General features: G+C 69.7%; 39 protein-coding genes and 2 pseudogenes. 20 read left to right on the top strand and 21 right to left on the bottom strand.

Annotated elements, in window-relative coordinates; all coding sequences use genetic code 11:
• Window positions 1-152: 152 nt before the first annotated feature.
• Window positions 153-728, bottom strand: a complete 576-nt coding sequence (locus tag ACFY04_RS40935) for a TerD family protein (protein ID WP_272262319.1) — start codon at window positions 726-728, stop codon at window positions 153-155.
• A gap of 224 nt (window positions 729-952) precedes the next feature.
• On the opposite strand from ACFY04_RS40935, the gene ACFY04_RS40930 reads away from it, so the two are divergent.
• The 3 genes and pseudogenes from ACFY04_RS40930 to ACFY04_RS40920 form a co-directional block, all read left to right on the top strand.
• Entirely contained in the window at window positions 953-1354 is a 402-nt protein-coding gene (locus ACFY04_RS40930; RefSeq protein WP_329377021.1) for a BlaI/MecI/CopY family transcriptional regulator, read from the top strand.
• 5 nt (window positions 1355-1359) lie between these two features.
• The gene (locus tag ACFY04_RS40925) at window positions 1360-2292 is read left to right on the top strand and encodes a M56 family metallopeptidase (RefSeq protein ID WP_389125710.1); all 933 of its coding nucleotides are present in this window, start codon (window positions 1360-1362) and stop codon (window positions 2290-2292) included.
• Between the two features lie 126 nt (window positions 2293-2418).
• A pseudogene (locus ACFY04_RS40920) lies at window positions 2419-2775 on the top strand (universal stress protein); the annotation flags it as partial.
• Window positions 2776-2814: 39 nt separating this feature from the next.
• On the opposite strand, the gene ACFY04_RS40915 reads toward ACFY04_RS40920, so the two are convergent.
• The 12 genes from ACFY04_RS40915 to ACFY04_RS40860 form a co-directional block, all read right to left on the bottom strand.
• A complete protein-coding gene (locus tag ACFY04_RS40915) occupies window positions 2815-4101 on the bottom strand; it encodes an MFS transporter (protein WP_389125708.1) in 1287 nt (428 codons plus the stop codon).
• A gap of 374 nt (window positions 4102-4475) precedes the next feature.
• A complete protein-coding gene (locus ACFY04_RS40910) occupies window positions 4476-5783 on the bottom strand; it encodes an ATP-grasp domain-containing protein (RefSeq protein WP_389125705.1) in 1308 nt (435 codons plus the stop codon).
• 247 nt (window positions 5784-6030) lie between these two features.
• Entirely contained in the window at window positions 6031-7038 is a 1008-nt protein-coding gene (locus ACFY04_RS40905; protein WP_381744950.1) for an isopenicillin N synthase family dioxygenase, read from the bottom strand.
• 170 nt (window positions 7039-7208) lie between these two features.
• Window positions 7209-8084: a 2,3,4,5-tetrahydropyridine-2,6-dicarboxylate N-succinyltransferase gene (locus ACFY04_RS40900; protein WP_389125702.1), complete on the bottom strand. Its 876-nt coding sequence runs from the start codon at window positions 8082-8084 to the stop codon at window positions 7209-7211.
• A 109-nt stretch (window positions 8085-8193) separates the two neighbouring features.
• Entirely contained in the window at window positions 8194-9372 is a 1179-nt protein-coding gene (locus tag ACFY04_RS40895; protein WP_389125699.1) for a pyridoxal phosphate-dependent aminotransferase, read from the bottom strand.
• Window positions 9369-10652 (bottom strand): diaminopimelate decarboxylase, encoded by a 1284-nt coding sequence (gene lysA / locus ACFY04_RS40890; RefSeq protein WP_381744953.1) that lies wholly within the window; start codon window positions 10650-10652, stop codon window positions 9369-9371. Before lysA ends, ACFY04_RS40895 begins: the two co-directional genes overlap by 4 nt.
• Before the next feature lie 32 nt (window positions 10653-10684).
• The gene (locus ACFY04_RS40885) at window positions 10685-11380 is read right to left on the bottom strand and encodes a hypothetical protein (protein ID WP_389125696.1); all 696 of its coding nucleotides are present in this window, start codon (window positions 11378-11380) and stop codon (window positions 10685-10687) included.
• 65 nt (window positions 11381-11445) lie between these two features.
• Complete coding sequence (gene folE, locus ACFY04_RS40880; protein WP_031147385.1) at window positions 11446-12063, bottom strand: GTP cyclohydrolase I; 618 nt, start codon at window positions 12061-12063, stop codon at window positions 11446-11448.
• A gap of 1 nt (window position 12064) precedes the next feature.
• Window positions 12065-12778 carry a 7-carboxy-7-deazaguanine synthase QueE gene (locus tag ACFY04_RS40875; RefSeq protein WP_389125694.1) on the bottom strand — a complete coding sequence of 238 codons (714 nt, stop codon included), beginning with the start codon at window positions 12776-12778 and terminating at the stop codon, window positions 12065-12067.
• A gap of 34 nt (window positions 12779-12812) precedes the next feature.
• Window positions 12813-13181 (bottom strand): 6-carboxytetrahydropterin synthase QueD, encoded by a 369-nt coding sequence (gene queD / locus ACFY04_RS40870; RefSeq protein ID WP_389125691.1) that lies wholly within the window; start codon window positions 13179-13181, stop codon window positions 12813-12815.
• Entirely contained in the window at window positions 13181-13852 is a 672-nt protein-coding gene (locus ACFY04_RS40865; RefSeq protein ID WP_389125688.1) for a 7-cyano-7-deazaguanine synthase, read from the bottom strand. Before ACFY04_RS40865 ends, queD begins: the two co-directional genes overlap by 1 nt.
• A gap of 177 nt (window positions 13853-14029) precedes the next feature.
• Entirely contained in the window at window positions 14030-14884 is an 855-nt protein-coding gene (locus ACFY04_RS40860) for a BTAD domain-containing putative transcriptional regulator (RefSeq protein ID WP_389125686.1), read from the bottom strand.
• Between the two features lie 353 nt (window positions 14885-15237).
• Here ACFY04_RS40860 and ACFY04_RS40855 point away from each other — a divergent pair, with 353 nt between their 5' ends.
• Window positions 15238-15390 carry an ATP-binding protein gene (locus tag ACFY04_RS40855; protein WP_389125683.1) on the top strand — a complete coding sequence of 51 codons (153 nt, stop codon included), beginning with the start codon at window positions 15238-15240 and terminating at the stop codon, window positions 15388-15390.
• A 249-nt stretch (window positions 15391-15639) separates the two neighbouring features.
• Here ACFY04_RS40855 and ACFY04_RS40850 read toward each other — a convergent pair whose 3' ends face one another.
• Complete coding sequence (locus ACFY04_RS40850) at window positions 15640-16392, bottom strand: alpha/beta fold hydrolase (RefSeq protein ID WP_389125681.1); 753 nt, start codon at window positions 16390-16392, stop codon at window positions 15640-15642.
• A gap of 369 nt (window positions 16393-16761) precedes the next feature.
• Here ACFY04_RS40850 and ACFY04_RS40845 point away from each other — a divergent pair, with 369 nt between their 5' ends.
• Together ACFY04_RS40845 and ACFY04_RS40840 are read left to right on the top strand one after the other, a co-directional pair.
• A complete protein-coding gene (locus ACFY04_RS40845) occupies window positions 16762-17235 on the top strand; it encodes a MarR family transcriptional regulator (protein WP_314245370.1) in 474 nt (157 codons plus the stop codon).
• A 209-nt stretch (window positions 17236-17444) separates the two neighbouring features.
• A complete protein-coding gene (locus tag ACFY04_RS40840; protein WP_389125679.1) occupies window positions 17445-17690 on the top strand; it encodes a zf-HC2 domain-containing protein in 246 nt (81 codons plus the stop codon).
• Between the two features lie 5 nt (window positions 17691-17695).
• Here the strand turns inward: ACFY04_RS40840 and ACFY04_RS40835 are convergent, their stop codons facing one another.
• Window positions 17696-18145 carry a hypothetical protein gene (locus ACFY04_RS40835; protein ID WP_389125676.1) on the bottom strand — a complete coding sequence of 150 codons (450 nt, stop codon included), beginning with the start codon at window positions 18143-18145 and terminating at the stop codon, window positions 17696-17698.
• A gap of 27 nt (window positions 18146-18172) precedes the next feature.
• Here ACFY04_RS40835 and ACFY04_RS40830 point away from each other — a divergent pair.
• From ACFY04_RS40830 to ACFY04_RS40790, 9 genes and pseudogenes are all read left to right on the top strand, one after another.
• Window positions 18173-18642, top strand: a pseudogene (locus ACFY04_RS40830) (TetR-like C-terminal domain-containing protein); the annotation flags it as partial.
• A gap of 516 nt (window positions 18643-19158) precedes the next feature.
• Entirely contained in the window at window positions 19159-19695 is a 537-nt protein-coding gene (locus tag ACFY04_RS40825; RefSeq protein ID WP_031147400.1) for a PadR family transcriptional regulator, read from the top strand.
• Window positions 19692-20411: an ABC transporter ATP-binding protein gene (locus ACFY04_RS40820; RefSeq protein ID WP_381624265.1), complete on the top strand. Its 720-nt coding sequence runs from the start codon at window positions 19692-19694 to the stop codon at window positions 20409-20411. The genes ACFY04_RS40825 and ACFY04_RS40820 overlap by 4 nt, the downstream gene beginning before the upstream one ends.
• Complete coding sequence (locus tag ACFY04_RS40815) at window positions 20408-21952, top strand: FtsX-like permease family protein (RefSeq protein ID WP_381624262.1); 1545 nt, start codon at window positions 20408-20410, stop codon at window positions 21950-21952. The genes ACFY04_RS40820 and ACFY04_RS40815 overlap by 4 nt, the downstream gene beginning before the upstream one ends.
• Before the next feature lie 131 nt (window positions 21953-22083).
• Window positions 22084-22944, top strand: coding sequence for an alpha/beta fold hydrolase (locus tag ACFY04_RS40810; RefSeq protein ID WP_389125671.1), 861 nt, complete (start codon window positions 22084-22086; stop codon window positions 22942-22944).
• A 93-nt stretch (window positions 22945-23037) separates the two neighbouring features.
• Window positions 23038-23871, top strand: a complete 834-nt coding sequence (locus tag ACFY04_RS40805; protein ID WP_389125669.1) for an alpha/beta fold hydrolase — start codon at window positions 23038-23040, stop codon at window positions 23869-23871.
• Between the two features lie 172 nt (window positions 23872-24043).
• Window positions 24044-26098, top strand: a complete 2055-nt coding sequence (locus ACFY04_RS40800; RefSeq protein ID WP_389125666.1) for an ATP-binding protein — start codon at window positions 24044-24046, stop codon at window positions 26096-26098.
• A gap of 332 nt (window positions 26099-26430) precedes the next feature.
• Window positions 26431-27588: a hypothetical protein gene (locus ACFY04_RS40795; RefSeq protein WP_389125663.1), complete on the top strand. Its 1158-nt coding sequence runs from the start codon at window positions 26431-26433 to the stop codon at window positions 27586-27588.
• A gap of 125 nt (window positions 27589-27713) precedes the next feature.
• Window positions 27714-28283: a sigma-70 family RNA polymerase sigma factor gene (locus ACFY04_RS40790; protein ID WP_389125660.1), complete on the top strand. Its 570-nt coding sequence runs from the start codon at window positions 27714-27716 to the stop codon at window positions 28281-28283.
• Window positions 28284-28326: 43 nt separating this feature from the next.
• On the opposite strand, the gene ACFY04_RS40785 is transcribed toward ACFY04_RS40790, so the two are convergent.
• Window positions 28327-30066 (bottom strand): ATP-binding protein, encoded by a 1740-nt coding sequence (locus tag ACFY04_RS40785; RefSeq protein ID WP_389125657.1) that lies wholly within the window; start codon window positions 30064-30066, stop codon window positions 28327-28329.
• A 929-nt stretch (window positions 30067-30995) separates the two neighbouring features.
• On the opposite strand from ACFY04_RS40785, the gene ACFY04_RS40780 reads away from it, so the two are divergent.
• A complete protein-coding gene (locus tag ACFY04_RS40780; RefSeq protein WP_389125655.1) occupies window positions 30996-31811 on the top strand; it encodes a trypsin-like serine peptidase in 816 nt (271 codons plus the stop codon).
• A 148-nt stretch (window positions 31812-31959) separates the two neighbouring features.
• Here the strand turns inward: ACFY04_RS40780 and ACFY04_RS40775 are convergent, their stop codons facing one another.
• From ACFY04_RS40775 to ACFY04_RS40765, 3 genes are all read right to left on the bottom strand, one after another.
• Window positions 31960-32451, bottom strand: coding sequence for a cupin domain-containing protein (locus tag ACFY04_RS40775; protein WP_389125652.1), 492 nt, complete (start codon window positions 32449-32451; stop codon window positions 31960-31962).
• A 363-nt stretch (window positions 32452-32814) separates the two neighbouring features.
• Window positions 32815-33777 (bottom strand): alpha/beta hydrolase, encoded by a 963-nt coding sequence (locus tag ACFY04_RS40770; protein ID WP_389125649.1) that lies wholly within the window; start codon window positions 33775-33777, stop codon window positions 32815-32817.
• A gap of 85 nt (window positions 33778-33862) precedes the next feature.
• A complete protein-coding gene (locus ACFY04_RS40765; RefSeq protein WP_389125647.1) occupies window positions 33863-34792 on the bottom strand; it encodes an NADP-dependent oxidoreductase in 930 nt (309 codons plus the stop codon).
• 147 nt (window positions 34793-34939) lie between these two features.
• Between ACFY04_RS40765 and ACFY04_RS40760 the strand changes: the two genes are divergently transcribed.
• Entirely contained in the window at window positions 34940-35476 is a 537-nt protein-coding gene (locus tag ACFY04_RS40760) for a MarR family winged helix-turn-helix transcriptional regulator (protein WP_389125645.1), read from the top strand.
• Window positions 35477-35535: 59 nt separating this feature from the next.
• Here the strand turns inward: ACFY04_RS40760 and ACFY04_RS40755 are convergent, their stop codons facing one another.
• Window positions 35536-37044, bottom strand: a complete 1509-nt coding sequence (locus ACFY04_RS40755; protein ID WP_389125643.1) for an FAD-dependent oxidoreductase — start codon at window positions 37042-37044, stop codon at window positions 35536-35538.
• Between the two features lie 51 nt (window positions 37045-37095).
• Window positions 37096-39072, bottom strand: coding sequence for a BTAD domain-containing putative transcriptional regulator (locus ACFY04_RS40750; protein ID WP_389125641.1), 1977 nt, complete (start codon window positions 39070-39072; stop codon window positions 37096-37098).
• A gap of 114 nt (window positions 39073-39186) precedes the next feature.
• Here ACFY04_RS40750 and ACFY04_RS40745 point away from each other — a divergent pair, with 114 nt between their 5' ends.
• From ACFY04_RS40745 to ACFY04_RS40735, 3 genes are all read left to right on the top strand, one after another.
• A complete protein-coding gene (locus tag ACFY04_RS40745; RefSeq protein ID WP_389125638.1) occupies window positions 39187-40065 on the top strand; it encodes an alpha/beta fold hydrolase in 879 nt (292 codons plus the stop codon).
• Window positions 40066-40261: 196 nt separating this feature from the next.
• The gene (locus tag ACFY04_RS40740) at window positions 40262-40888 is read left to right on the top strand and encodes a ricin-type beta-trefoil lectin domain protein (RefSeq protein WP_389125635.1); all 627 of its coding nucleotides are present in this window, start codon (window positions 40262-40264) and stop codon (window positions 40886-40888) included.
• 112 nt (window positions 40889-41000) lie between these two features.
• Window positions 41001-42035, top strand: a complete 1035-nt coding sequence (locus ACFY04_RS40735; protein ID WP_389125633.1) for a hypothetical protein — start codon at window positions 41001-41003, stop codon at window positions 42033-42035.
• The last annotated feature ends 150 nt before the right edge of the window (window positions 42036-42185 follow it).

The following is a 42185-nucleotide window of genomic DNA, read 5'->3' as shown; positions in this document are numbered from 1 at the left end:
CCGCCCGGGCTCCCTGCCGCCCCCGCCCCCGGTTCGGGGGGCCCCCCCCGCCCCCTCTCCCCCCCCCCCTCGCGGGGCGGGGGCGCGGTTTTTGGGGGGGGGGGGGGGGGCCCGCGGGGCCCGGCGCCCCGCCCCCGTCTGCATGCGGTTGTTCAGACTCCGACGCCGAAGTCTGCGGCGATGCCGGACAAGCCGGAGGCGTAGCCCTGGCCGACGGCGCGGAACTTCCACTCCGCGCCGCTTCGGTAGAGCTCACCGAAGACCATCGCGGTCTCGGTCGAAGCGTCCTCGGATAGGTCGTAGCGGGCGATCTCCGCACCGCCGGCCTGGTTGACGACGCGGATGAAAGCGCCCCTCACCTGGCCGAAGCTCTGGCTGCGGGCCTCGGCGTCGTGAATGGAGACCGGGAAGACGATCTTTTCGACGTCGGCGGGCACGGTGGCGAGGTCGACCTTGACGACCTCGTCGTCCCCCTCGCCCTCACCGGTGAGGTTGTCGCCGGTGTGCTCGACGGAGCCGTCGGGGCTCTTGAGGTTGTTGTAGAAGACGAAGTGCTGGTCGGAGGGGACCTTCCCGGAGGCGTTCACCAGGAGCGCGCTGGCATCGAGGTCGAAGTCGACCCCGGTGGTCGTCCGGACGTCCCAGCCCAGGCCGACCAGCACGGCGGTCAGGCCCGGGGCCTCCTTGCTCAGCGAGACGTTTCCGCCCTTGGACAGGCTCACACCCATGTCGTGACTCCCATTCGGTGTCCCCGCGGCCCCGGCTGGCGCGCCCGTACCGTCGGATCAAGACGAATCTACAACACTGTAGAAGTATATTGGTGGGAGTTCGGCCGGTGTGGCGGCTTCGCGGAGGCGGACCGTTCGCGGTCCGCCGAGCAGTCGGCCGGTGGATCAGTACGATGAACCGCCACGCCGCGTCGGGTGAGGCCATGAGGCGGGAGGTTGACGGCATGACGGTGAAAGACTCGAGCGGTGCCGACCCGTCCCCCCGCCGGGGGCAGGGTGAACTGGAGGGCCAGGTACTCGCCGCGCTGTGCCAGGCGCCGGGGCCGGTCACGGCCGGCTGGGTCCAGGAACGCCTGGGCGGCGGCCTGGCCTACACGACGGTGATGACGATCCTGACCCGGCTGCAGGCCAAGGGCGCTGTGGCGAGGGAGCGGGTGGGCCGGTCGTTCGAGTGGATGGCGGTCGCCGACGAGGCCGGGCTGGCCGCTCTGCGGATGCGCAAGGTCCTGGATGCCGAGAGCGACCGGCAGGCCGTCCTGGCCAGCTTCGTGACCGCCCTCACGCCCGGGGACGAGGAGCTGCTGCGGGAACTGCTGGGCAAGGCGTCCGAGGCGGGGGAAGACTGAGGGACATGGGAATTTTCGTGTTCCTGCCGCTGGTGCTGCCCTTAACGGCGTGGCCGATCGCACGCCTGGCCGGGCATCATCTGCACCCGCGTACCGCGACGTGGCTGCTGACCGGCGCCGCGGCGGTGCTGGCGGTGTGCAGCACGCTGTGCCTGGCGCTGCTGATGGTGGTGGGGACCGCGCAGCTGCCCGGCAACCCGTTGCCGGACGGCTGGTCCGACCCGGAGGTGCGCGAAGCGGTCCCGTACGACGAGGTCGCCGGCAAGGCCGCCATCCCCGCGCTCCTCGCGGTGATCGCCTCGTGTACGTCGGCGGCGTGGCGCCACCGGCGCGTACGCCGACGCAGCCAGCGCGCACTTGCCGGGCTGCCCGCCACCCCGGTGGCCGTGCTGCCCGATGAGGTTCCGTACGCCTACGCGCTGCCCGGCTCGCGCCGTGACCGGATCGTGGTGAGCACGGGCATGCTGGCCGCGCTCTCCTCCCGCGAGCGCCGGGCACTGTTCGCGCACGAGCGTGCCCACCTCGCGGGGGGCCACCACCGGTTCCTGCTGGCCGTCCAGCTCGCCGCCCGCGCGAACCCGTTCCTGCGGCCGCTGAGGTCGGTGGTGGCCTACACCGCCGAGCGGTGGGCCGATGAGGACGCGGCGGCCAGGGTCGGCAGCCGCCGTACGGTGGCGGTGGCGATCGGCAAGGCGGCGCTGATCAGCCGCGGCGCCCCGCTGGCCACGCTGCCCGCGTTCGCGGCGGCGGGACCGGTGCCGAGCAGGGTCGCCGCACTGCTGGGGCCCGCCCCTGCCTCCAGCCGCTGGCCGTCGGTGTTCACCGCGGTGGGCGTGGCCACGTGGGGTGCGGCGGCCGGCACAACGGTGTCCGCACTGTCCTCGGCGAACTCCGCCGTCACCCTGTTCTTCATCCTCCACGCCGCCACACCGCTATGACCTGGCCCGGGGACGCCTGACGCGGCTGCCCCTGGTGGCGTGGGTGCGGCCTGCGAGAGAACCTGGGAGGACGAAGCGTGGGCCCAGCCCCGCAGCAGGAGCTGCGGGAAGAGGAGAGGCAGGGCGATGTCCGGTCCGGTCGTGGTCGGGGTGGACAGCTCGCCCTACGCCATGGCCGCCGTGGACGCCGCCGCACGGGAAGCACTGCTCAGAGGAGCGGAGCTGCATGTCGTGCACGCCTTCGTCTGGCCCGCCATGCACGTCCCACCCGGCGCCTCACCTCTCGGACCGCCCGGCGGAGGAGTGCGGGATCTGGTCGAGCACCTGCTTCACGAAGCGGTCGACCGGGCCCAGGCTGCAGCCCCAGGAGTGCGGACCACCAGCGCGGTGATGCCCGGCGAGCCGGTGGCCGCCCTGGAAGCGGAGTCACGCACGGCTCAGCTCGTGGTGGTGGGCCACCGTGGTACGGGCGGCATCCGAGGGCTTCTCCTGGGGCGGTGCTTCCGGCACGGAGCCGCGTGGTTACGTGAGTTCCTCGCCTTCGCCGCGTCCGGGCAGGCGTGTCGCAGGCGACTCGGACGGCGTGGGCGGGGCGGGCGTGGGGGTGGTGGAGCGGGCGGTGCCGAGCAGGAGCAGCGCGGCGCCGAGGGCGGCCACCGGGGTCACCAGCACGAACGCAGCCGCTCCCAGCGCGTCCGCGATGACGGCTCCGCCCGCCGCGCCGAGGGCGAAGCCGACCGTCGTACAACTGGTGGCCCAGCCCTGGGTCTCGTGCTCGTTGCCGGCCGGCCCCGTCGTGCCGACGACCGTGTACAGGCGTGCGAAGGCTGAGCCGATCGTCACACCGGTGAGCGGACAGACGATCAGCACCAGGACCGGGCCGACCGTCATCGCGAAGGCGAGCAGCAGAGTGCCCGCGGCGAACACGCCCACCAGGGCGGGAGGCATCCAACGGTGCGAGGTGGAGTGCGTGCCGAGGATGAGGGCTCCCACGATGCTGCCCAGCGAGAGGGCGGCGAGGAACCAGCCGCTGTAGCCGACGGCATCGTTCTGCTGGGCGTAGAGCGGCAGCACCACTTCGACCGCGGACAGCGCGCCGCCGAACAGGAACAGGGCGGCCAGTACCCGCAGCAGCGGTCTGGACCGCAGTGGCCCCCGCCAGTCCCTCGCCGTCGGAGCCAGCGTGCGAGGGATCTCGCGCACGGTGCACATCAGAACGACCGCTACGGCCATCAACACGCTGGACACAACGAACGGTGCGACAGGCGAGGCGCTGGTGGACAGCCAGGTCGCCAGGACGGGCCCGGCGATGAGGGTGACGTCGATGAGCGCGGATTCCAGGGAGTTCGCCGAGGCGCGCGCCCATTCGCCCGCCGCCGCGACCCAGTAGCCGCGGATCAGGATGCTCACCGGCGGAAAGCACAGACCGAGCAGGGCCACCGAGGCCATCACCACCCACAGGGGGAGCCGGTGCGCCGCGGACGCCATCAGGCCGGCCGTGGCCGTGAGATAGCCGATCAGGAAGAGGGTGACCACCACGGGTACCCGGTGGCGGTCGGCGAGCCGGCCGCGCAACGGGCTGCTCGCCGCGTTCGCCACCACCATGATGCTGACGGCCAGGCCGGCGGCGGCGTAGGAGTAGCGGGGCGCGAGCAGGAGCAGTGCGCTGACGGCGAGCATGTTGTACTGCAGTTTCGACGCCACGCTCGCGGCCGCCAGGCGCCCGCCGCCGGGAGCAGTCAGAAGCATCCGGTACGTGCCGAGAAGCCCCGGTGCAGGACGGCCGGTGGAAGTTTTGGTCGTGCTCACGCGGTCACCGCTCCCCTGCGGAGCAACGGGTGGAAGTGGGCCGGACGTCTGTCCGCATCCCGGCGATGCGGTCCGGGCAGCGGGCGGGACTGCCCCCTGGATTGTCGGTGTGGTGCACGGTTTCCTCTCTGGGGCCTTCGTCTCTGGGCGCGGCGAGCAGGCTCTCCACCTTCAGCGCAACTCGGCGGCAAGGTCGAAGACCGCTTCGTGGGCGTCTCGACATCGGTCGTGTCCAGGATGGTGGGCCACAGGTCCACACCGTGCGGCGGTACGAGGCCGGTGCCCGCGTGCGGCTCGGTGAGCAGGGCGGTGACCGGGAGCCGACCTGAGACCGGACCGGGCAGCCGCGGCTGTTTTGCGGTCCGGCCCGATGGTCACGACCGTTGCGCCTCGGTGTGGTCGGCGGGCCTGCGGGCGATCTCCAACGACACTTCCGCACGGATCGTCGCGAGGGTGCGGAGCACCGCGTCACCGTCGCTGCCCGACACGTAGAACCCCAGCGGGATGTTCATGCCGCTGCTGGTGACCGGGACCAGGTCGCCCGGCTGGTAGCCGATGAGCACCTCGTCTATGCCGTCCAGGGCGTCCACGGCGTCGAGTCCGTGGATGGCGGACAGCGTTCCGGGCTCATCGTCATTGCGGATGGCCAGGGCCCCGTAGCTGCCGTGGAAGGCGACCGGGGCGTCGAACGTCGCGGGCCGCTCTCCCAGGAAGCAGCTCAGGCCGTCGGCGAAGGGGTTCAGGTCGGTGTGCTTCTCCCACATGCCGACCACCGGGCCGCCCGGGAGGCGCGAGGCGATCTCCATCAGGTGCACGCCGTCCTCGGCGCACTTGACTTCGGTGTGGCTGGGCCCGTGCTCGATGCCGTACGCGTCCAGGGCCTGGCGCACGTACCGCTCGACCTCGTGCCAGCGTGGGTGGCTCTCGTCGATGCGGACGCTGTCCCAGATGGGGAAGTCGTAGTCGCGGTCGTCGGGCTGGCGGTATTGCCACATGTCCACCAGGCGGTGCTCGCCGCCGAAGCTGTAGAAGTTCGCCTGGATCTCCGGGCCCCGGACGTACTCCTCGACCAGCCACTCCCGGATGGGCCTGTCGAAGGCGTCGTGGGTCTCCAGGTGGTTCAGATCGCACAGGGCCTCGGCATCGCGGAGGAGGGTCACGCCCTTGGCGGCGGAGCCGAGAGTGGGCTTGAGGATCGCCGGGAACCCGATCTCGTGTGCGGCGGCGGCGATGTCCGACACGGAGCGCACGCGGCGGAATTCGGGTATGCGCAGCCCGGCTCGGTGGGCACGTTCACGCATGGCGGCCTTGTTGCGTCGCGCCCAGGCCAGAGTGTGGTCGTTGCCGGGCAGGCCCAGCAGGGCTGCGATCCGGTCGGCGATGTGGGTGCTGACCTCCAGCGCCGGAATGACGGCGCGGATGCGGAGACCGGCGCGGCGCAGCTCGCGGACGGCTGTCAGCGCGGCCTGCTCGGCCTCCTCGGCGGTCTCGGGGGCTCCGGTGTCGTTGACTTCGCCGTACAGCGTCACGTCGTCGCCGTCGGCGTGGCTGTCCCTCGTCGTGGTGTAGGTGCACGTGTAGAAGGAGACGACGAGGTATCCGGCGGCGCGGGCGGCGGTCTTGTAACCGGCGGTGGTGCGGCTCGGGTCGACCAGCAGTACTGCGGGACGGTCGGTTGTCATGGGCGTGGGCTCTCTGTTCGGCTCGGCGAGTGTGGAGGGTTCAAGGGGTTCGGGACATCGGGAGATGTGCTGAGGCGCTTGTGGTCATGCGGCGCTGCGGTGTTCCCGGAAGGGGTGGTCCGGCAGGAGCGAGTCGTACGGCTCTCCGGGCACGTCGGCCGTCCTCGGCCCCGGGTGGCAGCGGCGGTTCGAACAGGGCGGGTTTCGGCGCTGTTGAGTGCATGGGAGGTCTCCCCTGGTAGCCCCGTCAGGTCTGCTGCTGGAGGAGCTCGGGGTGGTGCCGGGCGATGACCTCTGGGAAGGCGCGCAGCATGCCACGCATGGTGTTGCTGCCGTAGCTCGATGTCAGTGGGTTGGCGGGGTCGTGCACCACGCCGGCCGCTTCGCGGACGAACCGGGTGGGCAGCGGCTGCATCGTCGCTTCGAGACGCGGGTTGTAGAAGAAGGGCGCCGAGTAGCGGTTCACACCGGATGCGGGGCTGACGACCCGGTGCGTGGTGGCTCGCAGGTAGCCGCGGGTGGCGACCTCCAAGAGCTCGCCCAGGTTCACGACGAAGGCGCCGGGGATCACCGGAACGTCGACGAAATCGCCCTCGTCGACGGACACCTGGAGGCCGCCGTGCTCGTCCTGGAGCAGTAGCGTGAGCAGTCCGTAGTCCTTGTGCACACCGATTCCCTGGTCGGAGTTCCCGCCGCCGTCGCGGCCGGGGTAGTGCAGGAGTTTGAAGTGCACGTGCGGGTCGGGCGAGACGACGTGGTCCAGGAAGTCCGCCGGTGCCTCGAGCGAGGCGAGGATCAGTCGGAGCAGGCGCTGTGACACTCGGGTGAGCGCTGAGATCCAGTCGATGGTCGCCGACCGGAGCTCGGGCATGCCCTGCGGCCACTGGTTCGGGCCTGCCAGCCAGAGGTAGCCGGGATCGTCCGGGCCGCGGGGTACCTGCTTCTCCTGTTCGGGGCCGATGTCCAGCTGCGCTCGCTGGTCCGGCCTGCCCTGGGTGAGCTCGCGGCCGACTTCCGAGTAGCCGCGGAAATGGGGGGAATTGAGGATGCTCAGCTGCTCCAGCTCGGACTGGGGCAGGGCGAAGAAGTCACGCGCCAGCTGCAGCATCCGATCGGCTCCTTCCACTTCGTGGCCGACGAGTTGGAAGAAGCCGATCTCGTGGATGGCCGAGCGCAGACTGTCGAGGAACGCCGCGCGGGCCTCGGGACCACGGTCCGCATCCCTGAGATCGAGGACGGGAAAGACGTCGGACATGTGATTCCTTACTGTGTCGTGGAAGGGGTGACGGCAGGGAGGGCCGCTGTCATGGTCAGACCGAGCCGGTCCGCGCGTTCGCCCGCCGAACGGATGGCTGCCTCCGCACCGTTGGACGACGGCCCTGAGCCGTGGTCAACGCTGGAGACCGGGGCGCCGCCGTCATGGCCTCAGAGGGCGGTGCCGTGTTCGCGGAACAGGCTGTCCAGCAGGAGCTTGTCGTGTTCCTCCCCCTCGCCCAGACGCCTGATCACGAGCAGGCAGGGAACTCCGAACTCACCGCCGGGAAACATCCGCAGGCGGGTCGAGCTCACACACACCGACCAGGCTGGCGCCTGTCCGCGCGGCAGTTCCTCTCCGGTGTCCGCATCGAACACGCGCGTGCTGCCCGTCAGCAGCACGCCGGCGCCCAGCTTTGCCCCCCGCCGTACACGGGCTCCCTCGACGATCACCGAGCGGGATCCCACGAATGTCTCGTCCTCCACGACGACGGGGGCGGCACCCGGCGGCTCGAGAACGCCACCGATGCCGACGCCTCCCGACAGATGCACGTTGCTGCCGATCTGTGCGCAGGAGCCCACCGTCGCCCAGGTGTCGACCAGTGTTCCGGCTCCGACGTGGGCTCCGATGTTGACGTAGGACGGCATCAGCACCACTCCGGGCGCCAGATGGCTGCCCCAGCGTGCGATCGCGCCCGGCGCCACCCGCACTCGGTCGAAGCGCCGTTTCAGCGGAAGGCGATCCTGGTACCGGAAGGGCCCGGCCTCCGACGTCCGCATGCTCAGCACCCTGAAAGCCAGCAGGATCGCGCGTCGAGCCCGCTCGTCCACCACGACCTCGTCGCTGGCCTGGTCCACGGCGGCCACCCGTGCGGCACCGCTGTCGAGCAGGTCGATGGCCTCGGTGACGGTACGGCGGGCTGCGTCGTCCGTGGGTGAGAGGTCGGCGCGCCGCTCCCACAGCTCATCGATCGCCTCCGGGACGGGACTGCTGCGAGAGACGGAGAAGGGGGTTGCGTCGGCCGTCCGGCCGTGATGCTGGGGCATGAGGCCTCCGTAGGTTGTGAGGCGGCCCGGGAGGGCCGGATGTGGCTGATGAGGACTTGCCTTCAGCGGCTTCTCCGGGGCCGCCCGTCACACAAGCGGCCAGACCTCGTCACTGAGACTCCTGAGATGCCGTGTCGGACGGATCAGCACTGCGCCGCCGGGCCGCGGCAGGGCGCAGCAGCGCCAGCCGGGAGGCGATCGCCGACAGGTCGTGAACGGCCGCGATGCGGACGTATCCGTCGCCGCGAGGCCCGAACTCGCTGCCCGGTGTCACGACCACACCGGCGTGCGCGGCTGCATGGTGGGCAAATGCACGTCCCCCGTCCTCGGGCACGGCCACCCACGCGAACAACCCTCCTCCGGGAGAAGCACACGGCAGTCCCAGGGCGTTGAGCCGGTCGACCAGGTCCGAGACCCGGCGCGCGTTGCGGGACCGCTGCTCCGCGGCATGCCGGTCGTCGGCGAGCAGGCTCGCGGCGAACTGCTGGGAGGCCGCCGCGGCCATGAGGCCCCCCTGCCTGCGGCGGTGTACGAGTCCGGCGACCAGCGTAGGGTCGCCGGCGTAGAAGCCGACTCGGAGTCCGGGTGCGTTCGACCGCTTGGACAGGCTGTGGACGGTGAGCACACCGTCCAGGCCGCCGCGCAGCACGGTCCGCGGTTCGTGGCACCAGGTGGTCTCGGCGTACGCCTCGTCGGACACCACGAGCACGCCGTGTGCACGCCCCCACGCAGCGACCCGGTCCAGGTCCTCGACGACCCCTGTGGGGTTCGCGGGACTGTTGACCCACAGGCACAGTGCGCGGCTCACCACATGCGGCGCGATGCGGTCCAGGCGGATACGGAACGTCTCGTCGACGGGGACGCGGTGGACCCGCAGCCCTGCCAGCCGGGCGCCGAACGCGTACGACGGATAGCCCAGGGCCGGGATCAGCACGGTGTCACGCCCGGCGCCCCTGGCGTGTTGCTGTGTCAGGTCCCGGAGGAACAGCGGGAGCGTGGAGATGAACTCCTTGGATCCCACACAGGCCGCAACCGCCTCCGGCGGAACGGCGACTGCGTACCTGCGGAGCAGATACCCGGTGATCGCGTCGCGCAACTGCGGGGTACCGGCACTCGGCGGATATGCGGCGGCCACCCGGGCGCGGGGCTGGCGGGACGGATGCGCCGCACCCGGGACCCGCGGCTGAGGGTCGCAGGGAATCCCGAGCGACAGGTCCAGGGGCCTGTGCCCGGACGCCCCGGCCAGAGCCAGCGCTTCGTCCCTGCTCCACGACCGGGCGCCGCTCATGTGACACCGGGCGCCGCGAGCCTGGCCGGTGTGCAGTCCAGTGTGGCGAAGTAGTCCTGCTGGCTCTCCGCCCTCCGGATCCGCTCGATGCTGCCGTCCGGGTGCAGCAGCAGCTCCTGGGGCCGCAGCCGGCCGTTGTAGGTGAACCCCATCGAATGGGCATGAGCCCCGGTGTCGTGGATGAGCAGGAGGTCGCCCTCGGACACGGCGGGCAGAGCACGCTGCCGGGCGAACTTGTCGTTGTTCTCGCAGAGCGAACCGACGACGTCGACCACCTCGCAGGGCCGGCCGGCGGAGTCGTGAACGGTGATGTGGTGGTAGGCCGACTCATAGAGGGCCGGACGCATCAGGGCACTCATGCTGGCGTCGACCCCGACGAACTCCCGGAACTTGCTCATCCTGTTCAGTACCCGGGTCACCAGGACGCCGTGCGGCCCGGTGACGAAGCGCCCGCTCTCGAAGCACACGCGAGGCCGGGTCACGCCATGACGCTTCTCCCATTCCTCGAGGCGGCCGCGGATCCTGCCGGCGAGCTCGGCGAGGGCGAACGGCCGCTCGTCAGGGCGGTACGGAATGCCCAGCCCGCCACCGAGGTTGACGAAGCCGACCTCGATGCCGAGCTCGGCGCGCAGCCGTACGGCCTGATCCAGGAGGAGGTCGAGCGTCAGCAGGAACGGTTCCAGTGTCAGATATCCCGAGCCCAGCATCATGTGCAGGCCGAAGGACTCGACCCCCAGCCGCTGTGCCCGCGCGCACACCTGAGCCAGCCGGTCGGCGGGGATACCGAACTTGGCCGACTCGGCGTCCCCGAGACGGGAGTCCAGGATCCCCTGCCGGTCCTTGCCCGGATGGACCCGGAAGCACAGGGTGCGGGGAACGTCGGGCAGGGCGGCGAGCTTGTCGAGCACGGCCTCGTCGTCCACGTTGACGAGTGCGCCGCTGCCGACGGCGGCTTCGAGCTCCGCGGAGCTGGTGTTGTTCGAGGTGAAGCAGATGTCATGACCGCTCGCACCAGCCTGGCGGGCGAGGGTGAGTTCGGGCAGGGAGCTGCAGTCGAACCCGAAACCGCGATCGGCGAGGATCTTCAGAGCTGCCGGGTTCGGAAGGGCCTTGACCGCGAAGTATTCGCGGTAGGGGGTGCCCGCGAAGGCCTGGTCGAACTCGTCGCAGGTGTCCTTGATGCCCTGCACGTCATACAGGTGGAACGGAGTACCGAAATGCTCCGCGGCCCGCGTCACCACCGAGCCGAGACGTCGCTCGAACGACGAGCTGATCGGCATGGAGGCTCCTTTCCTTGTCGTGGGCGACGGGCTCAGTGCCCGATGGTCGCCGTGATGACGGCACGCGCACGCTCGCCCGACAGGGGGCGTTCGTAGAGGAAGGTCTCGGTGGTGACCTCGGAGAACCCGGCGGCGAGGGCTTCGTCGCGGATATACCGGGCGGACAGCCAGTGGAACCCGTCGACGCCGGGGGCGCACTGGGCTGCACTGCCGTCCTGGGTGCTGTCGTTGGAAGCGATCAGGGTCCCCCTGCCGGTCGCGTTCCCACTCAGCCAGGTGCGGATCCGCGTCAGCGTGGGGGACAGGCCGTGCTTGGCGGTGTAGAGGTGGCCGAGGAGGCCGTCCATGTAGATGACCGGCCAGTCCCCTTCGGGGGACCAGGTGGTCACGTCGCCCTGCAGCGCGTCGACGCCCTTCGCCTTGGCCATCGCGACTGCTTCGGGCATTGCATCGACGGCGAGCACGCGATAGCCGCCTTGAGCGATGTCGCTCTCCACAGCGGCGTTGCCGCTGCCCAGGCTCAACAGCCTTGACGTCCCGTGGTCTTTGAGCGCGCCGACGAGCTTGTCCTGCATCCATTCGCGATAGGCGGAGGAGTACGTGGAGGGTGTGACCGAGTCGCCGCGCGCTTCACCGCGCTCCCATATCTCGAAGAGATTCGGCTCTCCGTCGCTGCGCGGAAGGTAGAACCGCATCAGATCGTTGATGCCGGCATTTGTCGAAGTCATTTGATGTCACCCCTTCTGAGGGACAGAAGTCATGGAGTTATTCCTGCTGAGTGGTCGTCGGCCGGCTACCAGCGCGGCGCGTTTCCGGAGGCGTGTGCCAGGGTCTGCAGGTGGCTGCGTTCCGGGCCGTCCTTCTGGAATACGCCGCCGAACACGGCGGAGGTCATCAGCGCGCCCGTCCGGATGCCACGCATGGTCATGCAGAGGTGTTCCCCCCTGCCGATCACCGCGACGTCCGGGGACCCGGTGATGTCCTCGATCTCCTTGGCGATATCAGCCACGAGCCGCTCCTGGACCTGCAACTTGTGGGCGTGCTTGTGGGCGATGCGGCCGAATTTGGACAGGCCGAGAAGGTTCTTGGCACTGCGGTAGGCGATATTCAAGGTGCAGTTGAAAGGTAGGAGGTGGTGTTCGCACAGCGACCAGACACGCATGTCGGACACGAACACCAGCTGGTCCTCGCTGACGCTGTCGAACAGTGTCTCGACCTTGCCGGCTTCATAGTCGATGAACTCCCGCCACCACTGTGCGTAGCGGCGGGGGGTGTCGACCAGTCCTTCGCGGTCCGGGTCCTCTCCAATGGCCACGAGTAGCTGCCTGGCAATCGTTTCCAGAGAATCAGGGTAGATCTCGGACCCGTTCGGAGCATCGGTCGAACGAAGGGGTTCAAGGGTGCTTGCCATCTCATACTCCTCGTCTGTCGCCCCAGGCGAGCACGTGCAGACGGGTGGAGAGGTTCCATCCGCGCTGAACCACCTCGCCCGCGATGTTGCCGAGATGTCGTGTGACATCCGGCTGGTTCTTTCCTTCAGGCATGATCCAGACAGGCGTCAGCCCCAAGCGTTCCTGCAGGGCGGCGACTTCGGTCAGGTCATGGTGCGACCTGCACACGAATTTGAACGCGACCCCGGGGGTCTTCTGCAGCGTCTTCAGGGCGTTCGGCTTGATGCGACGACTCTCGGGTTCCCCGGAGTGCGCGAGTTTCGGGGACACGTTGAAACGAACGCCGAGTCCAACGAGTTCATCCGTCGGCACGATGGTTCCGTTGGTCTCGATCTCCACCGATATGCCGTGGTCACGCAGGGACCGCACGAGCGGGATGAGTCGCTTCTGCTGCTGCAGAGGCTCGCCGCCGCTGATGACGATGAGGGCGACATCCATGGCGAGCAGGCTCTCCAGCACCTCGTCCGTCGTGCGCCGGGTCAGTTCCTTGCGCGGGTCGTAGGCCCGGCCCTCGTCGCTGACCCCCTTCCAGTCCCAGGTGTAGGGGGTGTCGCACCACCGGCACGACAGATTGCATCCCCCGAGACGAACGAAGGCACAGCGCTGGCCCGACGAGGGGCCCTCTCCCTGCACGGTGGGACCGAAAACCTCGTTCACGACGATGGTCGATGTCATGACACTCCCGCTCCGTCAGTCGATCGAAGCGGGCTCAGGGCCTGTACTCCGCCCATGTCTTGGGGGTTTCCGATATGCGGACCGCTGAGATCTCCCGAAATCGCTCGGACCACACCGTGTAGATCCACATCGCCATGTTCTCGGCGGACGGGTTGCAGTCGGGGATCACGTCGTTCAGATGCCGGTGGTCAAGTTCTGCATCGATCCACTTCTTGAAGTCGGAGAGGTCGCCGTAGTCGCGCACGAATCCGGCGGTCGTCAGTTCGTTCACGGCGGCCGACAGCTCCAGTTGAACGATGTAGTTGTGGCCGTGCAGGCGCGCGCACTGGTGGTCCTGGGCCAGGTGATCCAGGCGGTGACTTGCTGAGAAGGCAAATTCCTTGGTGATGCGGAACACGAACATCAGTCCCTTGCGTAGACGGTGGGGTCTTGAACGTTGGCCTTCTCGAATGAGGTCCGGCGGTCGTAGCAGGTCGCGCAGACCCCGCATTGCTCATCACCCCCGCGGAAGCAGCTCCAGGTCTCCTGCCACGGGACGCCGAGTGCTTCGCCGAGGAGGATGACCTTGTGCTTGGGCATGCGGATGAACGGGGCGATGACGGCGAGGTTTTCGGGGGCGAAGCCCGCACACGCCACGCGTTCCATCGCATTGAAGGCGGCGAGGAATTCCGCCGAGCAGTCCGGTCCGGTGTCGGCATCGCCGGCCACGGTGCCGATAGCAACGTTGTCAGCCCTCTCCGCTGCCGCCTTCGCGAAGGCGACGGAAAGAAGGATGACATTCCTGTTCGGCACCACGTTGACCACACCGGATACTTCGCCGCCGTGGTCCGGCACCCCGACTTCGCTGTCGGTCAGCGCGTTGCCGGGAAGCAGTGTCCCGATCGAATGCAGATCGGTTACCTCGTGTGGTGTGTTGAGTCGTCGGGCCGTTCGCCGGGCGAACTCGTGCTCCTTGCGATGGCGCTGGCCGTAGTCGATGGACAGCAGGGACAACCGATGTCTCTCTGCATGAAGATGGTGGGCGAGAACGACCGAATCCATCCCACCGGAAATGACGGCGACTGTTCGATCCATGCTCGTTTCTTCTCCTTGGTGCGGGGGAGGGGAGAGAATGTCCGGCCGCTCGGTGCGGACACGAGCTCTTCTCTCGCAGATACTCTCGCCGCATTGGCTAATGACGCACTAACGGGATGCTGTTGGTTGCGTTCCGGGATCACTCCCGCTTGCGGCGGGCGGTCTTTCGGGTCGTGGTCAAGCGGCGGGAGGACAATTTCGCCGCTGGCCGGTCCGGTGGGCGGTACTGCAGCAGCAGCCTGTGTCGTGCCCCGACCGCCGGCCCGGGTCCTGGTTCGCTCCCGAGTCACGCTGCCCCGGACTCGCGGTATTCGACCGGAGCACGGCGGCGTGTGTCTGCCGCAGTTCTGCTCCGGGATCAAGCCCGAGTTCCTCCGCGAGACGCCTTCGTACGGCTTCGTACACCTCCAGGGCGTCGACCTGGCGACCCGCCGCGTGCAGACAGGCCATCAGCTGCGCTGCCAGGCCCTCACGCAACGGATGCAGGCCGAGTGCGTCCCGAAGGCCCGCCACGGCCTCCGACGGCCTCCCGATACGGCGCAGGCGTTCGGCCAGCGACTCCCAGGCGTCCAGACGCGCGTCCTCCCAGGGGGTGGTGAGGTCATGCCAGGCGCTCGTTCCCGCCAGGTCGGGCAGCGCTTGTCCGCGCCACAGCGCGAGGGCCTCACGCAGGAGGCCGATGGCCTCGGCGTCCTCGTCCTGCTCCGCGGCGGCCTGGAGCAGCTGCGAGAACCGGTGCGCGTCAACGCTGTCGGCCTCGACGGCGAGTACGTATCCGGGCGGGCGTGTCTCGATGGACATGTCGGGGCTGAACAACTGCCGCAGCGCGGAGATGTGCCCGTGCACGATGGTGCGTGCATGCTTGGGAGGACCTCCCTCCCAGAGCAGATCCACCAGCCGGTCCAGCGGTACGACGCGATTCGCCTCCAGTGCCAGGAGGGAAAGGATCACGCGCCGCTTGCCGGTCGCGACCCGGAGGGGATCCCCACGGTCGGTGATCAGTTCTACGGGGCCTAACACACGGACGTGCATGGAGATGCCTTTCTTGAACCTCGTCCGGTACTGCGTGAACCGGACGATCGGTTGCCTGCATCGGGATTCGCGCACCCGTTGATGTCGGCGACCAGAGGTTTCGTCCACGCCTGACCCGGGTCCGACAGATCGAGCCCTGCCCCGGATCCGGGGCAGGGCGACGTTCCCGAGCAGCCGGTGGTGGTGAGGTGCGGGTCACGGCTCGACACTCGCGGTGGGCGCCCGCCGCTCGCGTCGGTAGCCTTCACCTATACGACTTCCTGCGGTGATCCATGGGCGACCGGGGTCTTCCCGGATTCCCCTCCGGCGTGCTACCGCACAGGTCGTCGATCACACCTGGGGCGAACACGGATGTGCTGATCGGCCGTCAGGACGAGATGCGCAGGCTCGACGCCCTGCTCCGAGCGGCACGGGAGGGCCGGGGCGGTCCTCTGGTTCTGCGTGGTGAGCCGGGCATCGGCAAGAGCGCGCTGCTGCGGCACCTGGACGGGGCCGGGACCGGATGACCCCAGCGACGGGGTCGTGGACCCCGGGCGGGACCGTGCTGGTGGGGCGCAGCTGCCACTGCGGTGCACACCGGCCGAGAATACTGCTCGCCGGCGTGCTTCCCGATGCACGGCCGCTACGGAGAACTGGGAGGAGCCGGAGGGTAGTTCCTCGGACCTGCCCTGCTCGGGCCGCTATCCGGTCGGCAGCGGTAGCCGACGGCCGGCAACGGGCGCCGCGCCGGGCCCAGGACGCCGGCGCCCCGGCGGTCACGCGCCCAGGTCTGCCCAGAACTTCTCCAGGACGCCGGCCGCGGTGGCGGGGTCCTGGAGCATCCACCAGTGGCCCAGGCCTTCGAGGGGCTCGAAGTGCGCGCCAAGAGTGGCGGCCACCACCTGTGCGGCAGGACCGTCGAACGGGTCGAGCGTCGGGTGGAGGACCAGGCCCGGAGTGCTGGTCGGTGACATCAGCTCCGTCCCCCAGCGTGCGAACGGATTGGGGGTCGCGGAGCGGTACAGCGCGAGGACGGACGAGGCCATGGTCGCGTCGAAGCTCTCGCCCATTGCCCGGGCGTCGTCCTCGGGAGCGCCTGCGGCTCGCAGTTGGCCGGAGGCGCTGAGGGGACTCGCGGGGTCGGTGTCCTCCAGAGTGGCGGTCGCCCACGCCTCCCCCGATACCGGTGTCTGCCAGAGCTGTGCGATGTCATGCCATACGTAGGCAGGGTGAAGGATACCGGCGACATCCACGGACCAACTGCGCAGAGTGACACGGGACCTGGTGGCGATCCGTGCCACCAGGAGGCCTCCCCAGTCGTGTCCCACGAGGTCGATCGGGCCATCGAGCTCGTGCAGTTCCCCCTCCATCCACTCCACGTACTCGTCCATGGAAGAGCCGAATCCGTCGGGGAGGGGCGCACCGAATCCGGGAAGCCGCAGGGCGACCGAGGCGGTGCCCAGGCGGGCCCGCAGCCGGTCCCACAGATCACCGGTCTCGGGTACGCCGTGAACGAAGACTGCCGTCATGAAAATTCCTTCTTCTTCGGGAGGCAACGGATGGCCGTGCAGGAGCGGCCCATTCGTGACAACGGCGGTATCGCGGAACAGGTTCACCAGGCCTCACACGGTGGACGACACCCCGGCACAGGCCGGTTCACGGGTTCGCACCGGCGCCCCGCCGCCGTTACGCACACCGGCACGGATACCCCCGTGCCGCGGTAGCGCTGAACCGGATCGGCTCGGCGTGCGGACGTACTGGCCGGGGCCCTGGGCCCTGGGCCGTGTACCGGGTGTGGGCTTGGCCGGGGAGCGGGGTACTGAACCGACGGCTGCTCCGTGCCGTAGGAACGCTGAGGCCTGCGACCGTGCAGACGGTCGGCAATGAGAGGAGCGCCCATGACGCAGCCCCGGTCGCCGGCGTTGACCGACGAGTGCGGCGTATCGCTTCGGGACGATCTCTCCTTCGCCCTGTACGTGGCGGCACGGGCGTGGGTCGGGCACTACCGCCCGTTCCTGGCCGAGCTCGGACTCACCTATCCCCAGTTCCTGGTGATGCAGGTGCTCTGGTCGCGCGGGCGGGTCACCGTCAAGGATCTGGGCGAGGAACTCGGCCTGGACTCCGGCACGCTGTCCCCCCTTCTGAAGCGACTGGAGGGCGCAGAATTGGTCGACAGACACCGCAGTGTCAGCGACGGACGCCAGGTGCAGGTGTCCAGCACGGAGTCGGGCCGCGCCGTGCGCGATCGCGCACGCCGCGTCGTGGAATCGGCCCAGCAGGCCCTGCGTTACCCACCGGAGCAGTACGACGCCCTCATCCCTGCCCTGCACGCGCTGACCGGGCGCCTGCGCGCGGGAACGCCCCCGGGGTAGCCCCGTCGCCCCGCCCTCGCCGGGGCTCTGGGAACGCCTCCCGCGCTCCGCCCACGAAGGTCACCGCCGATCGAGTCGAGGCGGCGTACCGGAACGATTCCGTTGCCGCACGGCAGCCCGTAGGGTGGGACGGACTCCGGCGTCGCGTCACAGCGGACAACCGACGTACCGGCCAGGACGGCGGCTGGATCGAAATTTCGGAGAGTCCTTTGGAATGCGAACGCGCCCGTACCGCCTTTGCCACTCAGATGCTCGGCGGTCTCGACGGACCGCAGCGCGAGTGTGTGGCCGAGCACCTGGACCGGTGCCCGTCGTGCCGTGCCGAGCGGGACGAGCTGTTGGCCCTTCTGCCGCTGCTCGACGCGGTGCGGCCCTACGAACTGGAGGGAGTGCCGGCTCCCGACCCCGAGCGGGCCGTGCGGGCCGCTCGCGAACTGGTGACTGACCCGGACTGACCCCCTCAGGGCCGGCCCGGCAGGGCGCGGCAGCCGAGCCGCTCCGTTCGGGATCCTCCCGCAGGTGTCGTAAGAGCCGGTCGCGCCTTTCGGGGTGCTGTCAGCCGCCCGGTCCTTCGGCGGGGCGGGTCGGCCGTGCGAGCGGCCGTCCGTCTCCGCATCGCGAGGAGTGTGAGCATTGCGGTGGTGGCCGGAAGGGCGACGAGGCCGACGTGCAGGAGAGCAGTGGTCCGCATCCCGTAGAGCTGCGTCAGGACGTCGGCCCCCAGGGTCGGGAGGCTCATCGCCGCATAACCGTGCACGTGGTACGCGGCCAGGGTCGCACTCCGGTCCGGCCGCAGGGCCGGGGCGATAACTGTCTCCAGCGAGCCCTGCGACGCCGCGCCGAAAGCGACGCCGGCCAGGACGGCCGCGGTGAACAGGGCGGGCAGGCTCACCAGGTGCATGCCTGCCAAGGACCCTGACGCTCCGAGCTCGCCAAAGCAACTGATGCGCTTGCGCGGCCGTCGGGTCGCCCCGAGCTGACCGTTCCCCTCGTCGCGGCCCGGGCCGGCGTCACGCCGTTCACCATTTACCGCCGCTGGAGCGACCTGCAGGAACTGCTGTCAAACGTCGCCGTCGAGCACTTCTGTGCGCACACTCCGCCGGAGGACCGCGGCCACTCGTCGGCGGACCTGGAGGGCTGAGCCGAACAGCTTCTGGAGGGTGTGGGCTCTCCCGTGGGCCGTGCCCACATCCGTGACGCCCTCCTCGGAGACCCCAACGGCGACAACGCGGCGCAGTGCTCGGCCTACGCCGCGGAGCAGATCGGCATCGTGCTGGCCCGGGGGGAGTGCGGCGAAGAAGCCCGGACGTCGAGACGGTCATCGACCGGGTCGTGGCGCCCATGGTGTACCGCATCCCCTTCCGCCCCGGCGACCTCACCGCCGCCGACGCGCACCGGCTCGTACGGGAAGCCTGCACGGGTTCGGCGTGTCACGCCGACCCGCACCGCGGTCGAGGTGAACCATCGTCTGCCTGTGCCCGTATTGGAGATGCCGGGCCCCGCCCCGCCGGCAGGTCGATCCCGCCACCGAGCCCGGCCCGGATCCCGACGCCATCCCCCGGCGCGGCGCGAACTCTTCGGGGTGGTCGCGCCGATGAACGGACCTCGGCCGCCCGCGCTCCACAGGTGGTACGAGGGACACCGCCCCCCGAGGGGCGTCGCTGCGGAGCCGTGGCACCTCCGGTTGGCGGGAGGCCGTGGCGAACTGGACCGTGTTGCGAAAGGGATGCGGGGCGCTGGGCTCTGCCGGCACTCCCAGCCTGCCTGACGTGCCGTCAATCCCCTGGCGAGGGACGCTGCCGTACTGGTCGCCGGTGCACTCCTCCTGACCCACAGCCAATTCGGAATGACGCCTTCTCCCTTGTCTCAGCGCGGAGTTGTCTCTGCTTGACTCGTCTATTCGCTTGATGAATAGTGAGGGACGTGTCCAACTCACACATCCTTCTCGGCCTGCTCGCGCCGCACCCGCTGCACGGGTACGAGCTGAAGCGAGCGCACGACACCCGCCTGCCCAGCGCACGGCCGCTGGCCTTCGGGCAGGTGTACGCGACGCTCAATCGACTCGTCCGCGACGGTCTGGCCTGTGCGGCGGGCCACGACCGGGCCGGCGGGCCGGACCGCACGGCGTACGAAGTCACCGACGACGGCCGCCAGCTGCTCCTCGACTGGCTGGGTACGCCCGAACCTCCCGCTCCACACCTGTCGAGCGTCCTCCTCGCCAAGACGGTGGTCGCCCTGCTCGTCGCCGACGAGGCCGGTGCCCGCAGACACCTGTCGGGGCAACGGGCCGCCCACCTGGCGCGCATGCGTGAACTGACAGCGCTGAAAACCACCCCGGGCGCGGCCGTCGCCGATGTACTCGCCGCCGACCTGGCGATCGCCCATCTCGACGCCGACCTGCGGTGGATGCAGACCGCAACGGACCGCGTCGCCGACCTGCGCCTGGAGGTGCACCGATGATCATCGAAACACGTGCCGTGACGAAGTCGTACGGCCCGAGCCCGGCCCTGCGCGGCGTGTCACTCGCACTGCGGCAAGGCGAGATCGTCGCCGTCACCGGCCCCAGCGGCTGCGGCAAGTCGACATTGCTGCACCTCATGGCCGGGATCCTGCGCCCGGACGGCGGGGAGGTCCTCTATCGCGGCGCCCGCATCGACGACCTGGGCGAAGCCAGGCGCTCGCTGCTGCGGCGCACCGACTTCGGGGTGCTGTTCCAGTTCGGCCAGCTCGTGGCAGAACTTCCCGCGGTGGAGAACGTCGCACTGCCCCTGATGCTGGGCGGAACCGGTCGGCGGCAGGCGACGGCCCAGGCAGCGGACTGGCTCGATCGTCTCGGTGTCGCCGAGCTGGCCAAGCAGTTGCCCGGGGAGATGTCCGGCGGCCAGCAGCAGCGCGTGGCGCTCGCCCGCGCCCTGGTGACGGGACCGAAGGTGCTCTTCGCCGACGAACCCACCGGTGCGCTGGACACCCTCGCCGGAGAGATGGTCATGGGCCACATGGTCCGCGCGGCCCGCACCCAGGGCACCAGCGTCATGCTGGTCACCCACGACGCCACGGTCGCCGCCTACGCCGATCGCGAGATCCGCCTGCGCGACGGCATGCTGGAAAGCGACGACGACGCCTTGATCGGATCGGCCTGGGGACGCTCCGGAGCCGGGGCGGAGAACGGCCGGTGAACCTGCTGACCACACTGCGCCTGTCGGTGGCGGGAAGCCGCTCGGATCACGTGCGCATCGCCTTGACCGCACTCAGTTCGGCCCTCGGCACGGTAACGCTGCTCTGCGCCGCCACGGTGATCGCCGTGCCTCCCGCCCGGGCGGTGCGCTACACCAACGACCTGCTCAACGAGAGCGGGCTGCGTCCGGGGGTCGCCCTCGCGATGGTGCTGCTGACCGTACCGGCCCTCGCCCTGGTCGCGCAGTGCAGCCGGCTCGGCGCGCCCGCGCGCGAGCACCGGCTGGCCGCGATCCGGATGGCCGGTGCGACACCACGCCAGATCATCCGCATCGTGGCCGTGGAGACGGGACTCGCGTCCGTCCCCGGGGCGGCGGCGGGATTCGCGGTGTTCCTCCTCGGCCGCACCCTGCTCGACGCCCCCGACGCGCAGGGCCGTCGCCCCCTGCCCACGGACGTACTGCCCCATGCCGCCGCCATGGCCGGCATCGCTTCGGGGGTCCCCCTGGTCGTCGCCGCACTGACCGTACTCACCCTGCGCAGGGCCGCTCTCACCCCCCTGGGTGTCGTCCGCAGGACCCGGCGCAGCAAGCCCCGCGTCACGCCCGGCGTGCTCATCGCGACCGGGCTCGGCGCCTGCGCACTGGTCGAGCCCGTGCACGCGTACTTCACCCGCAACCCGCGGGCCGACGACGCACCGTTGCTCATCACCGGGGGGCTGATCGTCATCGGCGTGCTCGCCGTCGGCATCGGCGTCGTCACGGGCACGGGCTGGATCACGTACACCATCGGCCGGACCCTTCAACGGTACGCACGCAAGCCCGCCGGACTTCTCGCAGGCCGCCGCATGACGGCCGACCCCTGGTCGGGCAGCCGTACCTTCTCCGCCATGCTCGTCGCGCTGGTCATCGGCTCGGCCGCAGCCGGTCTCGCCGCCCTGACGGTGGCATCCGTCTCCGCACAGCAGGAGAACACCCGCCGCTTCGCCGCACTGGTCGGCGAGCCGTACGAACCCGCCGGCACGGGCCTGTACGAACGGGCCTACGAACTCGTCGGATACGCCGCCCTGGTGGCTCTGGTCATCGCTGCCGCCGGACTCCTCGTGGCGCTGGCCGACACGGTCCTCGCCCAACGGCGCGCACTCGCCTCCCTGATCGCCACCGGGACGCCCCGACGCATCCTGGCCCGCGCGATCGGCTGGCAGACACTCGCTCCCGTCGCCCCGGCCGTGAGCCTCGCAGTACTGGCAGGCGTTCTGCTGCCCCGCTTCGCCGTCCCCGACGCGAGCGACACCGCGGACATGCAGACCTGGCGCTGCGCACCACTGCCGGGAGACGGCATCGGCGCCTGCGAGGACCAGGCCTACTCCCAGGCACACAGTGCCCTGGTCAGCGCGGAGAAGGTCCCCGTCATCGTGACCACGCCCTGGGACCAGGTGCTGATGCTCGCCGGAACAGCGATCACGGCAACCACGGCCATCACCCTCGTCTCCCTGCTCTTCCTGCGCATGAGCACACGCGCCGGCGAACTGCGCACGGCCTGAGCTCCGGGAAACACGCCGGTCCGCCTTTCATCCCGGGGGTTTGAACCAGGACCCGGCTTTCCGCGTAGCAAGCGATGCCACCGGTGCTACGCGCACCCCGGTCCCCATCCCTCCGGCAAAGGAACGCAGACGTGCCCCACCAGTCCACCTCCGGATTCCCTCTCAAGCGCTTCGGCCACCTGACCGCAGTCGGCGTCGCCGGAGCCTCCCTCGTCTTCTCGATAGCCGGTACCGCCGGTGCGTCGGGTGCGAACTCCGCCGTCTCCACCCCGAGGCCGAAGCCGACGATCGTGCTCGAGCACGGCGCGTTCGCCGACTCCACCAGCTGGAACAGCGTCGTCGAACGGCTGAAGAAGTCCGGCTACCCCGTGGTCGCCGCAGCCAACCCCCTGCGCGGACCCGAGCATGACGCCGCCTACCTGCGCAGCGTCATGAACAGCATCGACGGCCCGCTCGTCCTGGTCGGCCACTCCTACGGCGGCACGGTGATCAGCAATGCCGCCGTCGGCCACGAGGACAAGGTCAAGGCGCTCGTCTACATCGCCGCCTTCCTTCCCGACACCGGCGAAAGCTCTCTCGGCCTGTCGAACAAGTTTCCCGGCAGCACTCTCGGTGATGTCGTAGAAGCCGTGCCCTACAGCCTCCCGGGCGGTGTGACCGGCAACGACATCTCCATCAAGCCGGAGACGTTCCAGCGACAGTTCGCCGCCGACGTCCCGCGTGGCCAGGCTGCCCTGATGGCCACGACACAGCGCCCCATCGCCGCTGCGGCACTCGACGAGAAGGCCACGAAGGCAGCCTGGAAGACCATTCCCTCCTGGTCACTGATCGCCACCGAGGACCTCAACATCCCTCCCGTCGCACAGCGGTTCATGTCCGAACGCGCGAACGCGCACACCGTCGAGGTCAAGGCCTCCCACGCCGTCCCCGTATCGCGCCCCGACGCCGTCACCCGCATCATCCAGCAGGCAGCTGCCTCGACCTCCCGCTGAACCGGCGCACCGCAGGTGGCAGGTGGGAATCCGTTCCCCCTGCCTGCTCCTCAGCAATCCGGCCAATTCACACACCGACCCAGGAGAACCCCCATGCCTTTCATCACCGTCGGCCAGGAAAACAGCACCACCATCGACCTCTACTACGAGGACCACGGCACCGGACAGCCCATCGTCCTCATCCACGGCTACCCCCTGGACGGACACTCCTGGGAGAAGCAGCTTCCCGTCCTCCTCGACGCCGGCCACCGCGTCATCACCTACGACCGCCGCGGCTTCGGGCAGTCCAGTCAGCCCACCACCGGCTACGACTACGACACCTTCGCCGCAGACCTCCACACCCTGATGGAAACCCTGGACCTCACCGACACCATCCTCGTCGGATTCTCCATGGGCACCGGTGAAGTCGGCCGCTACCTCGGCACCTACGGCTCGGCCCGTGTCGCCAAGGCGGCCTTCCTCGCGGGACTCGAGCCCTACCTCCTCAAGACCGACGACAACCCCACCGGCGTCGACGCAACGGTTTTCGAAGGCATCCTCAGCGCCGTCACCCACGACCGCTACGCCTACTTCACCGACTTCTACCAAGCCTTCTACAACCTCGACCAGAACCTCGGCTCCCGCATCAGCGAGGACGTCGTGCGCGCCAACTGGGCCACCGCCGCGGGAGCCTCCTCGTATGCCTCGCGCGCTGCCGTCCCCACCTGGACCACCGACTTCCGTGCCGACATCCCCAAGATCGACGTTCCCGCCCTCATCCTGCACGGCACCGAAGACCGCATCCTCCCCATAGAAGCCACCGCCGAGCCTTTCCACGCCGCGCTTCCCGGCGCCGACTACGTCGTCATTGAAGGAGCCCCCCACGGTCTCCTCTGGACCCACGCCGACGAGGTCAACAACGCCCTCCTCGCCTTCGTTGGGAAGTAGCGCCAGCAGATCGCTGAATGCCTCGGCGCCGCCCTCCCGCACGGGAGGGCGGCGCCGAGGGCCGCCGCCGCCCCGTACCGTTGGCCGAGTCGTCCCGGAGCCAGGTCCGGTGCGATGAGGGGCACTTCGCGCCCTGGTCAGAATTCGCACTCGGGAGAGGGCCATTGAATCGATGAGCGGGAACGAAGGCGTCATCGACGACAGCCTGACCGTCGGCCGGGATCGCGCCTTCGTCGGGCGCCAGGCAGAACTCTCCCTGTTCAAGGCCGCGTTGGCGGGCGACGCGCGCGCCTGTCCGATCCACTACCTGCACGGGCCGGGCGGTATCGGCAAGTCGATGCTGCTGCGCCGTTTCGCCAGGGAGGCTCACCGGGCGGGCCGGACGGTCGTCGAGGTGGACGGCCGGACCGTCGATCCGACGCCGGAGGGCTTCGCCGCGGCGGCTGGTCCGGAGGTGAGAACCCCGGGAGTGGTACTGCTCGTGGACACCTTCGAGAAGTGCCAGGGACTCGAGGGCTGGCTGTGGGAACGCTTCCTGCCGCGACTGCCCGCCGGCGCGCTCGTCGTGGTGGCGGGACGCAATGCCCTCGACCCTCGCTGGACGGCCGATCCGGGGTGGATCGGCCTGCTCCAGGTCTCTTCCCTGCGTAACCTCGCGCCCTCGGACGCCACCGCCTTCCTCACCACGCGCGGCGTGTCGTCCCGCGTCCACACGACACTGCTGTCGTTCACCGGCGGCAACCCGCTCGCGCTCGCGCTGGCGGCCGCCCTCGCAGTCAAGGACGAGGCGTCCACCTCCGGTTGGCGTCCCGACCAGGACGCCGTCGCCCTGCTCCTGCCGCTACTGATCGGCGACACGCCGAGCTCTCTGCACCGCCAGGCGCTCGAGATCTGTGCCCACGCCTACGTCACGTCCGAGTCCCTGCTCCGCGCTCTCATGGGCGACCACGCGCCGGAGCTGTTCTCCTGGCTGCGCGTCCAGCCGTACATCGAGACCTCGGCCGCCGGGCTCTTCCCGCACGACGCCGTCCGGGAGTCACTGGAGGCGGACCTGCGGTGGCGCGACCCGGACGGGTTCGCCGCGATGCATGGACAGATGCGCCGTTACTTCCTCTCCCAGGTCCGCGCCGTACCGGAGTCCCGGGTGCTCCAGGCCACCGGAGCACTGACCTACCTCTACCGCGGTGACGGCCACATGTCGGAGTTCAACGACTGGCGCGACGCGGGCCTGTTCCAGGACCAGCCGTACCGCCCGGACCACCGCGACCGCGTCCTGGAGCTGGCGGTCAGGGCCGAGGGCGAGGAATCCGCAGCACTGGCCGCCTTCTGGCTGGACCGTCGGCCCGAGGCGTTCCGCGTGTACCGGTCGACCCAGACCGGTGAGGTCCTCGCGTTCTCCGCCTGGCTGCGCATCGAGGAGCCGGAAGGCCTGGACGTCGATCCGGTGGTCGCCGCGGCCTGGCGGCACGCGCGGACGAACGGGCCGCTCAGGCCGGGCGAGCACATGGCTCTGGCCCGCTTCTCGGTGTACCCCGACGAGTACCAACTCCCCTCCGCGCCGATGACTTTCATGCAGTGGCGCGCCACATCGGAGTACATCCGTGCCGACGGGCTCACCTGGTCGTACGCGGTGATGCGGGACAACGGGTCCTGGAACGACTATCTACGGGACCTCAACCTGCTGCCCGCCGACGAACGGCCCGCGGTCGGCGACCACCGCTATGCGCTGTTCGGCCACGACTGGCGCGCGCAACCGGCCGACGCCTGGTTGCAGGAGAAGAGCGCAGCGATGCTGTCGGGCGCGCCCATGCCCCCTTCGCCGTCGTCCGCGCGTGGCGGGCTGGTGGTGCTGTCACGGCCCGAGTTCGACGCTGCGGTCCGGGAAGCGCTGCGCACCTTGCGCAAACCGGCGGTGCTCGCCGGCAATCCACTCAACCGCAGCAGACTGGTCGTCGATGGCCGACTCAGTCTGTCCGAGGTTCTCGCCGCCTCCGCCGAGGCCCTGTTGGACGAGCGCAGTGGCGAGAAGCGTCATCGGGCGGTGGCTGCCACGTATTTCAGAGGAGCCCCCACGCAGGAGGCGGCCGCGGAGCGTCTCGGACTGCCGTTCAGCACCTATCGGAGACACCTCACATCGGGCATCGACAGAATGAGCGATCTGCTGTGGCATCACGAGCTCCAGGGCACCGACCTGGCGAGCACCGGTGAAGCGGGCCAGTCTGCCTGACCCGGTCACGGTGGAGGCCACTGCGATGCCCAGTATCCGCTGTGCCGCGGCGGCGGGCGGCCGGTGATCCCGCTCGCCGGTCCTGTCGCCCCTGCCGAGAGGCAAGGTGAGCAGGAAACCGGTCTGTGAAGTGAGCAGCGGATGCCGACATGCTCATGCCCTTGAGTACGGAGAAGGGTTGTGGGATGCATGTTGTGGTGTGCGGTGCGGGTCCTGTGGGCGCAGTGGTCGCCCTGCTGCTCGCGGCAGAGGGACATCGAGTGACGGTTCTCGATCCACGTCCCGTCCTTTCCTCCATTCCGGGGCCGGATGCCCGGGGGTATGGCGAGGGCGTGTCCGATCCGCCGTGGGCGGTGGGGGAGGGCCCTCTCGTACTGCTCGCCGAGGCCATGCGCATGATGTCGGGCGAACTCCCCGCCGTGGCGCGAACTCTGACCTCACTGAACGCCGTTGGCCACGGCGAACCGAACCCTGCCGTGCACCGCATGCTCATCGCCCGCGTTCTGGACGACGAGATGTCCCGGACCGAAGGCATCAGGGTCGACCGAGGAGTCGGTGTCGCCTCTCTCCTGACAGGCAAGGAGCGTCTGCCCGGCAGGCCGCACATCCAGGGCGTCCTGACGGACGGAGGTGAGGCCGTGCTCGCCGATCTGATCGTCGACGCGGCAGGCCGAGGCTCGAACATGGTCAGACAACTGAGCGAGATCGGCGCTCCCCGGCCTCTGGAAGAGCGCCAGGACAGCGGTATGCGCCTCTACACACGGCGCTTCGACTCACCCGAGACGTGCCCCGGCCCCGCAAGATGGTCCCTGCGCCACTTCGACGGCGTCACTGTGACGTCGGTGTCGGCGGGCCGGGGGACCTGCTCCATGACCCTGGGCATCAGCGACGAGGACCTCCAGCTCTACCCGCTCGCCGGACCGTCCGCGTGGAGCCGGGCGGCAAGGCTCTACGAGCCGCTGCTGCCTCCCCTCACCGGGAAGCCCTCGCCCGGTGTATGGGTCACACCGCGGGTGGAGAGCAGCTACCGGCGGTTCGTTCTCGGCGGGCGACCGGTGGCAACCGGAACGGTGAGCGTCGGCAATGCGTGGGCGGCGGTCAATCCCCTGCTCGGTCTGGGGCCGTCCATGGGACTGCTGCACACCGTCCTGCTGAGGGACGCCTTGCGCCAGGTCGGTGTCGAGGACACCGTGGTGCGCTTCGACCGTCTCACGCAGGACCTGCTGTCACCGCTCCACCATCGGATCACCGACTGGGAGGAACGGCTCCAGGCGCGAAACGGAGGAGCTTCGGGGACTCTCTCTCCCCCTACCGCGGCCCCGGACGAGGAGATCGCCCGGCAGGACGCCACCCCGGTCACCCCGGTGACGCTGGCCCGGGACCTGCAGGTCAGGTTCTCACTGATTTCGGCCGACGCGCAGTCCTCCATCCGGACGGGCCCGTCCCGTGCGCAGCTGGTCGAGGCCCTCGCCCGCCGCAGCGCCACGTAGGTGCGGACGACACCGGCGAGCCGCGGCACTGGCACGCCGGTCCGACTGCCGACGTACCCCGGCCCGACACAGGAATGCGCCATGTCACGCAACCGGTCCATTGATCAAGCAAAGGGTGTCAGTACATGAGGCGGACTTCGGAAGCCGGAACACCGATACCCGGCGCCACTGCCACCTCCCCGCAGCCCGACCCTTGCGAGGACTTCGTACACGCCGTCTACCACCATCACGCCACCCCCCTTCTGCGCTACGCGGCCCGCCTCCTCAACGGCGACTGGCACAAGGCCGAAGACTTTCTCCAAGAAGCCACTGCCCGCGCCTGGAGGAACTTCACCACCACCACCGACCCCGTCTCCATCCGTCCGTGGCTGTTCACCGTCGTTCGCAACCTCGCCATCGACCACCACCGCGCCCGCGCCGTCAGGCCGCCCGAATCCCCACCCGCCGACGACGTCAACCTCCCTGTCGACGACGCCATCGATGCGATCCTCACCACCCAGGTCGTTCTCGACGCGCTCGGCCGGCTCACACCTCCTCATCGCGACGTCATCGCTCTCGTCTACTACCGCGGCTACAGTGTCGCCCAAGCCGCCCAAGCCCTCGGCGTGCCCCCGGGAACCGTCAAATCACGCAGCTACTACGCCCTGCGGGCCCTGCGCGACACCCTCCGCGCAAAGGGCATCACCCACGCCTGACGCCGTTGTGTCCGGCGGTGTCACCGGGCTCCTGCCGTGGGAGTCACGTCGGGTCTCCTTCGACGACCGTGGTTCCGTTGAGTTCGCTACGCCACAGCAGATCGATGAGACGCTCGATTCCGCTGGTGAGGTGCCTGCGGTAGGTGCTGAACGGCAGTCCGAGACGCTCTGCTGCGGCCTCTTGGGTCGGGGTACCCGCGATGTACGTCGTGGTCAGGGCACGGTGGTGCTTGTCGCCCGAGCGCCCTTCCCGAAGGACATCGATGCCGTTGGTGAGCAGCGCGCGCAGAGTCGTGGCGCTCTGGGTCACCACTCGGCTGTGGTTGAGGGGGTTGCGGGCGAGCGCGTCCGGGCGCCGGATCGCACGGAGGGCGTCGCGCACTGCAGTGTCGAACTCCGGCCTGGACAGCACCACAAGTTCCGCGTGTTCCCCGGACGAGGACGATGCGCCGCGCCTGAGCTTGTGGGCCAGGATCGTGTTCGACCTCTCCTCCAGCCAGGGCCCTACGGGCTGCGCCCGCCAGTCGTGGCCGAACAGGACGTAGGGGTGCGGACCGACGCGGGGTCGGCGGCCGACGGACGGCATCGCGAAGTGGTGCATGTACGCGTCCCAGTGTCCGTCGTCGCGCTTGACGACGAACGTCCAGGCCTGCCGGTCGGCCCGGAAGATCTCGCCCAGTCCGCGCCAGTGCATCAGATCCATGGGTGGCGAGGTGCGTTGGTACACCGGTGGGTGGACGTGGAATCGGGCCAGAGCGATGTACTCGCCGGGCCTGAGCGGTGCGGCCGACCGGGCGTGTGCCCAGGCCGCGTCGACGATCGGGTCGATGTCGGCGCCCAGCGGCTCTCGCAGGCGCAGCCACGCGAAGAACGCGACGATCTCACCCGTCTGAGTGGAGCGGTAGACGCGGAACGCCTCGGGCTGATGGTCGAGCCAGAACCGGCAGATGTCCGCGGACTCCCCGCCTTCCGCGGTTTCGGCCAGCTCCAGCACACGTTCGCGGTCCTCCTCCGCGTACGGCTCGTCCTTGACGTGGTCCCCGTCACGCCACTTGTGGAAGTTGGCCGAGGCTTCCTTGCGGTAGAGGTAGATGAGGGGGCTGGTGGCCTGGAGCAACTGCGCATCGGAAACCGTGCGTACCCGCTCGACGAGGTACTGGTGAACGGCTCTGTGCATGTCGGCGAAGCCGTCGGGGTCCCGCCAGCGCAGATCGGCTTCGAGCGCCTCACGCACCACGTCGTGCGGGAAGAGGCCCGCGTCCGTCGCTTCGATGAAGGGCTGCCGGCGCAACCAGGCGAACAACTCGGGCGCCTGTTCGCCCACGAGGGCTCGGAGCAGTGATTCCGACGTGACGTAAGAGTGCGCACAGATTTCCAGGGCCCTGCGGTGCGCCGGGGTGGGAATGTCACCGAGCAGCTTGGACAGCAAGGTGGCGATGACGTCCTGACTGGGCTTCCAGCCGGACTTGACTCCGCCCTCTTCCCTGACGGCCACGGCCGCCGCCAGCGAGAGGGCCAGGGGGTTGCCGCCGGTGAAGGACAGTACTGCCTGATGAGCCCCCGCCGGCAGGCCGCGTGCGTGCAGCAACCGGGCGGCATCGTCGGGGGGCAGGTTCCGCAGGGACGTCACGCGCAACAGTTGCGACCACCCGGGATCCGAGGTCCAGCGGGCGTCCGGCGCGCGGCGCCCGGCGAGCACCACCACGCTGCCCAGGGGGAGGCCGAGGAGGAATTCGTTGCGCAGCCAGCCCTCCAGACCCTGGCAGCGTTCGAAGGTATCCACCAGGAGCACCACTCCGGGCTCCGCGGGGATGTCCCCGACAGCCGCAGCGAATCCCTGAGGAGTGGGAGCGACCGTCCGGCCGTCCACCTCGATCACGGCACGCCCTGCCAGGAGTCCCTCACGAGCCAGCCGTCGTACAAGGGTCGACTTGCCGATTCCCCCCGGCCCGTGCAGGAAGTGAACGGGGCAGGCTCCGGTCTCGCCCGCCAATGCGGACCGGAACAACGCCAGCTCCATGTTCCGGCCGACGAACGCCCGGTCGCGCGCCGCCTCCAGCACATCCCCTAGCGCACCACGCTGACGCACACATTCCCCTTCGGTCAACTCGCAACTCAACCGTATGGGAGGACCCCGCAGGCCGCCCAAGGTTCACAGATTACCGGTCAGTAGGTCGCCTGCTCCCGGCCCCGGACACTGCTGTGGAGCGGGGTCCCTCCCGCGACCGAGGTGCGGAGAGCAGGTGGCTGAGGGCAGCCCGGCCCGGTTCGGCGGTCGGCTCGGCCTCGCAGCGATCGCTGAACCAGGGAAGCAGCGCGGACGTAGATATCAAGAGACATGCCGGGGCGGCTCTCCGCTTACGTCCGCGGTGTCCTGCCCCGGGACAGCCGGCACCACCAGTGGAGTTGCACAGTGAACCCGTTCTTTACCCCGCCTCCACCGGGGCGGGCGAGAGGCGTTCCCGCCGCGGCCCGGGCAGAGCAGGAGCCCTTCTCGCCCTCGCCGTGCTTCTCCCTGCCTGCGGGATACACACGGCAGACACGGCAGAGGAGTCCCAGGACGGCCGAGGAAGCTGGAGCGTCGGCAAATGGGCCCGCGAGGCGTCGCAGTTCACCAACCCTGTCATCGAGGGGTTGTGGAAGCCCGAGCGCATGCGCAGAGCAGACGATCCCCGCAAGAACGTGGCCGGGAGTCTCACGGAGACGCGGGGTGTGAGCGATCCCGAGCCGGCCCCTGTGGCGGCCAGGCCCGTGGCGGCGCCGTACCGCCGCAATGCGGCGCCGGTGGGCAAGGTCTTCTTCGACAGCCCGGACGGACCACAGACCTGCTCCGGCACCGTTGTGCAGGACCCCGCCCGTCCGGGCCGCTCCAACCTCGTGTGGACCGCGGGCCACTGCGTCCACGCCGGGCGTGAGGGCGGCTGGTTCCGCAACCTCGTTTTCGTGCCCTCGTTCAACGACAAGGCGCTTACGGCGGATGCGCTCGAGCGTGCCTCCGCGGGACAGATGGCGCCGTTCGGGACCTGGTGGGCCGACTGGGCTGCCACCTCCGACCAGTGGATCGACGAGGGCACGTCCGAAGGCGGCAACGGAGCGGCGTTCGACTTCGCCGTACTGCACGTCGTGCCCGCTCCCGGGTCTGGCGCCCGGTCACTGGAGGAGACCGTGGGCGCGGCGCTCCCGGTCGCCTTCAACGGCCCGCCGGTGCAGGACGTGAACCTCGTCGGCGCCTGGGGGTACCCGGCGGCACCGCCGTTCGATGGCGCCACGATGCACTCCTGTGCGGGCAAACCGGGCCGCCTGTCGCTCAAGGACCGCGAACCGACGCTGTACCGGGTGGGCTGCACCATGACGGGCGGTTCCTCCGGCGGCGGCTGGTTCGCGGTCGGTACGGACGGACGGACCGCTCTCGTGTCGAACACTTCCGTCGGCCCCGACCCGTCGGTCTGGCTGGCGGGCCCCTACCTCGGCGATACGGCCAAGGCCGTACTCGACAAGGTCAGTCTCCGGTTCGGGTCCCGCGGGTAGTGCTGTTGGATGGAACGCCGAGGACCCGCTGCGGCTGTTGGCGCAGGACCGGAGGTCGGGCCGATTCTCCTGACCGCCGCGTACGAGGCTCATGAGCGGCGGCCTTGAGCGCCACGCGCGGCTGCCTTCGGCGGATGGACGGCGGGGTTCAGGCGGTTGCCGAGTGGGGGTTCAGCGGGGGCGGGCCGACGATGGTGTTGCCGCGCAGTGCGGCGGCTTCGGCGAGCTTGTCCTTGGTGATCTCGAAGCCATCCGGGCGGGGGGTGGTGATGTCGCGTCCGGCGTGCCGGAACATCTCTTCCATGCCGCCCGGAGTGGCTATGACCAACAGGTCGGCGCGGTCGGAGGTGATGCGGTAGCCGTGGGGGATGTTGCGGGGCAGGTAGACGACGCCGCCTTCGGACAGTTCGTGGCGTTCGTCGCCGACCCAGACCAGCGCTTCTCCTTCGAGGAGGAGGAAGACTTCGTCCTCGCGGGTGTGGAGATGGAACGGCGGGGCTTCGTCCTTGAGGACGTCGAATCGGCCGACGGTCAGCTGTCCTTCGGTGGCCTGGCTGTCGAGGAGGATCGTGAACAGTCCGCCGCCGATCCATTCCAGTGTCTGCTGCTCGTCCCGTTGGGCGAGGTAGGGGATCGTCATGACGGTCTCCTGGAGGTCGGGCCGCAGGCCGCCGCTCCGATGGGGCGGCCTGCGGCGTTGATGCGGGCGGGCTTGGATCTGGGCGGGCAGGATCAGGCCGGAAAGAGGCCGAGATGGGCAGGACGGCCCTGCCTGCCGGGGTGGAGCAGTTGATCGCGAGTTCGACGATGATCAGGTTGCGGCTGCCGGTGGCTTCGACCCCGCCCTGTCGGCGGATGCGGGCCGTGTACTCGGCCAGGGCGATGTCGGCGTTCTTTGGCAGCGGGGGGCGCTTGGGCCCGGGCCTCCAGCGAGGGCGTCAGGAACAACGGTGGGTCCAGCGCCTTGGCAATGAGGGTCGGGGCCGGCGCCCGGGTCTCCGGCTCACAGGGAGCCGAGCGCGCGGACGCGGTCGGCTATGACGCGCCTGGCGGCGTCGGAGTTGAAGGCGATGCTTTCGAACTCGTGCGGCACGCCGGGGTGGAGGTGGAACTCGACGGGCACGCCGGCCCGGCTCAGGCGCAGGGCGTAGGTGAGGTCTTCGTCACGGAAGATGTCGAGCTGGCCGACCTCGATGTAGGCGGGAGGGAGGCCGGCGGGGTCGTTGATCCGGGCGGGGGCGGCATGCGCGGGGACGTCCGCCCCGCCCGCCCGGTCGCCCAGGAGTGCTTCCCAGCCGGTGCGGTTGTCATCCCAGGACCACAGCACGAACGGCGCGAGTTGCGGGTCGGAGGTCAGGTTGCGGTCGTCGAGCATCGGCATGACCAGGATCTGCTTGGCGATCGCCGGGCCCTGCCGGTCGCGGGCGAGGATGGACACCGCGGCGGCGATGCCGCCGCCGGCGCTGTCGCCGAACACCGCGATGCGGGCGGGGTCGACGCCCAGTTCGGTGGCGTGGTCGTGCAGCCAGATCAGGGCGGCGTAGGCGTCCTCGACGGGGGCGGGGTGCGGGTGTTCGGGGGCGAGCCGGTAGTCGACGGCGAGGATCGGGGTGCCGCTGGCGGAGACGTAGCGGGAGATCGATCCGTCGAACAGGCCGATGTGGCCCAGGATCATGCCGCCGCCGTGGAGGTAGACCGCGGCCGGGCCCGGCTCGCCGGCGGCGGCCTTGTCCTTGCGGGTGTACCAGCGCAGATCGATCTGGGCGCCGTCGAAGGTGGTCAGGCGGTAGCCGGTGGAGGTGACGTCGTCGGGGGTGGGCTGGGCGGTGTCGGTGTGGCCGATGAGCCCTTCCAGCACGGCGCGGCGCGCGGCGACGTCGCCGACCGGCGGGGGCGTGGCGTCGGCCATCGCGGCGGCCATCGGGGCGAGCGCTTCGGCGACCTGCGGGTCGAAGGTAAAGGACAAGGTGACATCTCCTTGGAACGATCGGAAGTACACGGCGTGGAAGGCCGGTCGGCGAGCCGTCCCGGCCTGTGGCCGGGCGACGCGGTCAGACTGTGATGACGGTCTTGCCGGGCAGCCGGCCCTCGGCGGCCGCGGCGTGGACCGCAGGCAGGTCGGCCAGCGGGCGCCGGTCGGCGATGTGGATGTGCAGCTCGCCGGAGTCGACGAGGGCGACCAACTCGGCGAGCAGGTCCGCGTCGCTGCGGGCGAACACCCGCGCCGTGCGCACCGCCCGTGCGGGGTCCGGGTCGGCGTCGGCGGTCGTGGAGACCAGCACGCCGGCATCGGAGACCAGACCGACCAGCTCTGTGGTCTCGGCCGGTGAAGTCGTCACCAGATTGAGTACTACATCGAAGGTCCCCACCCCGGCCTCGGCGAGGGTTGTGGCGGTGTGGTCGACGATCCGGGCGGCGCCGTAGCCGCGCATCCGGTCGGCGTGGGACGGTCTCGCGGTCGCGGTCACCACGGCCCCGGCCCGCGCGGCGAACTGGACCGCGTACCCGCCGACGGCTCCGCTCGCCCCGTTCACCAGCAAGGACTGGCCCGCGGCGAGCCCGGCGTACTCGAACAACGCCTCCCACGCGGTCAGACCGACCGACGGCAGCGCCGCCGCGTCGGCCAGGTCGACCGCCTTGGGCGCCGCGGCCAGCACATGCGCGGGGGCGACCACGTACTCGGCGGCCGCGCCGGGCGCGTTCATCGGCAGGAAGCCGACCACCGCGTCGCCCACGGCGAACCGCTCGACGCCGTCACCGAGCCCGGCGACCGTCCCGGCCACGTCGATCCCCGGCACGTGGGGAAGGTCCAGCGGGAAGACCTCCTGCAGGTATCCCGCCCGGATCGCCGCGTCGACCGGGTTGAACGTGGTGCCGACCACCTTCACCAGCACCTGCCCCGCGCCCGGCGCCGGACGGTCTACCCCCTCGACCCGCAGTACCTCGCTGCTGCCGTAGCGCTCGTAGCGCACTGCCTTCATGACTGCCTCCCTGAAATTGCTTCGATGTCGAAGCGACTACTGCCACTCTAAACATGCTTCGACATCGAAGCAATGCCTTCGAGTCGCGTGACGTGCGCCACTTGATTCAGGGATACGCTTCGATGTCGAAGTACTTATGATGGGCGGATGACCCCCGACAACACCCCGGACGCCGGCGCGCTCCGGCCCGAGCAGCTCGGGACGTACTTCGCGCTCATGGAGGCCGTGAGCCTGCTCCAGCGTGCCGTCGAGCAGCAGCTCCAAACGGAAGGCGACCTCAGCTACGTCCAGTTCCAGCTGCTCGCGCGCCTCGCCGACGCCGGCAGACCGCTGACCATGACCGATCTCGCGGACGGTGTCGTCTACAGCCGCTCCGGGCTCACCCACCAGGCCGGACTCCTGGAGAAAGCCGGTCTGATCACCCGCAAGCCTTCCTCCCATGATCAGCGCGCCACGATGGTCACCCTCACAGAGGAGGGCCTCGCCAGGGTCGGCCGAGTTCTGCCCGGCCACATCGACGTCACCCGGCGCCTGCTCTTCGCCTCGCTCAGCGACGACGATGTCGACGCGCTCGGCGGCATCATGACCCGGGTCCGCGACCACATGCGCCAACAACCGGACAGCACCGCCCGCGGCCGACGCACCGCGCCGAAACACCTCCGTGGCGCGGTCCCGTCCGAGTAGCCCGCCCTCGCGCCCGGGACGCCGCCTGCCGGGAAGGGGGCGGCACCGGGACCGACTGCTCAGCCGCGGAAGACCGACGAGGCGGAGCCGCCTTGCTGATCGTCGCGCACCGTGGCGAGGATCTCCTCCCGGTCCGGACCCGGCGCGCTGTAGCGGGGGGCCGTTGCCGAGAGCGTGATGACCCGCTCCACGAGGCCACTCTTCATGAAGGCCTCGTCCGCGGATGCCAGCATCGAACCGACGTCACCCATGGCGCGCAGGATCTCAGGGTCCTTCAAGAGGACGGAGTCCACGGCTGTGCGCAGCGCCCAGCCCGGATCGTCCGTCTCGTAGCGCTCGCCGTGCACCTCGGCATCGATCTCCGCGATGCGGTGCCGGCTCCAATGGGCGTCCTCCTCCCACATGGCCCCGCACTCGTCGTCGATCTCACGACTGACGCGCAGGGCGAGCTCTACGGCATCGGACGTGCCGAGCAGGCGCAGCACGTCACGCAGCAGCGCCGCATGGCGCAGCCCGGTCGTCATGCCCATACCGAACTGCGGGTTGGTCGTCATCCGCGCGTCCCCGATCGCCACGATGCCCGTGGCGATCGGCTGCCCGTCGACGACCAGGCCACGCCGGGTGTTGTGGGTTCCGCCCATGACATGGACGTCGGTCAACGGGATGCCGTGGTTCCAATGGGCGGCCTGGGGGTAGAGCGCAAGCACGCGGTTCCACACCTCCACGCGACTCAACTGACGGAGCTCTTGGTCCCGGTCCGAGGTGACCAGCGTCGTCGACCAGGTGTCGCCGTCTCCCGGCGCGGTGACGACGGAAATGCTGTTGTGGTGGGAGAGGGGCCAGGGCCGGGGGGCCGGCACCCCTCGCTCATCGGCGCGGAAGTAGCGCGTGTAGTAGCGGAAGCCCGCTTCCTCGCGGACGACTTCGGGCTCGACACCCACCTGCGCGAGCAGGTCGGGCACCTCCGTCCGCCGCCCGGAGGCATCGACGACGAGGTCTGCCTCGATGCGCACTCCGGATTCGGTCGTGACACCGACGATGTGCGGGCGGCCGGACGTCCGGGACTCTCCGACGAGCAAGGACACCACCCTGGTCCCGCCGAGGATGCGCACTCCAGGCGTATCGGTGGCGGTGGCGAGGAGCGCGGCCTCAAGGACCGGGCGCCGGGCAGTGACGGTCTCGAAGCGCTCGTCCCCCGCCTGCCGCGGGCCGGCACCTGCCACGCTCCAGGCACCGGAGATCATGTTGTACGTGTTGCCGCCCGCCTCGCGGATGCGGTCGACGGCGGCCGGCAGCTCCTTTTCCAGGAGGAGGAGGCCGGCCGGCATGAGGATGTGCGTGTGCCCGAACTGCTTGACGCCGGGCCGCCGCCAGTCGCCGCCAACCGTTGCCTCGACCGTTCGCGCGGCCGTGGGGTCGCGGTCGAGCACGGTGACGACGTGTCCGTCTGCGGCGAGAAGCATCGAGGCGGTGAGGCCGACGGGGCCTGAGCCGATGATTACCACGTGGGCCACTGGAACTCCTTGCGTTGGGGAAGATGCCCCACCATCCGCCGGAGAACTGCTCACCTACCAGCCCGCTTTACTGCTCAGTTGGCGCGGCGGGCCCGACGCAGGTCATCACGTCCTGCGGAGCGCGGCGGCAAGCTCGCCGAGGTACCCCGCGACGGGGCCGCTGGTGAGCAGTCCGCTGCCGGCGCCGGCGAGCTCCGCCCCGGCAGGCGAGAGCGCGGTGTGAGCGCGTTCCATCGTGGCCCGGTCCGACACGGCAAGCGCGGCTCGCGCCACCACGGACCACAGAGCCTCGAACAGCAGGCCGGGGGGAGGATCCGGGAGTCTCCGCAGAACCGCTGCGGCCTCGGCCCCGAGGCCTTGGGCGACCAGGAGCAGGGGAGCCACCCACGGCTCGTGCGGCCCCCAGTCGGACTGTGCGCAGATCTGCGCGTCCGGCGCGCTCTGCCCGTGCCGCATCCGCAAGCACAGCAGGGCCAGTGGCAGAAGCCCGTGTTCCAGGCCGGGCATACCGACGCCGTGGAGCCGGGCCGCGGCCTCCCGACAGGCGGCTTCCGCCTCCGCCTCCGGCCCGGTCGCCGCGCGTCGCAGCGCCCGGTACCACTGGGTGAACATTCCCGCCAGCGGCAGCTCGTTCCGCTCGGCCAGGCGGTCCACCGCAGTCGCGTGCCGGTCCGCTCCCGGGAAGTCGGCCAGGGCGCTGCGCGCCTGGAGGCGGATGAGGTGCCCGAGCACCTCGTACGTGACCATCCCGTGCCTCGCGGCCAGGGTGATCAGCTCAGCGCCGATCCTGTCGCGGCGCGGAGACAGGCCCGCCCGGTAGAAGGTCTGCATGAAAACGCCGTTGAGCGCGAACGCCAGGAGGGCGGGGTCGTCCAGGTCGCGGGCGATCTGCTCGGCCTGCCGGGCCGCCTGCAGCCCGCGCGCCGAAACGCTCGCACGTGACTCCAGGGCGATCGTGGCCAGCAGCCGGGCACGTGCCACGTCGTGACCGCCCGGTCGAAGGGTCTTCAAGGTCCGCTCCGCCGCTGCCACGACGTCCGCCGCATGCCGGGGGTCGTCCACCCGCGTCCAGATCGCCGGAACGTCGTAGGCGCCGATCACGCGCGCGGTCAGGTCCGGGTCCCCCAGCTCTTCGGCCGCCGCGATCACGGCCGAGCGGTGCCGACGGGCCACCTCCAGTCCGCCGCCACCCGTCACCGCGAGATTGCGCAGCAGGCCGACGGTCGACTCCAGCCGTGCCCGGGCCCCGGATGCCAGCGTGCGGTCGTAGGCGGCCGATGCCTCCGCCCACACGGTGTCCGCCGAAGAAATCGGCCCGGGAGCCCGGTCGAGGTGGTGTTCCTGGGCAAGGATGTCCGCCTCCAGGCGGCGCAGTCCCGGGCCGGGATCCACCCCCAGTTGCTCGACCAGCAGCTTTCGTGCACGGCGTAGCACCGCGAGCGCGTCGCCCTGGCGGCCCGTGCGGTACAGCGCGAGGGCCAGGAGCCGCCATGCGTCCTCGCGCCAGGGGTGCTCGGCCACGTGCGCATCCAGATCCGGAATCGCGTCCGCTCCACGACCCAGGGCCAGGCGGACCTCCGCCTGGCACTCCAGGGCGTGCAGCCTCAGCTCACCGAGGCGCGAACGCTCGGTGCGGGCCCAGGCCTCTTCTGGGAAATCCGCGAGGGCCGGACCTCGCCAATAGCCCAGAGCCTCCGCGAGCCGGTCGAGGGCCTGCTGCGGCGGCAGGGTGCGGGCGGCGGCGACCGCCTGCTCAAAACACCAGCTGTCGACGGAGCCGCGCTCGACGCGCAGCGCATAGCCAGGACCCTCGGTGACCAGGAGGCGAGCCGGAGTGCGGGGCCGACGCTGTGGTTCCAGGGCTCTCCGCAGCGCGGAGACGAACGTACGGACAGCACCGACCGCGTCCGCGGGAGGTACCTCCCACAGATCCGCCACCAGGCGGGTGACGGGGACGACCCGGCCCCTGGCGACGATCAGCCGGGCCAGTACGGCGCGGTGCCGAGGGCCCTTCAAGGCGATCGGTCCCCCTTCGTCGTCCCAGGCCGTCACCGGCCCGAGCATCCCGAATGTGACGTTCACACCTGACCGCCTTCCCGCTCGCCCTCTGGTGCCAAGTTATAGGTCGCTCATTCGATGCTCATCCGCGGCCTCCAGGGTGGAGACACCAGCCCGTCCACGGAAAGAAGCCGACTCATGACCCCTCTCACCAGCACGTTCGACTACCAGCGGATCGAGGTTGCCGACGGGGTGTCCCTGAACGCGGCCGTCGTCGGCTCGGGGACCCCGATCGTGCTGCTGCACGGTTTCCCGCAGACCCATCTGATGTGGCGGCACGTGGCCGCCGATCTCGCGCACGACCACACCGTGATCTGCCCCGATCTGCGGGGCTACGGCGACAGCGACAAGCCCGTCGAGACCGACGGCACCGTCTACGCCAAGCGCACCATGGCGGCCGACGTCGTGGCCCTGGCCGGCGCCCTCGGACACGACCGGTTCGCGTTGGCCGGGCACGACCGCGGCGCCCTGGTGGCCTTCCGAGCCGGACTCGACCACCCGGACCGGATCACTCACCTCGCCAGCCTCGACGTGCTGCCCACCCTGGACATGTGGGAGGTGCTACACGGTGTCAGTGCGGCGGTCGGCTTCCACCTCTACCTGATGGCCCAGCCGCCCGGCCTGCCCGAGCAGATGATCGCCGCGAGCCCGGACGCCTTCTTCGGCCACTTCCTCGACATCTGGACCAACGACCCGCAGGCGATTCCCGCTGACGTCCGCACCTCATATCTGGATGCCTGCCGGGGCGCGGTGCCCTCGATCGTCGCCGACTACCGCGCTTCCGCCGGTATCGACATCGAGCACGACAAGGCGGACCGCGCTGCCGGGAACCAGTTGAAGATGCCGGTCACCGTGCTGCAGCAGGACTGGGGCGCGTTCCTCGGCTTCGACGCGGCCGCCCTGTGGGGCTCCTGGGCGTCCGACCTGGAGCACAGGACGGTCACCTCTGGTCACTTCATGGCCGAGGAAAAGCCCTCCGAGATCGCCAAGGCGCTCCGGACTCTCCTCAGTCGCTGAACGACCGGGTGCGCTGAGCACACTCCGTCGGCCTTGGCCCAGGTCCTCTTCCGGGCCGGCGGGCGATCGGGAGGTTGCCGGCGAATCCGGCTTCCAGGCCTTGAACCGATCTGCGCGGTGCCCGTTGTCCATGAACGGAGGCAGGCACGCGAGTTCTTGCCGCCCAGGTAAATCAAGCACGAGCACAGGAGAGTTCATGACTGATGTGCACGCGGACCGGACGGGGCCTCAGCCGCCCCGACGTGCGAAGCGGTGGGTCATTCTCGGCACGGCAGCGGCAGTGATCGCGGGCGTGGCGGTCGCCGTTCCCGCTCTCGCGGACTCCAAGCCCGACAGCGAGAAGGAGGAGACGCTGCTGCGGACCACGGCCCAGAAAGTGGGGGTCACGAGGAGTTACGCGAACCCGAAATCCAACCTTTCGCTCACCGCGGGAGGAGTGGGTCCCAGCGGCAAGGGCGAGGTCTTCGCAAGAATTGGAGGCGTGAACGAGAACGTCCAGTCGTGGAACTTCCTCCGCGACAAGATCATTTCTAGGGGCGCAAGTTCCGGAGACAACCTGCGCTGCCTCGAGAGCGACAGCGGCGGGAATGTCTTCATCGCGAAGTGTGTCACCGGAAAAGATTCGCAGAAATGGGCACACAAGCTCGCCCAGAAGGCTCCCGGTGCTTTCCGCGACCAGGTCCGGATTCAGAACTTCCAGAGCAAGAAATGCCTGACCATCGGCAGTGCCACAGACCGAGGCACCGCTGAGGTCGCGGCCAAGGACTGCAAGGACGAGGCAACGTCGCAGCGTTGGGTGGTCGCGTCGTTCACGAACGAGTAGTCGGCACCTGAAGGGGTCTGGCAGCCGGTCGGCTGTCAGGCCCCGGAAGCCGCCCTCTCCCGAGCGCAGGGACTACGAGAGGGCGACGAAATGGCTCTGCGGAGGAGAGGAAATGAAGGAACCTGAAATCAACCGTCCGACATGGGGCCGGCGTGATGTGCTGCGCGGAGGGGTCGCGCTGAGCGCAGTGGCGGTCGCGGGCGGCGCCGCTACCGCACTCGCGCCCCCCGCTCGCGCTGCCGGCCCGGCGGGAATGCCGACGTACCGATATCTGCGCGACGCACTGGCCATGCCCTTGAACTACAACCGTACCGGCGAGTTCATCTTCCCGACCATCCGGGGAGTGTTCGACAAGATCAGTGATGCACGCTCCAAGTACTACCTCTACTACGCCCCTCACGAGAATCCCGGCGGGATCTGCGTAGCCTTCAGCGACTCACTGGAGGGGCCTTTCAGTGACTACCGCGAGAACCCCGTGATCGACAGACACCTGAACGGCACGACGGTCAGTCACGTGTCGTCCCCGCACGTCGTCTGGGATGCAGCCACCCAGCAGTTCTTCTGCTACTTCCACGGCGAGAACACCGTGACCCGCGTTGCCCGTTCGCGCGACGGCATCAACTTCGCCGACGAGACGGCGATCCTGAGCACGCGCCTGGTGCCGGGCACATCGGAGACTTCCTACGCCCGGGTCTTCGAGCACGCCTTGCCCGGACGCAACAACAAGTACGTCATGGTCTTCATGGGAGTAAAGGGCGGGCGGCGGATCTTCTACGGCTGGTCCCCCAACGGATGGGACAACTGGCAGTTCAGCGCGTCCCCTTTGGTGAACCCCGAAGGGGACGGTCTCACCGGCATCTCCGGTCCGACCGTGGTCAAGCGCAACGGGACCACGTACATCGCCTATCACGGCAACGACGGCCGGATGCGGCTCACCGAAGTCGGCAACGACTTCCGGCAGGAGAATCACTTGGGCGTCTTCCACTCGCCCATCGCTTCCGACCGGGGGCGAGTCGCAGCCCCTTCCTTCGGCTCCGAGAACGGCACGGAGTACATGTTTTACGAAGCGGGTGCGCGACTCAGCGCCCGCATCTGCATTGCGCGTGCCGTCCCGGGCGGTGCGTCGGCGCCCAGCGCGGCCGCGTGAGGTGCTTCGGCCCCGCTCGCAAGCATCTTGACCCTCAAGGCTTCTCACGGACCGTCTACTGACCTTGAAGTCGTCTTGTCGTAGGGGCTGACGGTTGCTGATTGTCGCGGTATGCCGGAGGTATGAGGTATCCGCAGGGTGGGGGTCTGA

Source organism: Streptomyces sp. NPDC001549 (assembly GCF_042894025.1).
Lineage (GTDB): Bacteria > Actinomycetota > Actinomycetes > Streptomycetales > Streptomycetaceae > Streptomyces > Streptomyces kutzneri.
Note: the sequence above shows the minus strand (reverse complement) of the source record. Positions and strands in the feature narration are given on the sequence as shown.

Bases quoted from the DNA above. Each gene is read 5' to 3' on its own strand.
- ACFY04_RS40935 (WP_272262319.1), bottom strand. From the start codon at position 728: ATGGGTGTGAGCCTGTCCAAGGGCGGAAACGTCTCGCTGAGCAAGGAG.
- ACFY04_RS40930 (WP_329377021.1), top strand. From the start codon at position 953: ATGACGGTGAAAGACTCGAGCGGTGCCGACCCGTCCCCCCGCCGGGGG.
- ACFY04_RS40925 (WP_389125710.1), top strand. From the start codon at position 1,360: ATGGGAATTTTCGTGTTCCTGCCGCTGGTGCTGCCCTTAACGGCGTGG.
- ACFY04_RS40910 (WP_389125705.1), bottom strand. From the start codon at position 5,783: ATGACAACCGACCGTCCCGCAGTACTGCTGGTCGACCCGAGCCGCACC.
- ACFY04_RS40905 (WP_381744950.1), bottom strand. From the start codon at position 7,038: ATGTCCGACGTCTTTCCCGTCCTCGATCTCAGGGATGCGGACCGTGGT.
- ACFY04_RS40900 (WP_389125702.1), bottom strand. From the start codon at position 8,084: ATGCCCCAGCATCACGGCCGGACGGCCGACGCAACCCCCTTCTCCGTC.
- ACFY04_RS40895 (WP_389125699.1), bottom strand. From the start codon at position 9,372: ATGAGCGGCGCCCGGTCGTGGAGCAGGGACGAAGCGCTGGCTCTGGCC.
- lysA (WP_381744953.1), bottom strand. From the start codon at position 10,652: ATGCCGATCAGCTCGTCGTTCGAGCGACGTCTCGGCTCGGTGGTGACG.
- ACFY04_RS40885 (WP_389125696.1), bottom strand. From the start codon at position 11,380: ATGACTTCGACAAATGCCGGCATCAACGATCTGATGCGGTTCTACCTT.
- folE (WP_031147385.1), bottom strand. From the start codon at position 12,063: ATGGCAAGCACCCTTGAACCCCTTCGTTCGACCGATGCTCCGAACGGG.
- ACFY04_RS40875 (WP_389125694.1), bottom strand. From the start codon at position 12,778: ATGACATCGACCATCGTCGTGAACGAGGTTTTCGGTCCCACCGTGCAG.
- queD (WP_389125691.1), bottom strand. From the start codon at position 13,181: ATGTTCGTGTTCCGCATCACCAAGGAATTTGCCTTCTCAGCAAGTCAC.
- ACFY04_RS40865 (WP_389125688.1), bottom strand. From the start codon at position 13,852: ATGGATCGAACAGTCGCCGTCATTTCCGGTGGGATGGATTCGGTCGTT.
- ACFY04_RS40860 (WP_389125686.1), bottom strand. From the start codon at position 14,884: ATGCACGTCCGTGTGTTAGGCCCCGTAGAACTGATCACCGACCGTGGG.
- ACFY04_RS40850 (WP_389125681.1), bottom strand. From the start codon at position 16,392: ATGACGGCAGTCTTCGTTCACGGCGTACCCGAGACCGGTGATCTGTGG.
- ACFY04_RS40845 (WP_314245370.1), top strand. From the start codon at position 16,762: ATGACGCAGCCCCGGTCGCCGGCGTTGACCGACGAGTGCGGCGTATCG.
- ACFY04_RS40820 (WP_381624265.1), top strand. From the start codon at position 19,692: ATGATCATCGAAACACGTGCCGTGACGAAGTCGTACGGCCCGAGCCCG.
- ACFY04_RS40805 (WP_389125669.1), top strand. From the start codon at position 23,038: ATGCCTTTCATCACCGTCGGCCAGGAAAACAGCACCACCATCGACCTC.
- ACFY04_RS40800 (WP_389125666.1), top strand. From the start codon at position 24,044: ATGAGCGGGAACGAAGGCGTCATCGACGACAGCCTGACCGTCGGCCGG.
- ACFY04_RS40790 (WP_389125660.1), top strand. From the start codon at position 27,714: ATGAGGCGGACTTCGGAAGCCGGAACACCGATACCCGGCGCCACTGCC.
- ACFY04_RS40775 (WP_389125652.1), bottom strand. From the start codon at position 32,451: ATGACGATCCCCTACCTCGCCCAACGGGACGAGCAGCAGACACTGGAA.
- ACFY04_RS40765 (WP_389125647.1), bottom strand. From the start codon at position 34,792: ATGAAGGCAGTGCGCTACGAGCGCTACGGCAGCAGCGAGGTACTGCGG.
- ACFY04_RS40760 (WP_389125645.1), top strand. From the start codon at position 34,940: ATGACCCCCGACAACACCCCGGACGCCGGCGCGCTCCGGCCCGAGCAG.
- ACFY04_RS40745 (WP_389125638.1), top strand. From the start codon at position 39,187: ATGACCCCTCTCACCAGCACGTTCGACTACCAGCGGATCGAGGTTGCC.
- ACFY04_RS40740 (WP_389125635.1), top strand. From the start codon at position 40,262: ATGACTGATGTGCACGCGGACCGGACGGGGCCTCAGCCGCCCCGACGT.
- ACFY04_RS40735 (WP_389125633.1), top strand. From the start codon at position 41,001: ATGAAGGAACCTGAAATCAACCGTCCGACATGGGGCCGGCGTGATGTG.